Genomic DNA, 56,356 nt, shown 5'->3' with positions numbered 1-56,356 from the left:
TTTCCTCGGCGCGGCCGCGCTCCGCGACTGGTTGCGGGTGCTGCGCCCCGGCGGCCGGGTGGCCTTCAGCCTGCCGCTGGCGTCGGCGTTCAGTCCCTCGCCGGCGTTCGCCGCCATCGTCCCCGCCGACCTGAAGCTCCCGGAAACCGAGGCCGACGCTGCCGAACTCACCACCGAAGCGGGCTTCACCGAGGTGACGGTCAAACGGCTGGACATCGATTCCGGGGACCGGGTGCGGTCGGTGTTCGTGGTGCACGCGACCAAACCCGGCCTCTAGTTCCCGGTTTCAGCGGCGCGAAGAACGGCACACACGTCGGCACGGGCGCGTTCACCGGATCGAGCGTCTTGAGGATCAGGCTCGTCACGTTCGGGGTCGGTCGCGCCACCCACGAGTTCGTGGTGATACGCGGGCATCGAGTTCGACGGCGCTCTTCCGCATGGAGCCGAGCCCGCCGAACAACTGTCCACTCAGGACAGGATTCTTCTGGTCTGCCTCCCCCTGTGGCAACCAAGGGCGGGCGCGGCAGGCCCGGTGACGGCTCGTGGACCGTCACCGGGACACCCGCGCAGCTCAAGAACGCCTGTGAAGGCTCGCTGAAACGGCTCGATGTCGACGCGATCGGGCTCTACCAATTGCACAAGCCCGACAAGAACGTGCCGTGGGCGGAGTCCGTCGGCGCGATCAAGGATCTGGCCGACGAAGGCAAGATCAGGTTCGCGGGTGTGTCCAATGTGTCCAGTGCGCAGATTCTCGAAGCACGCGAAATCCTCGGCGAGAAGCTCGTTTCGGTACAGAACGAACACTCTCCCGCTTATCCGGCACACGAGCCGGAACTCGCACTGTGCACGGAACTCGGGCTCGCCTACCTGCCGTGGGGTCCGCTCGGCGGCATCTCCGGAGCCGCGCGAGTCGGCGCGGCGCACGCGGGTTTCCTTGCCGTGGCGGAGGAACACGGTGTCAGCCCGCAGCGGGTCTGCCTGGCGTGGCTGCTCGCGAAGTCGCCGTCGGTGATGGCGATCCCCGGCTCGACGAGGCCCGCGACGATCCGCGATTCGGCGGCCGCCGCCGGCCTCGTCCTCACCGCCGGTGATCTCGCGCGCCTGCCGTGATCATCCGATGGCGATGAGGCCGATCGCGGCACCCGCCCCGATCAGCCCGGCGATCTGCGCCCGGTTGGCGCGCTCCCGCAGGAAGAGCATCGCGAGCACCACCGGGATAGCCGGATAGAGCGCGGTGAGCACGGTCGCGACGGCGACCAGCTGCCGCTGCGTGGCGTACCAGTACAGCAGGATCGCGACCGAGCCGAGTAACCCGGCGACGGCCGCCTTCACCACCGTCGCGCCGGGCAACCGGAACGTCGCCGACGACAGGAACACGAGCGGGACGATCGCGCAGACCGACACCGCCCGGCTGACCGCGATCGGCCAGAACCCGGCGTCGGCGGGCACCTTGGCCATGGCGAGGAACTGCAGGGCGAACCCGACACCCGCGATGAGCGCGTCGGGCACCCCCGCGGAGCCGCGCCCGTCCCCGCTTCGGGAGACCAGCCACACCGACGGCAGCGCCAGCGCGATCCCGGCGGCGGCGGGCACCGATAGCCGTTCGCCCAAGGCCAGCACGGCGACCGCGGCCGGGATGACCACCGCGCCGAGGTCACTGACCGGGACGACGACGCTCATCGCGCCCCGGCCCATCGCGCGGTAGAGGAAGGCCACGCCGACGCCCGTCCCGAGCCCGGAAAGGGCGCCCCACGCAAGCGCTTGCGCCGTGGTGGGGCCATTGAAGACCAGTGCCGCGGCGACGCTGAGTCCGGTGCCTCCGACCTGCGCGTACAACGAAATCGTCATACCGGGGGCGCGCCTCGACAGCACTCCGCTGACGAAATGGGTGGTGCCGAAGCAGAGGGCCGAAAGAAGTGCGGTGAGTTCAGCCATCTCCGGCCTCCGGGCGACGGTGGACGCGGAAAGCATGCATGACTCATGCATACGACTGTCCGCCGTACCCCGCAACCGATCAGGCACTGACCACCAGCGTCACGCCGAGAGTGATCATCGTGGCGGCGACGAGACCGTCCAGCACCCGCCACGACGACGGCTCGCGGAAGAACCCGCTGAGCAGCCTCGCGCCGAACCCGAGCACCAGGAACCAGAGCACGCTCGCCAGCACCGAACCGACGCCGAACGCCCACCGGCCGCCGCCGTGCCCGGCGGCGATCGCACCCAGGAGGAGCAAGGTGTCGAGGTAGACGTGCGGATTCAGCCAGGTCAGCGCCAGCGTGGTCAGCACGATGCGGCGCAGCGATCCGCCGGTCTCGGGGCCACCGGTTTCCAGCGCCGCCGGTTTGAACGCACGACGGGCCGCGAGGGCGCCGTAGCAGAGCAGAAAAGCACCACCGATCAGGGCGACGATGGTCAGCGCTTCGGGTGACGCCCCCACCAAGGCACCCACTCCGCCGACGCCGAGGCTCACCAGGATGACGTCCGAGACGATGCAGATCAGGACGACCACGGACACCGATTCCCGGCGGATGCCTTGGCGCAGCACGAAGGCGTTCTGCGCGCCGATCGCGACGATGAGGGCCATGGTGGCGCCGAAACCGGCGGCGGCGCTGAGCAGAACGTCTCCCATGGGAAAACACTAGGAAGCGCCGGGTCAACAGTACAGCTAAAGATTCTTACGTAGCATTAGCGCTCATGATGACCGATCTGCCGCTGGACCTCGTCCGGACGCTGCTGGCGGTCGCCGACGAAGGCACGTTCGACGCCGCCGCCTCGGCACTGCACGTGACTCCGTCGGCGATCAGCCAACGCGTCAAGGCGCTCGAACAGCGCACCGGGCGGGTGCTGCTGATCCGCACGAAACCGGTGCGGCTGACCGAATCCGGCCAGGCCGTCGTGCGCTTCGGTCGTCAACTGGCCTTGCTGGAGGCCGACACCCGGGCCGAACTCGGCCTGACCGCCGGCGACGAACCGGTCCGGCTGCCGATCGCGGTGAACGCCGACTCGCTGGCGACCTGGTTCCTGCCGGCGCTCACCCGGGTACCGCCCGAGCAGAAGATCTGCTTCGAACTGCACCGCGAGGATCAGGACCACACCACGACCCTGCTGCGGGAGGGGCTGGTGATGGCGGCCGTGACGTCGTCACCGGATCCGGTCGCGGGATGTTCGGTGCACCGGCTGGGGCACATGCGGTACCTGGCCGTCGCGAGCCCGGAACTCGGTACGGACCTTTCCCTCGCCGAAGCGCCTGTCGTCGTCTTCGACCGCCGCGACGACCTCCAGGACCGCTTCGCGCGTGAACGCGGCACGCTCGCGAGCCCGCTGCGGCATTACGTTCCCTCGTCCGAAGGGTTCTTCGACGCCGTGGCGGCCGGCATGGGCTGGGGCATGGTGCCGGTCGCTCAGATCGGGAACCGCTTGCGTGACGGCAGCTTCGTCTGTCTCGACCCGGACCACCCGATCGACGTACCGCTGTTCTGGCAGCAGTGGAAACTCGACTCCCCCGCGCTGGCGGCGGTGTCGGCCGCCGTCACCACCGCGGCCGCGGACCTGCTGGTCGACCCGCCCGGATGAGGACGCGCATCCCGGCCGGGTCGTGAGATCCTGGGCGCATGACGCGCGCACTGCACCTGGTCGGGGACGAGGAAGCGGACCGACTGCTAAGCGAAGATCCGTTCGCGCTGCTCGTCGGCATGCTGCTGGACCAGCAGTTCCCGATGGAGCACGCGTTCCGCGGGCCGCAGAAGATCGCGGACCGGATGGACGGTTTCGACCTCCGGAAGATCGTCGCGATGGACACCGAGACCTTCGTCGAACTCTGCGTGGTCCCGCCGGCGATCCATCGCTACGGCGGCTCGATGGCCCGCCGGGTGAAGGACCTCGCCCAGCACATCGTCGAGGTCTACGACGGCGACGCCGCCGGGATCTGGACCTCCGGGCGGCCCAAGCCGGACGGTCCCGAGGTCCTCAAGCGGCTCAAGGCACTGCCCGGTTTCGGTGAGCAGAAGGCCAAGATCTTCCTCGCGCTGCTCGGCAAACAGCTCGGCGTGCAGCCCAAGGGCTGGCGCGCGGCCGCGGGCGCGTACGGCGACCGCGGCGCACGACGTTCGATCGCCGACGTCGTCGACACGAAGACGCTCGGCGAGGTGCGGGCGTTCAAGAAGGCGGCGAAGGCGGCCGCCAAGGCTCCGGCGGAGTAGCTACTTCTTCCCGGCTCCCGGCCACGGCCCCGGCGTCTCGGCGGGCAGTTCGGCCTGCTCGACTTCCGATGCCCTTCCCGACGAAGGACGACATCAGCCCGAAGTACGCGAGTTCGACAGTGCCTTCGAGACCGTCGCTGCCGTCGAGTCCGAAATACCCGCACGGCGTTCCTTGCGCGTAGGCCACCCAGGCCTCGACACCGGGCCTGTCCAGCCACCCGATCCACCGCGCCCAGTTCGGCGCGGGCGACCTTCACCGGGACGGCGGGCGGTTTCGCGGCGCTCAGGTCGTCCGGCGAGGTCTGTTCGAGGTGCCAGGTGGTGATCTCCATCCGGCGATCATTTCAGCCAGATCCGCAGCGGCCCCAGCGCCGTGTACCCGGCCCGTAAGGCGGCGGCGAGGTCGTCGCCGCGTTCGTAGCCGGTGATCGGCAGGCCGGGAAACGTCGTGGCGACCGCCGAGGTCGCGCCACGCCACGCGTCGCCGAGATCGCCGCGAGTGTACAAATTGGACAGTCCGGCGAAGTCGCCGTCACGGTTGGCCGTCACGCCGGAGACACCGTCGGACCACACCGCGACGAACGGATCGTCGAACTGATCCGGCATCCGGGACCAGCCCGGTTCGAGCGGCATCCGGACCTCCCGCGCGATCCAGGTGGCTTCGAAGAGCACCTCGAAGCCCGCTTCGGAGAGGTCCAGGCAACCGAAACTGTCCTTCACCGAGCAGCCCGGCGACGTGTCGATCCCGTCCAGCACGTCCGACACCGACGCGTCCGGTGCCAGGGTCACCGCGTCCGGGTACAGCGGCGGTGTCCGGCGTGCCGATCTCCAGGAGCGCGGGCCGAACGTGCCGGTGAATCCGTGTGACCGGCATACCGTGTCGCACCAGCGAGCGTTGACCCGCGCGGCGTCCGCTACACCCGCGCGAACCACAGCACGTCCGGTGCTCCTTGCGGCACCGGGATCTTCAGCTCCCGCACCGCACCGAATCGTGCTCGCAGCCGCTTCGCGAACGACGGAACCGACTCGGCGCTCCACACGCCGAGCACGCCGCCGGGTCGTAGCCGCGCGGCGAGCATGTCGAGGCCTTCGTTCTGATACAGCTTCGCGTTACCGTCGGTGACCGTCCACTCAGGACCGTTGTCGATGTCGAGGCACAGCGCGTCGAACCGCTCTTCCGTCCGGCGCAACCACTTCACCAGATCGGCTTCGACCACGATGACCCGCTCGTCGGAGAGGGCGTCGCCGTGGACGTCCTTGAGCGGGCCCTCGCGATTCCAGCCGATCACCGCGGGTTCGCGCTCGACGACCACGATCTCGCCGACGCCGGGATGGTCCAGCGCGGCACGCAGCGAACAGCCGACACCGAGGCCACCGATCAGCATCCGTGCCTTGCCCGGCACCAGATCCGCCGCCACCGAGACGAGTAACCGTTCGGATTCACCGTTTCGGGTGTCCATCAGGAAGACCCCGTTGGCGATGACTTCGAAATCCTCGCCCGCGCGGCGAAGCACGAGTTCGCCGCTCCTCCCGTCCACCACGTCGAGTACGTCGGTCATCCGGGCAGCTTATCGGCGACGGGGCACGGCAAGCCCGCCATTTCGCCCGGGCTCGCCCGGTAGCGGGATCACCTCCGACGCTCCTAACCTTGAAGCGTCGGAGGTGGTATTCATGCACGCGACCGTCGGAGACGAGATCCACGTGCACGGACGCACGGTGGGCTCGGCTGAGCAGCGCGGCGAAATCCTTGAGGTACGCGGAGAACACGGCGCCCCGCCGTATCTCGTCCGGTTCGCCGACGGACACGAAGGGCTGGTCTTCCCCGGACCCGACTGCGAAGTCCAGCCGCGCGCCGAATAGGCGTCACTCGGCCAGCGCGGGCCGCCGCACGCGGCTCCGCCAGCCCGTCACGACCACGGCCGCGCCCAGCGCGGTCAGTATGGCCGCGATCTCGGGCAGCAGGAGCGGACCGCCGCCGCTGAGCACCGCTCCCCCGACCACGCCCGAGAGGCCGACGCCGAGGTAGATGGCGGACGCGTTGAGCGAGAGGACGAGCCCGGCGTTCTTGCTGGACAACTCGATCAGCCGGTGCTGGATCGGCGGGTTGATCGACCAGGTGGCCAGTCCCCAGATGAAGAGGACGACGGCCGCGCCCGCGACGGTGGTCGCCACCAGCGGCAGCATCGCGAGCACCACGGTGATCCCGCCGAACACGGCCAGCAGTGGTCCCCTGGCGCCCCAGCGGTCGGTCGCGCGGCCACCGAGGACGTTGCCGAGCGCGCCGCCCGCGCCGTAGACGAACAGCAGCAGGCTGACCGTCGTGCCGTGGACGCCCGCCGTGGCGGACAGGACCGGCGAGATGAAGGTGTAGACGGAGAACGCGGCGAGGCAGCCGAGCACGGTCGCGCCGAGCATGGCGAGTACGCGCGGGTCCTTGGCGACGGTGAACCGTTCGGCCAGGCGGACCGGAGGCGGTGCCGGGACGGCGGGCAGGACCATCCGGACCGCGAAGGCGCCGAGGAGCGAGAAGGCCGCGACCAGTGCGAAGACGGCCTGGTAGCCGACGCTCTGCGAAAGGACGCTGCCGAGCGGGACGCCCAGAATGGTCGCGATGGTCAGGCCGCCGAAGACGAGCGCGACGGCGCGGCCCCGGCGTTCGGGGGTGGTGAGTTCGGCGGCGACCGCGCTGGCGGCGGGGGTGAACACGGCCGCGCCGATCGCGGTGACCACCCGCGCCAGGAGGAGGGTCACGTAGCCGGGCGCGAGGGCGGCGAGGGCGTTGCCGATGGCGGTGACGACGAGGGCGGCGACCAGGAGGGTGCGCCGTTCCCAGCGGCCCGTGACCGCGGCGAACAGCGGCGAGCCGACCGCGTACGCGATGGCGAAGGCGGTGACCAGCTGTGCGGCGGCCGTCTCGGAGACGCCGAGCTCGCCGGTCAGCGCGGGCAGCAGCCCGGCGACGACGTAGCCGCTGGTGCCGACCGCGAAGGTGCCGAGTGCCAGCACCGAGGTCCTAGGTGGCGCGAAAGTCATGACTCCCCAGCTCCAGACCCCTTTTCACGTCGCCTCCCGCTCCCGGCCCGGATCGCGATCAGGGGGCGGAAGTCGCTCCGGGCCCGGTCACCCAGGTGCCCGCCGGATCGCGTTTAGCCCGCTAAACGCGATCCGGTGCCCGGGGCGCCCGGCTGGCGCCGGATCGCGATCAGGGGGCGAAAGTCGCTTCGGGGTCGTTGTTCGATGGTTGTCGTAGTTCGATGAATACCGTACTACGAACTCCCGGGAAGTTCGAGGGGCGTCGTACTATGGACTCATGGCCGCGACCACCACTCCGCAGTACGTCTACCCCGGGCAGGACGAGATCCGGATCGAGGCGGTCCTCGCCGCGCTCGCCGACCCGGTGCGCCTCGACATGGTGCGCCAGCTGGCCGAGTCCGGCACCGAGATCTCCTGCAGCGGATTCGACGTCGCCGTGACCAAGTCCACACTCACCCATCACCTGCGCACCCTGCGCGAAGCGGGCGTCATCATGGGCCGCCAGCAGGGCACCACGCGCTACAACTCCTTGCGCCGCAACGATCTCGACGAGCTCTTCCCGGGACTGCTCCAGGGAGTCCTCGCCGCCCGCCGCTAAGGGTGGGCAGCCTCACCCGAAACCGGGATGACAAAGGCGCCCTCGATCCGTTGAACTGGATGCAGGACAGCTCGTCGACGCTGGGGCCGCACGCGCTGTCTTCTTTTGTGCCCGAGACCTAAATCGATTCAGTCGACCATCCGCGACGGTGGGTGAGTAATCGTTTACCAGTACAACCCCGGAAGGAGAGCCGTGCCCGTCGCGCTGCTCGCGCTCGCCATCGGTGCCTTCGGCATCGGAACCACCGAATTCGTCATGATGGGCGTGCTGCCCGAAGCCGCCGCTGATTTCGGCGTGTCGATCCCGTCCGCCGGTTACCTCATCTCCGGCTACGCCCTCGGCGTCGTGGTCGGCGCCCCGCTGCTCACCGCGGCCGCGGTCCGGCTGCCACGCAAGACCATGCTGCTGGCGATGATGGGGCTGTTCACACTCGGCAACGCCCTCTTCGCGCTCTCGCCGAACCAAAGTTTCGGCGTCGCCTTCCGCTTCCTCGCGGGCCTGCCGCACGGCGCCTTCTTCGGCGCCGGCGCGGTCGTCGCGTCCAGCCTGGCCAAGCCGGGCGAACGCGCGAAGGCCGTCTCGATGATGTTCATGGGCCTGACCCTGGCCAACGTCGTCGGCGTGCCGCTGGGGACGCTGCTCGGCCAGAAGGTCGGCTGGCGCGCGACGTTCGGCGTCGTCGCTTTGATCGGCCTGGTCGCCATCGCCGCGATCGCGAAACTGGTCCCCCACCAGGGCAAACCGGCCGAACCGTCGCTGCGCGGCGAACTCGGCGCCTTCCGCCGTCCGCAGGTGTGGCTCGCCCTCGCGATCGTCACCTTTGGCCTCGGCGGCGTGTTCGCCTGCCTGTCCTACATCGCGCCGATGCTGACCGACGTCACCGGCTACTCGCCGTCGAACGTCACCCTGCTGCTCTCGCTGGCCGGGGTCGGCATGACGATCGGCAACTACCTCGGCGGCAGGCTCGCCGACAAGGCGCTGATGCCGAGCCTCTACCTGGCGCTTTCCGGGCTCGCGGCGGTACTGGCGATCTTCACGATCACCGCGAACGGCAAGGTCGGCGCCGCGGTGACGATCTTCTTCGTCGGCCTCGCCGGCTTCATGATCGGCCCGATGATGCAGGCCAGGATCATGGAGAAGGCGGGCGGGACGCCGTCGCTGGTCTCGGCCGCGGTGCAGTCGGCGTTCAACATCGCGAACTCGATCGGCGCCTACCTCGGCGGCCTGGTGATCGCGGGCGGGCTCGGCCTGGTCGCGCCCAACTGGGTCGGCGCGTCGCTGGCCGTGCTGGGGCTTTCCCTGGCGGCGATCTCCGGCGGTCTCGACCGCCGTGAGGCCCGGGTCCCCGCGATGGCTTCCTGACCCTCAAAGCGCCTCCACGCGCATCAGGACAGGGGACCGCCAGTGATCGTGAGGGCGATGAAAAGGATCAAGACAGAAAGCGCGCCATAAGTCAGGACGTCGACCGGCTTGCCCCGGATCGCCAGCAGGCCCGCCTTCACGTCGGGAAGGACCGCCCTCAGCAGGCCCGCGAGCATCAGGGCCCCGCCGATCAGCGCCGCACCCTGGCGCCAGTGGTACTGGCCGATCCGCAGGGCCGCGACTGCCACCACCAGCATCACCAGCAGGAACGGCAGGTGACGGAGCAGTGCCCCACGGTCACGCCGCTGTCCGGCCACCGCCATCAGTCCTCGTCCTTCATGGCCTCGCGGGCAAATCGGTTCACCTCGTCAGTATCCCGGGTGAGTTACCGGACACCAGGTCAGGGCGTCTTCGGAGTTGTCAAGAGCGGCAAAACCCACATGCGGGGTGCACGCGGACGCGGATACGGTCAAAATGTGATCGTGGCACAACCGACGACTCAGCTGAACGCGACCGAGCAGGACACCCTGGTCAAGCAGATCGGCCTCGCCCTGCTGCGGGCCGCGCCGCGTGATTGGCGGAAGGTGACCGCCGAGTACCGAGCCGTCGGCAGGTACCACGAGATGACCGGCGAGATCATCACCGAGGACGGCACCGCGCACGAATGGGTCGCGACGCACGACATCGCGACGCTGTTCGGCAGGCTCCGCGCGGGGATGTATCGCGACGGCCGCGGCACCTGGTTCAACGCCCGTTACCAGCTGGACCACCCCTCCAGCTACAACCTCGAGTACAACCGCGACGAGCCGCAGTGGCGCCTCGCGCCGCCTCCGCAGGCGTACTCCGACGAGCTCCGCATGTTCCCCCGCTCCGAGGAGAACGTGCCCGAATGGCTGATCCGGCGCATGTCCGGCCTCGGCCCGGAGCAACCGGGACCGCATTTCCGCATCGCCCGCATCTTCGACACCATCGGCCCCGCCGGTCGTCCGGTGATCAACCGGCCCGATCTGGAGATCGAGGAGCAGGACAGGCTGCTCGAATACCTCGACCACGCACCGCTGGTGGTCACCGAGCGCGGCTACGACATCGACAGGCTCGCGCAGACTCCCGAGGCCACCGTCCCGGTCGCCTTCCACAGCGACGGCCAGTGGATCTGGCCCGCCGCCGTCAACTTCTACCTGCGCGAGTACGGCGTCTCGCCGGAAATCGACCTGATCGACCACGTCCGGCAGAACGGCTTCACGCTGCCCGACGTCGACGACACCACGCTGCAGGCCGCGGCGGGTTACCTCACCCGGGGGAATCAGCCCCCGCAGCAGCGGCCGAACGGCCCGGGTGGTCCCGGTGGACCGCCGCCGCAGGGCCCGCCGCAGAACGGTCCGGTTCCGCCGCAGCAGGCCCCGGTCAACCAGGGCGCCCCTGGTCAGCCCGGCCCCAACGGTCCTGCGGGTCCGGGTGCTCCCGGCCCGAGCCAGGCCGCTCAGCCGCCCGTCCCGCCTGCGCACCAGCAGGGGCAGGACGCTGGTTCGATGGCCGCCGCTGCGGCCGCCCCGGTCGCGGCCGCCGCGGCCGTCCCCGCCGTCGAGAGCACTCTTCCGAACCAGGCCGAGCAGGCCCAGCGGTACGAAGAGGATTACGACACTCAGGACCACCAGGCGCAGGACTTCCACGAAGCCGCCGCCGAGCAGCAGTACGCCGACGGCTACGACGAGCAGTACCCGCACGAAGAGGCGCAGTTCCACGAGTCCGAGCAGGACGTCTACGCCGACGAAGCCCGGCAGGACGAGGAACCGCACCAGCGCGCCGAGCCCGAGCAGGAACCGCAGGCTCCGCATCAGCGGCCACTCGCCGATCCCGAGGCCACGACGTACGCGAGGCCTGTGCAGGGCGACTCCTACGCCCAGCAGCACGAGGACACGCGGCCCGAGGACGCGTCGTACGACCAGGACGACACCGAGACGACTGCGGGTTATACGGCGGTCGAGCAGGCCGACGCCGACTCGCTGCCCCTCCTCACGCACGACGCGGAGGCGCCGAATGTGCCCCCGCCGTCGGACTCCGAGGTCACGCAGGTCGACGCTCCGCCGCAGGAGCAGCCCGCCCCGGTGGCGGCCGCGCATCTGCCCCGGCCGGAGCCCGAACCGCGGCGTGAGGAAGCCCCGCGTCGTGCGGCCCCGGAGCCCCAAGAGCACCGTCGGCCGCGCCGCGCCGAGCACCCCGTGCCGGTGCTGAACGAACTGCAGTCGAAGTTCGACGAACTCGACGTGGCCGACGACGTCTACCGCATCGGCTCGCCGGCCGAACACGGCTGGAGTGTCGAGCAGGTCGACGGCGGTGGCTGGCGGGTCGGCTGGTATGACGGGAAGCTGACCAACCCGGCGGTGTTCGGTGACGCCGAGGACGCGGCCGCGTTCATGCTCGGCAAGGTCCTGCTGAACCCGAACGGCGCTCCGCCCCCCGCCGAGCAGTCCTTCGACGAGCGGTCCGCTGCCGAAGAGCCGCCTGCCGAGAAACCGCCCACTCCGGCACCGCCCGTGCTGGCGACGCTCTCCCCCGAGGTCGCCACCGGTTCGCATCCGGTGCCGCCGCGGGAGTCGATCCCGGCGCAGGAGCAGACGGCGTTCACGACGGCGGAGGAACTGCTCGGAGACGACCTGGACGACGAGCCCGCCCCCGCTCCGGTCCCGCCCGCGCCCCCCGTGCGGCCGAACCCGACGCTGTCGAGCCCGCCGCCCGCCCCGCCCCGGCGCGAACCGCCGGTGACGCCGCCTCCGCCGCCGATGCGGCGCGAGGAACCGGCTCGTCCGCCCGCCGCCGCGGCGAACGCCGGGCAGCCCGACGCCAAGCAGAACTGGCCGATCTCGCCGCTCAGCGGTGAACCGCCGCTGACCCTGTTCCGCGGCAAGGAACTGCGTGAGCTGCCCGCCGGCAGCGAGCTGGACCGCTTCGGCGGCCCGAACGGCAACCTGACCTACGCGGCCGGGACGCCGTTCGAAGAGCGCTCGCTCGTGCCGGAATGGGTGAACCGGCCGTACCACGTGTACCGCGTGCAGCGTCCGCTCGAAGCGCTCGCCGGTGTCGCGATCCCGTGGTTCAACCAGCCCGGTGGCGGGTCGGCGTACCTGCTGCCGGCGTCCATCGAGGAACTGCTCGCCGAGGGCGACCTCATCGAACTGGACCCGGGCGAACCGCCGATCGACTAGCTCCCGTAAATGCTATGAAGGGGCCTTTCATCGCAAAATTTGCTATGAAAGGCCCCTTCATTGCACGCGGGGGTCAGTGGATGACGAGGCCGTGCGCGGCGGCGTAGGCCACGGCGGTCTCGGTGTCCACATGGACGCCCGAGAGGTTCGCCTGCACCAGGCCGTTGGCGTCGAGCCGGGCACCGCGCAGATCGGCACCCTCGAGTTTCGCGCCCGCCAGCCGGGCACCGGTGAGGTCGGCGCCGCGCAGGTCGGCACCGGTGAGGTCCGCCTCGGTCAGGTTGGCCTCACGCAGCCGGAGCCCGGAAAGATCCACTTTGGACAGTCGATTGCGGCTCAGCGAGACCAGCGACAGATCGCATTCGGTGAACGCGATCTTCTGGAACCGGCAGTCCACAAAGGACGAACCGAGCATCGAGCAGGAACTCCACCGGGTACCGGCGAGCACACTGCGGTCGAAGGTGCAGGACCGGAACGCCGACGCCTCGTGGCGCGAGCCCTCGAAGTCGACCTTGGTGAAGTCGCACTGGTCGAAGGTGCATCCCTGGGTACGGAGCCCGCGGAGGTCCGCCTCGGTGAAGTCGCAACCGACAAAACTACGTTTTTCCCACCATTGCTGGGAAAGGACGGCTTCTCGGTAGTCTTCCGCAGTCTCGGTCACCCCTCCAGGATCGCACACCGGCTGGGGACGATCTTCGAGCCCGACACGTATCGCATGGCCTCGATGAACTTCGGGTCGTTCATGCGGCGCTCCATCTCCGGGTACTCCAGGTCGACGAGCCGGGTCTGGATCCACCACAGGTTGCCGAACGGGTCGCGGACCCGGCCGACGCGGTCACCGAAGAAGAGTTCCGTCTGCCTCGTGACCTCTTCGGCGCCCGCCTCGACGGCCCGGCGCTGCGTCTCCATGCTGTCCTCGACGTAGAGCCGCAGGTACGCCGGGGTGTCGACCCAGTCGTCCTGTGCGTCGAACAGCATGACGACGGAGTCGCCGATCCGGACCTCGGCGTGCCCGATCTTCCCGCCCTCGACGTACACCGGTTCGCCCAGCGGCTCGGCGTCGAAGACCCGCATCAGGAAGTCGATCATCCCCGCGGTGTCGCGCGAAATGATCCACGGGGTCACCGAGTGGTAGCCGGCGGGAATCGGGCCGGCGGCGGTGTTCGCGCTGGTCATCAGAGTTCTCCTCGGTTGTTTCAGTGCGTTGAGGAGAAACCTAAAGCTCGTATAGGACAGAACATGTCCTAATGCGATTTCAGCAGGAAAGGCGGCTTCGACTCCCGCCACTCCGGTATGTCCAGCGAATTGAGCGCCTCGACGATCCGCTTCTCCTCGTAGCGGAAATGCGTCTCCATGATCGCCGTGAGGCCGTCCAGTTCCCGTTGGACGTGCAGGATCTCGGCCTGACTCGACCCCGGGCCGACACCGGCGACCAGTTCTTCGAGTCGTCCGAGGATCCCGGACACGACGTCGTGGTCGTGCGCGAGTTCTTCGAGAGCCGGCCGCAGTTCGGGGAATTTCTCCGACAGCACCAGGAAAGCGCCGCCGTCCTCCCCGGTGTGATGCGTGGTCAGCGCCGAGCAGAAGGTGAGGCAATGCGCCCGGAGATCGCGCAGCCGCTCGGCGCGCCCCGCCGCGACCGACCCGAGGTCGTCGTGCAGCGTGGCCAGCTCTTTACGCAGCCAGTTGTGAACCTGAACGAGTTGGTTTCCGAACGCCGTCAACCGGTCGTTCGTCCGAGAAGGGGTGTCCATGATTTCCCATGGTCCGGCGCCTCCATGCCCGCGACGTTCTCTTTGCCGGGTGCACTGCGACGCTGAAGGAACTTCAGCACGACCCCCGGGTGATCGTCAAGTGGGTCAGCGGAAGTCGCGGGACTTGGCGGTGATCCGCAGTGGCAGGTGCCGGATCTGTTCGGCGAGGACGTTCACCACCTCACCGGTGCGTTCGACCACACCGCGGATCAACAGCGCGGGACTGCCGCGGGCCACCCGGTGGTAACGCTGCCACACCCCCATCGTGCAGATCACGTTGATCATCCCCGTCTCGTCTTCGAGGTTCATGAAGGTGACGCCGCCCGCGGTCGCCGGCCGCTGGCGATGGGTCACCGCGCCACCGGTCAGCACGTGGGTGCCGTGCGGGATCTCGCGCAGGCCCGCAGCCGTCACGACACCGAGTTCGTCGAGGCGGCCCCGGATGAACTGGGTCGGGAAGCTGTCCGGGGACACGCCGGTGGCCCAGACGTCCGCGGCCGCGACGTCGATTTCGTCCATCCCCGGCAGCATCGGCGCCTTGGCCCCGGTGGTGAGCCCTGGCAGTTTCTCCAGGCTTTCGTCGGCGACCGCGCCCGCCGCCCAGAGCGCGCTCCGCCTGCTCTCGCCGAAACAGCCGAACGCGCCGGCCGTGGCCAGTGCCTCGATCTGCGGTTTGGTCAGCCGCACCCGGCGGGCGACGTCGGGCAGATCCGCGAACGCGCCACCGCGTGCGCGCTCCTCGACGATCTCCTTCGCCAGGTTCTCGCCGATCATCCGCACAGTGGCCAGACCACCCCGTACGGCGAGTAGTTTTCCCCCTTCCGACAACGGTTCCAGCGTCGCGTGCGGAAGACTCGCGTTGATGTCCGGGCCGAGCACCTGTACACCGTGCCGCCGGGCGTCGGCGACCAGTGACTGCGGCGAGTAGAACCCCATCGGCTGGGCGCGCAGCAACCCGGCCAGGAACGCGTCCGGGTGGTAGTACTTGAAGTACGCGCTCGCGAACACCAGCAAGGCGAAACTCAGCGCGTGGCTTTCCGGGAAGCCGAAGTTCGCGAACGCCTTGAGTTTGCCGAAGATCTTCTCGGCGAGTTCCGCTTCGATGTCGTTCTTCGCGGCGCCTTCGAGGAATCGCCGTTTGAGCCGTTCCATCCTCCGTTCGGACCGTTTGGACCCCATGGCGTGCCGCAGCTGATCGGCCTCCGCCGGGGTGAAATCGGCGACGTCGAGGGCGATCTGCATCATCTGTTCCTGGAACAACGGCACGCCGAGGGTCTTCTTCAGCGCGTTCTCCAGTTTCGGATGGTCGAAATCCCATTTCTCCTGGCCGTTCTTGCGCCGGATGTAGGGATGCACCGAACCACCCTGGATCGGGCCGGGCCTGATGAGCGCGACCTCGACCGCGAGATCGTAGAACTTCCTGGGGCGCAAGCGAGGCAGGGTGGCCAGCTGCGCACGGCTCTCCACCTGGAAGACACCGATCGCGTCGGCGCGGCAGAGCATTCCGTAGACGTTCTGATCCTTGAGATCCAATTCGGAGATGTCGACCTCTTCCCCTTTGTGGTCACGAACCAGATCGATCATATAATGCAGGGCCGACAACATTCCGAGTCCGAGCAGGTCGAATTTGACCAGCCCGGCGGCGGCACAGTCGTCCTTTTCCCACTGCACCACACTGCGGTCCGCCATCCGGGCCCATTCGATGGGGACGACCTCGCTCACCGGCTGCTCGCAGATCACCATCCCGCCGGAATGGATGCCGAGATGCCGGGGGAAGTCCTCGAGCGCGCAAGCGAGTTCGACGACGTCGGCCGGGATGTCGTGATCGTGGTCCTTTTCCGTGGTGCGCAACGCGCCCCAGCGGTCGATCTGCTTGCTCCACGCGTCCTGCTGGCCGGGTGAGTACCCCAGTGCCCGCGCCGCGTCACGGACCGCGGAGCGGGCCCGGTAGGTGATCACGTTCGCCACCTGCGCGGTGTTCAACCTGCCGTATTTCTCGTAGACGTACTGGATCACCTCCTCACGACGATCGGATTCGATGTCGAGGTCGATGTCCGGGTAGCCGTCGCGATCGGGGGCGAGGAAACGTTCGAAGAGCAGGTTGTACCGCACGGCGTCGACCTTGGTGATGCCGAGCGCGTAGCAGACCGCCGAGTTCGCGGCCGATCCCCGGCCCTGGCAGAGGATGTTCTTCTTCCGGCAGAACCGCACGATGTCCCAGACGATCAGGAAATAGCCGGGGAAACCGAGGTCTTCGATGATCTTCAGTTCGTGCTCGATCAGCTTCTTGGCTTTTTCGCGGTACTCGGCGTCCTTGTTCTTCTCGTGTTCCTTGGCGCCTTCGCGGGTGAGTTCCTTCAGATAGGACGCCTCGGTGTGCCCCTCCGGCACGTCGAACGGCGGCAGCTTCGGCACGATGTGGTGCAGTTCGAACGCGCATTCCCGGCCGAGCAGCGCCGCCCGCTGCACCGCGCCCGGATAGCGCGCGAAGATCTCGGCCATCTCCTCCCCCGACCGCAGGAACGCCGTCCCCGCGGCGGGCAGCCAGCCCTCCATGTCCTCCAGCCCGCGCCGGGCACGGATCGCGCTCAGCGCGTCGGCCAGCGGGGCACGCTCCGGCCGGGCGTAGTGCGCCGCCGTGGTCGCCACCGTCGGCAACCCGAACTCGTCGGCCATCTCGCTCAGCAGGTCGTTGTGCGTGCTGTCCAAGGGAAGACTGTGGTCGATCAGTTCGACGTAGACGTTGTCCCGGCCGAAACAGTCGATGAGTTCCTTCAGCCGCACCACGGCCGCCGCGGGCCCCTCGGTGACGAGTGCCTTCCGCACCGCGCCCTTGCGGCAGCCGGTGAGCACGACACATTTCCCGCGGACCTCTTCGGCGACCGCGCGCAGGTCGTAGACCGGTCTGCCCTTCTCCGCCCTTTCCTTGGGGGACAACGACTGCCTGTCGAAGCCGGACAGCTGACCGGCGGTGATCGCCCGGTTCAGGCTCAGGTAACCGTCCTGCCCCTTGGCCAGCAGGAGCAGGTGCTCACCCTCGGGGTCGGCGAACCCGTTCTGCGGGCCGGACAGCCCGAAGCTGAGTTCCGTGCCGAAGACGGTGTGCACGCCGAGTTCCCTGGCCGCCTCGGCGAACCGCACCACGCCGTACATGCCGTCGTGATCGGTGAGCGCGATCGCGTCCAAGCCCAGCCGCGCGGCCTCCTCCACCAGTTCCTCGGGATGGCTCGCCCCGTCGAGGAAGCTGAAGTTCGAATGACAGTGCAGTTCGGCGTACGGCACCCGGCGCGCAGTGGCGCCGTCGTCGTCACCGCTCAGGTCGGCGAGATCGGCGGGCCGCTGGTAGCCGTGCCGTTTGGCGCTCCACGCGGGGCTGTCCCCGCCGTCACCGGGCGGGACCTCGCCCGCGAGTTCGCGGGCGAGGTCCTTCCACGGGCGTGGAGGGTTGTTCCAGCCCATCGGTCACCGGTTCTCGGGCGAACGCCTCGGCACGGGGACGAACACTTCCGCTCGCGGGACGCACGCCGCCCATGCCGTGTCCAACTCGGCGCGCTGCACCGGGATGGCCGGTTCTTCCAGCCATCGCCGCACCAGCCGCGTGTACTCCTCGTCCATGTTCAGTCGTACTTCCCTTCCAGTGTCCACATCGGATTCTCGTGGTGTTCGAACCGGAGCAGCACCGCTTCCTCGGCGTCGTGCCCGTCGGCCAGCAATACCTGCAGGCGGATCCGGGTCCCCGACCGCGCGTGCCCGGCTCCAGCCCGGATACCGACCAGCCACGGACCGGCCCACGCAAGGACTTCACGCGGCTCGCCGCCCTCGAAGCTCACGAGGTACGGCGCGGCGGTGACCCGGCGGCGCGCGGTGATCTCCACCAGGCGGCCGTTCTCGTCCAGCACCTGGGCGGGCACCGGCCGCGCGAACACCGTCGCCGGGGAAGGCGCCGGGAGCCGCCCGGCCCAGTTCGCTTCCGCCTGCGCGGACTTCTCCCGTCTGTCGCCCCATGGCACCAGCCGGACGCGTTCGGCCGGATCGCGACCGCCGTCGAGTACCGCGGTGAAGACACTTTCCGGACCGAGCAGCCCCTGCACCCGCACCAGGGCCCGGCCCGCTCGCTCACCGGCCAGGTCGTCGTCTTCGGTGGCGGGCCGCAGCGCGCCCGCCGCACCCGCCTGCCACAACCCGAGTTGCAGCGTCCGGCCTTCGACGGTCTCTTCCGGCTCAAGCCGCAGCCGCACGACCCCGGAATTGGGCCGCTCCTTCGCTTTCAGCCAGCCTTCGAACTGCCAGCGCACCCTGTCGGCGACGCCGAGCGGGGTCAACGGCTCGGCGCAGCGCCACACCCGGCCGAGCTGCTCGCCGGTCTCGGTGATGGCGTAGATGCCGAGCCGGGTGCAGGCCAGCCCGTGTGCGGCGAGCCCGGTGTGGAACCGCTCGCCGAGCCCCTTCGCCACGAACGCGGCGGCGTCGACCCGGTCGATCGGCGGGTCGAACGTCTTCGCGAGCGACAGTTCCGGTGGCGGACGGCGGCGCAACGGCGGACGTTCGGAACGCCCGCGGGCCAACCGATGGGCGAGCACGCCTTCCATGCCGAAGCGCGCGGAGACGTCGCTTTCGTCGAGCGCGGCGAAGGCGCCCAGGGTGCGAAGACCGAGCTGCCGGAGCAAGGTGACCAGTTCGGTTCGGTCGGCTTCGGGCTGGTCGAGTTCGCGGATGGGCAACGGGGCAAGGAATTCCGGCGTCCCACCCGGCCCGACCAGCGTCGAACGGCGGGCGGCGAGCGTCGCGGCGAACAGCCCGTCGGCGACACCGACCTGGCATTCCACCCCCGCGGCCACGGACACCTCGTCCACCAGTCGTTCGAGCAGTCCGTGTTCACCGCCGAAGTACCCGGCCGCGCCGTCGACCGGAACGGCGACGATCCCCGGACGCACCACCTCGACCCCGACGGCCAGTTCCTCCACCGCCTGCGCGACGGGTTCGAAGAGCCGGGCGTCACGGCCGTCGTCCTCGCCGAAGACCGCCAGCTCCGGGCAGCAGGACTGGGCCTCGCGCCGTCTCATCCCTCGGCGGACGCCGTAGCCCCTGGCCACCGCGGTGCAGGCGACCACACGGTTCGCCGAAAACACCGCGGCCGGGCGGCCGACGGGTTCCCCCGCGACGGCCGCGGCGGCGACCGCGGGCCAGTCCGGGCACCACAGCACCAACATGCGCACGGGCGGGTTCACGCCGTCCCCCACCTGGTCGTGGGAAGGTCCGCTCGCTCTACTTCACCCTCGCCGGGGAACCGCAGCAAAGCCGACATCGGCCGGGCGGCCGCGCCCCGGCCACCGGCCCGCACCTCGACCTCGCGGGCGCGAAGATAGCCCGCCCCGTCGCCGGTGAAGCCCGTCCAGCGGGATCGGTGGCAGGTCAGTTCCACTTCGGCGCCGGGCCACGGCCCCGAAGAGAGCAGGACCGAACCACGATGGCGAGCGCGCGCGGAAAGCCGCCTCGCCACCTCGGGCCGGGCGAGCCCGGGACCGACGACCACGAGATCGAAGCCGTCGAGCAAGGCCGCGGTCACCGCCGGGAACTCGGCACCGGGACGGGGGACCAGCGCGAGCCTGCCCACCTCGACCCCGAGTTCCGCGGCGGCGACCACCCCGAGCGCGGGCAGGCCGACCGCGACCGCCCACGCACCGCCGGCGGTCGCGGCGGCGAGCAGGGTGAGCAACAGTGACGTGGACCCCAGCACCGAAACGGTGCTCCCGCGCCGGAGCCCCGCGGCGGGCAGCAGACCGGACAACGCCGGGGACACCGGGAGCACCCTTCCCGTCGTCCTCGCGTGTTCGGCCGCGGAAGCCACGCCACTGGCCGTGCTCACTCCTGGCAAAGCCGCCAGCCTCGCCAACGGCAAGGCCCGTGCCTCGACCACCTCCGCTGTCACGGACCTCGCCTCCCCACCACACCTGGACCATCCTTTATGGACGGTCTTGGGCGTACCACGGGGAAGGCGGTACTCCGAAACCTCTTACCTGGAACCTCATGCCTGGAACTTCTGCTTCGAACGCCTGTTCGATACATCCAGTACACCGGCTGCCGCGGCGGTTGTCAAGCGACGTGGGAACGATCACCGGACCTGCCACGACCGAGGCCGGAATCGCGGCGCTTTCTGTCATTCTGGACGTCATGAGTCCTTCGACCGGCTCCCCATCGGGAGCCTTGCGTCGCGCGTTGTCCGAAGCCGGGGAGCCGCCGCTGCGCCCGCTGCCGGACGAAGTCGTCGGCCTGCTGGAGAAGCTGGCCGCTCCCCCGCGACTCGCCGCGCATCTCCGTGCGGTCCACGACGTGGCCTGCTCGCTGGCCGACTGGCTGGAGAAGCAACACCCGGAGCTGCCCTTCGACCGCGAAGCGGCGCTGTTCGGCGCGGCCACGCACGACATCGGCAAGACGAGCCACCTCGAAGAGTTGTCCGGACCCGGTTCGGCCCACGAGCAGGCAGGCTACGAACTCCTCCTGTCCCAAGGGATCGATGAAGAACGCGCGCGTTTCGCCCGGACGCACGCGTCCTGGGGAGCGGACGTCGGCGTCGAGGATCTGCTCGTGAGCACCGCGGACAAGGTGTGGAAGGCGAAGCGGGTCAACGATCTCGAACAACTGCTGGTCGACCGCCTGGCCGTCGCGAGCGGACAGCCGACGTGGGAAGTCTTCATGGCGTTGGACGACGTGCTCGACCGCATCGCGGCCGCCGCCGACGGGAGGCTCGCTTTTCAGTCGCGCCATCCCGTCGCCGGCTGACCGCTCGGCCCGTTCTACACCAGGGAGCGAAGTGGAACCCGGGTCGCTTCGGCGTTCAGCCGCTCCGGTGACGTCGACGGCCAGCGACCGGTTTCGACGCGGTCCCGCAGGACCCCCGGGCCGGGCGAGGAGCCCGTGGTAGTCCACCTCCGTGTTCCCGCCTGCCTGCGTCTCCAGATCGGCCGGTGAGCACCCCAGGGAACCTGGTCGTAGACCGCCTGCACGAATTTCGTCTGCTGACGGACCCACTCGACGACCTCGGTGGCACGCGGCACGTCGCCTTTAGCGGGCTAAACGCGATCCGTTTGTCGAAACGGGCCCCGGCCAGGCGTCGCCTCTATGAAGGCAAAGAGAGAGGACAGTCATGACGAAGGAATCCGAGGTCCGCTTCGAGGGCTTCCTGCCCACCACCCCCGCCGACACCTGGGCCGCGATCACCACGGGCACGGGCGGCTGGCTCTGGCCGATCCGGTACGAGCCCCGCGACGGCGGTGCCGAATCCGGCCTCACCCCGAACGGCGGCATGGTGACCGTCTGGAAGCCGTCACGGCACTTCGTCACCTACGCCGAAGACGAGAAGGGCTGGTTCAACACCCTCGAATACGTCCTCGCACCGAAGGACGGCGGGACTCACCTGCGCTACGAGCACACCACCGTCCTCGACGACTGGGACGTCGAATACGACGCCTGCCGCCGTCACACGGACTTCTACCACCACTCGCTCGGTGAGTATCTGGCGCACTTCAACCGCCGCGAGGCGAAGTACTTCAAAGCCGACGCACCCGAAGCGTCGACGGCACCGGAGGCGTTCGAAGCGGTCCTGACGGCTGTCGGCGCGACTGCCGTAGGCGACCGGGTCCACCTCGATGTCCCTGGCGTCGAGGGTGTCGTCGACTACCTGACGTCGACGTTCCTCGGTATCCGGACCGAAAACGCGCTGTACCGCTTCTACGGTCGGAACGCCTGGGGTTGGCCTGTCGGCATAGGGCACCACCTGTTCGCCGAGGACGCCGACGCGGACAAGGCCGAGAAGGCGTGGACGGCTTGGCTGAACGACCTCTACGCGTAGCGGCTACTTGGGCAGGTTCTTCGCGAGTTCGGCACCGACGGACTTCGCCACTTCGGCGGACTCCGCGGGCGGGATCGGCGAGTTCGTGAAGAACCCCTTGTCCCAGCCCTTGTAGGTGACGACGACCACGTACACGCCCTGGAGGAACCGCAGTTCGGCGCCGCTGAAGGCGCTGTCGGTGTCCAGAGAGACGAGAACCGCCTTGTCGCCGATCCCCTGGATCTGCTGCTGGCGCTCGGACGGCGACGCCGATCCGGTGGAGGACTCCGCCGCCCGTTTCTCGGCGTCCGGTCCTTCGTGGCGATAGATCGTGGCCTGCAGGGCGCGGTCGTGGACGTTGTCGCCGTCCGGTGCCGCCCAGGAGCAGCCGTACTGCTTGGTGACGATTTCGAGCGCCTTGATCTCGTTCTCGCGGAAGCCCTGGAAGCTGGTGGTGACCGTCTTGTTCAGGACCTCCGGAGAGATCTTGCACTCGGGCGGCGGCTGCTGGGCGACCGGCGGCTTGCCGACCGACGAGTAGTACTCCGACGCGAAGATACCGCCGGGGATGCCCAGGCCGAGCAGGACGACGCCGCCCACGATCAGGCCGACGATCAGCCCGGTCTTTTTCTTCTTCGGCGGCTGCCCGTAGCCGGGCGGGCCGTATCCGGGCGGCGGGCCGTACCCGGGCCCACCTGGCTGAGGCGGGCCGTACCCACCGGGCTGCTGTCCGTAGCCCGGTTGCTGTCCGTAGCCCGGCTGGCCTCCCTGCCCATAGCCCGGTCCCTGGCCGTACCCCTGCGGCGGCTGGTGCACCGATCCTCCCCTGGCGATTCGCTTCCGTCCGTGTCGCGTTTAGCCCGCTAAAGGCGACACGCGGTCAGCATGGCACGGCGGCCGGGGGCATGGGTGCCGGGTGGCCGGCGCGCCGGGCCGAAGGCGGCGGCCTCGGCCCCTCGGGAGCGCCTTTAGCGGGCTAAACGCGTCGCGTTTAGCCCGCTAAAGGCGACTTGGCCTCAGTGCGCGAAGTGGCGCGTGCCGGTCAGGTACAGGGTGACCCCGGCGGCCTCGGCGGCGGCGATGACCTCGGCGTCGCGGATCGAACCGCCCGGCTGGACGACGGCGCGGACACCGGCCTCCAGCAGGACCTCGAGTCCGTCCGGGAACGGGAAGAACGCGTCCGAAGCGGCGACAGAGCCCTTCGCCCGGTCTCCCGCCCGCGAGACCGCGAGCCGCGAGGAGTCGACGCGGTTGACCTGACCCATGCCGACGCCGACGGTCGCGCCGTCGTTCGCCAGCAGGATCGCGTTCGACTTCACCGCGCGCAGCGAACGCCACGCGAACTCGAGGTCGGTCAGCGTCCGCTCGTCGGCGGGCGCCCCGGTCGCGAGCGTCCAGTTCGCCGGGTCGTCGCCCTCGGCGGCGATCGTGTCGACGGTCTGCACCAGCATGCCGCCGGAGATCGGCCGGAACTCGATCGGATCCGGCGAGGTGATGGCCGGCAGCTTCAGCAGTCGCACGTTCTTCTTGCGCTGCAGGATCTCCAGCGCCTCGGCGTCGAAGTCCGGCGCCAGGACGACCTCGGTGAACACCTCGGCGATCTGCTCGGCCGCCTCGCGGCTCACCGGCCGGTTGGTCGCGATCACCCCGCCGTAGGCCGAAACCGGGTCGCACGCGTGTGCCTTCCGGTGCGCCTCGGCGATGTCCTGGCCGACGGCGATCCCGCACGGGTTGGCGTGCTTGATGATCGCGACGGCCGGGGCCTCGAAGTCGTAGGCGGCGCGGCGCGCGGCGTCGGTGTCGACGTAGTTGTTGTACGACATGGCCTTGCCGTGCAGCTGTTCCGCGTGCGCGAGGCCCGGCCGCCAGTGCTTGTACAGCGCGGCCTTCTGGTGCGGGTTCTCCCCGTAACGCAGGACATCGCCGCGCTCCCAGGTCGCGCCGGTGAAGTCCGGGAAGCCGGAGTCGTCCGCGGGCGCGTAGGCGTTGGCGAACCACGCGGCGACGGCGGTGTCGTAGGCGGCCGTGTGCGCGTACGCCTGAGCGGCGAGCCGCTTGCGGTCGGCCAGTGCGAAACCGCCGTCGGCGACGCGCTCCAGTACCCACTCGTAACGAGAGGGGTCGACCACGACGGCCACGCTGTTGTGGTTCTTCGCCGCCGCGCGCACCATCGCCGGGCCACCGATGTCGATGTTCTCGACGCAGTCTTCGGGGCTCGCGCCGGAGGCGACGGTCTGCGAGAACGGGTACAGGTTGACCACGAGCAGGTCGAACGGCGCGATGTCCAGCTGCTTGAGCTGTTCGACGTGCTCCGGACGGTCACGGTCGGCGAGCAGGCCCGCGTGCACGCGAGGGTGCAGCGTCTTGACCCGGCCGTCGAGGGACTCGGGGAACCCGGTCACCTCTTCGACCGGCGTCACCGGAACTCCGGCGTTCGCGATGACCTTCGCCGTGCCACCGGTCGACACGATCTCCACACCCGCCGCGTGCAGCCCGGTGGCGAGTTCGAGCAGGCCGGCCTTGTCCGAGACGCCGATCAGCGCGCGACGGACGGGACGCTGTCCCTGTGCGGTACTCACGAAAACCTCACCTTTCGTCCCTCGACCGAGCACCCGCTCCGGCCGAGTTTTTCGATCGTTTCCACCAGGAGCCTGCGTTCCACGGCCTTGATCCGTTCGTGCAGGACGTTCTCGTCGTCATCGGGCTCCACGACCACCGACTCCTGCGCGATGATCGGCCCGGTGTCCACCCCGGCGTCGACGAAATGGACCGTCGACCCGGTGACCTTGACGGCCATCGCCAGCGCGTCGGCCACGGCGTGCGCGCCGGGGAACGACGGCAGCAACGCCGGATGCGTGTTGATGACCCGGCCGGGGAACCGCGCGAGGAATTCGGCGCCGAGGATCTTCATGAAGCCCGCGGAAACGACCAGGTCGGGCTGGTAGGCGGCGACGGCTTCGGTGATCGCCTTGTCCCACGCCGCACGGTCGGGGTGGTCGGCCATCCGCACCGCGAACGAGGGGACGCCGGCGCGTTCGGCTCGCGTGAGCGCCGCGATCCCGCGGCGGTCGGCTCCGACGGCGACCACCTTCGCCGGATAGTTCGGCTTTTCGGCGGCGTCGAGCACGGCCTGCAGCAGCGTGCCGGAACCGGACGCGAGGACGACGAGCTTCACCGGAGTGGGCAGGTCCAACCGACTAGCCAGAACGGGCTCCTTGCCACGGCGGTACGCACTCGGGCGTACGGCGCTTCACCTGGTCGCGACCACCCTAACGGTCACCGCCGGGCGCGCTTTCGTCGCCGGACCCCTCGGTGGACTCGGTCACAGCGATGTCCTGCTCAGGCTCGGCTTCGGCCTCGATCTCGGCCGGGGTCTCGTCGAGGTCCTCCCCCAGCTCGCGGGCGAGTTCCGCTTCGGCCTCGTCCTCGAATTCGTCGTCGAGCTCGGCCTCGGGTGCGAGTTCGGCTTCGTCCTCTTCGGACTCGACGGCTTGTTCGTCGGTCTCGACGGCTTGTTCGTCGGTCTCGACGGCGGCGTCGGCGTCTTCAACGAAGCCTGGCGGCTCGGGCGGCTCGTGCGCTCCGGCGAAGAAGGCGACGAACCCGCCGGGGATGACGATCCAGCAGAAGACGATCACCGACGCGACCCCGACCGGCACGCTGACCGGGTCGAACGGCCCATCACCGAGCCTGCCGCCTGCCAAGGTCCCGAGGACGACGCAGCCGAACGCGACGAACGCGCCCGCGACGACGACCGCGCGCATCCGGAGCATCGGATCCTCGTCGATCGCGCGGATCTTCCAGCCGACCAGCGCGCCGACCAGCGCGGGAAGGAGCAGCAGCGCCGGCCACCAGGCCGCGTGGTGCGACGGAATCCCCGCCAGCACCGGCACGCCGGGCAGTCGCCCTTCCTGGTAGCCGAACATGCCGACGGTCAGCGAACCGACCGAGAAACCCGGACCGGTGGTGAAGGACATCGCCGCGATGACGGCGTTCGGCAGATAGGCCACGGAAAGCACGAACTGGCCGGAACTCGCGCCGAGCCCGGGCTCCACCAAACTGTCCACAGTGGACCACGAGACCGCGGTGGCCGCGGTGAACACCGCGGCGCCGCAAGCGACCATCGCGGCGAGGCCGAACGCCCCGGTCCGCAAGCCGTGTACGGCCACCGGGTCGAACCGGTTCCGCAGCGTGGCGGGCAGCCCACACCGCTTGACCGTTCCCGCGACGGCGGCGAGTCCGGCGATGAGCCCCGGCACGCAGAAGGCGGTCAGCGGGTTCACCTGGACCGGCGATCCTCCGGCCAGCAGGGCGATGAGCACGCCGAACAGCGCGTGCGCCGCGGCGATCACCACGACCACCGGAAGCGCGTCCGACGGGGTCCGGCCGCCGATCCGGCGCACGGCCCGCGCGGCCGTCCTCGCCGTGAACCACACGACGCCGAGCGTCGGCAGCAGCGGCAGCACGCCGAGCGGATGGCCGCCGAGTTCGAGTTCCACCTGCCACGAGGCGAGCCAGCCCGGCCCCGCGGCACGCAGGGCGCCGGTGGTGGAGAAACGGGACCGATCGGCGGCGAACGCCACCGCCGCGAGGACGGTCGCGACGGCGGTGTAGGAGAAGAGCAAGGGCGCGCAGGCCGCGGCGAGCAACACCCGAACCCGCTTGGCCCTGGACACTTCCGGCTCGGGGACGAGGTCGCTCACCGGCTCTTCGCCCGGCGGGCGTTCGTCGCGGGTGAGCAGCTTCATGATCCGCACCATGACATCCGGACTGGTCCGTCCGGGTGAGGCACGCCGCCGCCAGGGGGCGCACGTGGCCCAACCCACCCGGTCGGGTAACCCGGAAAAAAAGCAGCACCCGCGGTGACACGGAGAGTCACCGCGGGTGCTTTTACGTGGGAGAGATCAGCTCTGCTGGCCGAAACCACCCGGCGGCGTACCCGGGTTCTGGCCCTGCTCCGAAGAGGAGGACGGCGGCTGCTGGAAGAACTGGCCCTGCTGCGGCGCGTAGGTCGTGGCCTGCTGGCCCGGCGGCTGCGTGACCGGCGGCTGGAACCCGCCCGGCTGCGCGAACGGACCGGACGGCTCGCCCTGCTGCCCCTGCTGACCTTGTTGACCCTGCTGGCCCGTGCCGGGGAACGGCTGGACCTGAGTGGCGGCCGGGCCCTGCTGCCCCTGCTGGCCGAACGGACCCTGCGGGCCCTGCTGCGAAAACTGCTGGCTGTAGGGACCCTGCGGCGCCTGCTGCTGCGGCTTCGCGGCGGGCACCTTGAGGACGTCGTGCTCGAACAGCAACGCGGCGATCGCGACCAGCATCTGCAGGATGCCGAGGATCAGCACGACGGTGAGGATGCCGGGGACCGACACCTCCGAACGACCGCCGCCGTAGCCGATGATCAGGTCGAGCGCGCCGAACGCGCCGATGACGCTGAACAACGCGGCGAACGGCAGCGTCTTCGGGCCACGCGGCAGCGCGTGCAAGGCCGCGAGCAGACCACTGACCAGAAGGAAGAGCGAGACCTGGCCGGCGGCGTCGGCCTCGTCGGAGAACCCGATGAAGAACTGGACGAGACCGAGGACGGTGACGGCGAGCGCGAGCAGCAGCGCCAGGTTCAGCGGCCCCGCCTGCGATGGCGCCTGCTGCTGCGGAAAGGCTCCCGAGGCGGGGTGGGACTGAGGGGGTTGCTGGCCGCCACCCTGCTGGGGGTAGCCGGGCCCACCGCTGGGATAGGACATCCGAATGCTCTCCTGTCGTTCGACCGGCACCCCGGGGCACGCGGGACTCCCGGGACAAACGAGGCGGCTGTGATGCTCGAACGCTAGCGCACACGCGGTCACCCCACGCCTCGGGCTCTGAGACGTCTGTACACCCGATCGGGTTCCGTGCGGAACCCCCTCGTCGACGCCCGGATCGCGTTTGGCCCGCTGAACGCGAACGGCGGGCCGGGCACCTGGTGAGGCGCCCGGCCCGCCGGGGAAAACGTCAGTCTCCGAAGGATCAGAGGCTGTTGTACAGCTCGCGCGCCAGGACGGCGGTCTCGCTCGGGGTCTTCCCGACCTTGACGCCGGCGGCCTCGAGGGCCTCCTTCTTGGCGGCGGCCGTGCCGGAGGAGCCGGAGACGATGGCGCCGGCGTGGCCCATGGTCTTGCCCTCGGGCGCGGTGAAGCCCGCGACGTAGCCGACGACCGGCTTCGTCACGTTGTCCTTGATGTAGGCCGCCGCGCGCTCTTCGGCGTCGCCGCCGATCTCGCCGATCATCACGATGACCTTGGTCTCGGGGTCGGCCTCGAACGCCTCGAGGGCGTCGATGTGCGTCGTGCCGATGACCGGGTCGCCGCCGATGCCGACACCGGTCGAGAAACCGATGTCACGCAGCTCGTACATCATCTGGTAGGTCAGCGTGCCCGACTTCGACACCAGGCCGATCGGGCCCGCGCCGGTGATGTCGGCCGGGATGATGCCCGCGTTCGACTTGCCGGGGCTGATCACGCCGGGGCAGTTCGGCCCGATGATGCGGGTCTTGTTGCCCGTGGCGACCGCGTGCGCCCAGAAGTAGGCCGAGTCGTGCACCGGGATGCCCTCGGTGATCACCACGGCGAGCGGGATCTCGGCGTCGATCGCCTCGATGACCGCGTCCTTGGCGAACTTCGGCGGCACGAAGATGACCGAAACGTCGGCGCCGGTCTCCTTGATGGCCTCCTCGACCGTGCCGAACACGGTGAGGTCCTTGCCCTCGATGGTGACGGTCTGGCCGGCCTTGCGGGCGTTGACGCCACCCACGATGTTCGTACCGGACTTCAGCATCTTGGTCGCGTGCTTCATGCCCTCGGAGCCGGTGAGCCCCTGGACGATGACCTTGCTGTTCTCGTTGATGAAGATCGACATCTCACGCACCTGCCGCGGCGAGCTCGGCGGCCTTGTCGGCCGCGTTGTCCATTGTGTCCACCACGGTGACCAGCGGGTGGTTCGCGTCGGCCAGGATCTGGCGACCCTCGACGACGTTGTTGCCGTCCAGCCGCACGACGAGCGGCTTGGTGGCCTCGTCGCCCAGGATCTTCAGCGCCTCGACGATGCCGTTCGCGACCGCGTCGCAAGCGGTGATGCCGCCGAAGACGTTCACGAAGACGCTCTTCACGTCGGTGTCGTTGAGGATGACGTCCAGACCGGCCGCCATGACCTCGGCCGAAGCGCCGCCGCCGATGTCGAGGAAGTTGGCGGGCTTGACGCCGCCGTGCTTCTCGCCCGCGTAGGCCACGACGTCCAAAGTGGACATCACGAGGCCCGCGCCGTTGCCGATGATGCCGACCTCGCCGTCGAGCTTGACGTAGTTGAGGTCCTTGGCCTTGGCCTTCGCCTCGAGCGGGTTCTCCGCGTCCTTGTCGACCAGGGCTTCGTGGCCCGGCTGACGGAACGAGGCGTTCTCGTCGAGGGTGACCTTGCCGTCGAGGGCGATGATCTTGTCCTGCGGGTCACGGACCAGCGGGTTGACCTCGACCAGGGTCGCGTCCTCGGAGACGAAGGTCTCCCAGAGCTTCACGACGACGTCGGCGGCTTCGTCGATGACCTTCTCCGGGAACTTGCCCGCGGTCAGGATCTCGACGGCCTTCGCCTTGTCGACACCGGTGATCGCGTCGACCGGGATCTTCGCGAGCGCTTCGGGACGCTCGACGGCCAGCTGCTCGATCTCCACGCCGCCTTCGGCCGAAGCCATCGCGAGGAAGGTGCGGTTCGCACGGTCCAGCAGGAAGGAGAAGTAGTACTCCTCGGCGATGTCCGAGGCTTCGGCCACCAGCACGCGACGCGTGATGTGGCCCTTGATGTCCAGACCGAGGATCGCCTCGGCCTTCTCCGCGGCCTCATCCGGCGTCTGGGCCAGCTTGACGCCGCCGGCCTTACCGCGACCGCCGGTCTTGACCTGCGCCTTGATGACGACCTGGTTGCCGATCTTCTCGGCGGTGGCCTTGGCTTCTTCGGGGGTGTTTGCCACGGCACCCGGCAGAACCGGTACTCCGTGGGCGGCGAAGAGATCCCTCGCCTGGTACTCGTAGAGGTCCACTACTCCAGTCTCCTGACGACACGCCACTGTGGTGGTCCGTTTCCGAACCGCGCTGTCGGACCAGTCGAGGTTAGCGACCTGCGCAGAAGCAGGGGACTCCGCACCTGGTGAAGTCGGTCACCGTCTGCGGTCAGACGGTGTTTCCACGGTGTGAGACCGCACACCGGAAACCCAGTTCGCGGCCTCTTCCAGGGTTTCGAAGGCGTTGTCGAACCGGCTGGGCCCGTTACCGACCGCGAAGAGGAGAACGTCCGGGAGCGCTTCGGCGAGCCCCTCCGGCTCACTCGCGCCTCGTACGACCCCGAGGATGTCCGGATCCTCCTGCTCGGCCGTCCGGACCACCTGCTCGGTGGTGTCGAGACGCCCGGAGTAGACGACCTCGACCCCGTCGTCGCGCATCAGTCTCCCGAGCGCGACAGCCGAATCGTCGTCGACGCCGAACTCGGCCAGCACGACGCGGAGAAGACGTCGCGTCATTCAGACCGCCTCGAACCCGTGACGGCCATCCCGGCCGCGGCGAGGGAGACGACGGCGGCGCTCAGCGCGAGCCAGAACCCGGCACCCGCCGACGCCCCCTCGTACTCCGAACCGACAAGCGGCAACTCCGCCGCGCGCAGGCCGAGTACCAGCGCGGCACCGGACAACGCCGACGCGGCCGCGACCGGACGCGAGCGCACGACCAGGGCGTACAGGCCGAGCACGACCGCGAGCGCGCCGAGCAGGCCCCACGACGCCGCGCCGAAGTCCGACCACAGCCCAGGCGCGGTGTAGCCGGGCGCGGTGAACACGGGCGTGCCGAACGCGGCGATCGCCAGCACCGCCGCCGCGACGACCGGGGTGAGCACGGTGCCGTTCGCCGGCGTGCCGTCCATCCCGGCGTCGTCTTCGGCGGTGGCGTCGTTGTCGTCACGCTCCACGACCCCGGTGACCACGGCGGCGAGCGCGGCCACCGCCGCCAGTACGAGCGCGATGAACGTCCACGTGACCCCCGGGCCCGCCGAGAAGCCGACCTTGTCCGGCAGCGGGAGATCGACACCGAACTGCGCCGGGTCGACCGCCTTGTCCTCGGTCACGGACAGGGCCGCGCTCAGCACGGCCGCACCCGCGAGGACGACACCTGACCAAGTCGCCGCGACTACTCCCCTGGCGAACGCCGAGAGCCTGGGCACGAAGACGAACAGCCCCGGAACGGCGAGCGCGGCGGCGGCGCCGAGCAAGAGCCAGCGCGACGGCGTCTCCGGCACGGGCGTCGCACCGTTGGCCTTCAGCACCGAGGTCAGCGCGCCCGCGACCGCGGCCCCGGCGGCGAGCAGCGCCAGTCCGCCGGTGGCCAGGCGCCACCAGAACAGTCCGGGCAGCTTGGCTTCTCCCGCCAGGTCCCCGGTCGCCGACTCACCGCCCTCCGCGACGTCGAACCGCGTGAAGGCCAGTCCCAGCAACGCCAGGCCCGCGATGGCCACCACCACCGAACCCGGCGCGACCGAAAGCCTGTCCACGACCAGCCCCGCGACCACCGGCGGCACGCCGACCGCGAGGACGGCCAGCGCCGCGCCGGCGAACCCGCCCTTGCCGACCCCGGCCGAGGGCGAGCTCACCGCCACGAGCACGGTGAACGGGAGCACGGCCGCGAGCAGCAGGTACCCGGCCATCGCGACCGTCGGCGCTTCGAAAGCGTTCTTCGCCAGGAGATACGCGTTGCCCGAGCTGAGCGGCGGCAACAGCAAACCGATCCCACCGGCCACCGCGAGCACGGGCCCGAGCAACCGCCAGCGACGCTGACCGTCGAGCGCTCCCGCCAGTTCCGACTCGTCGCGGGCGGTTCCCGCGGCGAACACCCCGGCGGCGAGGGTCAGCAGGTGACCCGCCACCAGCGCCCACAGCCCGAGGCCGGCCTGAGGCATCGCGAGCAGGCGATCGGCGAGGAACAGTTCCGGACGCGAGGCGAGCGATCCGTCCGCGAGCAACTGCAGGTCCAGCAGCAGCCGTCCGGGCGCGAGCGCGGTCAGGCCGAGCACCAGCCCGGCCGCGAGTCCAGGACGTCCCGTCGCCACGGCGTAAAGAACGGCCGCCGCGGGAGCCAACGCCAGCACGACAAGCAACGGTCCGGCGGTGAACCCGGGTGAGCCGTCCCGCACGACGGGGATCAGCGCGCCGGCCGCCAGCGCGACCGCACCGGCCGAGACCAGTCCCGCCGACAGCCCGAGCGCTCGCGGACGGGCGCCCGGTTCGTTCCGGAGAAGTTCGGCGGACACGGTCCCGGGGGCGGCCTGCCCGGCGGATTCCGCAGGTTCTGCGGATTCCTCACCAGGCTGCCGTGAGCGCGAAGTCATCGACGGCGACGCTAGCAAGCCAGATCCGCACGGGCGCGACAGCAGGTCGTGGTTGCAGGTCACAGAAGCAGGTCGTGGCAGCAGGTCACAGTGAACCTGAGTGGACTTACAGCGGATAAACCTCCTCCAACATCACAGGGCAACCGGTTATTTCCCTCGTTCGCCTCCTTCCGGACCTCGCGGTACCCCCGAATGGCCGCATGAACCTGTAACGCAAGTCACAAGGTTACGAGTAAACCTGCTCTAACTTTGGGTAATCTTCACTGGACAGGGGCCAGATCGTCTTCGCCCGTTCGGCCGAGGAGGCCGTCAGATCTTGCTGTTGGGGGTACCGCTTCGTTACTGTTCCCGCGTCCCCATTACAGTCAGATCACGAATGAGAGCACCGAACGAACCACCCCCGAGGTCGTTCACCGGGTTCCCCCGCCCGGGCTCTTGATCAGACTCCCCGAACATGGAAGGCCCCGTCTTGGCTTCACACCGCTCCCCCGGCGGCCAAGCTCCTTCCCCGGCGCTCGAGAACGCACTGGATGGTGCGGTCGTCCGCGTCCGGGGCTCGCACCGCCTGTCACCCCCGTCCTCGGCTCTTCGCGGCCGTGTCGTGGTCGCGGCCGTCGCTGCCGGCGCCTTCGCGGCCGCCGCTGCCGGGCAGACCCTGAAGTCCGTTTCGGAATCCTCCGACGCCGCCGTCACCCCGCTGGCCAGCACCCAGGACGCGAGCGCTTCGTTCGCCCTCGGTGGCGGAGCCGGTGGTGGCGCCCCCGAGCTGCTCCCGACCAGCCAGGCGACGAACGCCTCGGCCGAGGCCCAGAAGCTCTCGGAGAACAACAGCATCACCCAGGCCCGCGTCAAGCGTGAGGCCGAAGCGGCCCGCAAGGCGGAGGAAGAGGCCAAGCGGCCGAAGACCTGCATGCCGGCCAAGGGCACCTTTACCTCGGGCTTCGGTGCCCGGTGGGGCACGAGCCACCTCGGCATCGACATCGCGGCCCCGATCGGCACCCCGATCGTCGCGGCCTCCGACGGCACGGTCATCGAGGCGGGCCCCGCCAGCGGTTTCGGCCTCTGGGTCAAGGTCCAGCTCGCCGACGGCACGATCCACGTCTACGGCCACATGAACTCGTTCTCCGTCCGCGAAGGCCAGAAGGTCAAGTGCGGCGAGGAGATCGCGGAGGTCGGCAACCGCGGCCAGAGCACCGGCCCGCACCTGCACTTCGAGGTGTGGCAGAACGGCACGAAGAAGATCGACCCGCGCCCGTGGCTCGCCGCCCGCGGCGTCAATGTCGGCTGATCGAGCCGCTTTTTCCCTTGCTACACCGGTAATCTCGCCTGCGACAGCGGCGCGCCGGGCAATGACGCTCTGGCGCGCCTCCACGACCTCGGCTGTATCGACTCCACAAGCCGCGCCTACTCCAAGACGCGCGTCCACTGCGAAAGCTGTGACCACTCCGGCGACTGTGCCCACTCCAGTAGCAGATTCCGGGCTCTCAGAGTCCTCACGTGACGCCGCCGGGCAATCTCCGGACGAAGTAGCCCACCGCGACTTGCCACACTGTGCACAGTCCCGCCGGACGCCGTCCGAACAGCGGCCATCCGGCGAAAATCCCCGCGAAGGACCCCGGCGCCCGGCTGGCCGCGGCCCGAACAGCCATCGCCGCGCGTGCCCGCATACGACACACCGTCCGGCCCCGTCCGGTTCGTGCGTCCGCAGTAACGCGCGCCAGGCCGCGACCAGCCTGAGCACTTCCGACGGTTCCGGACCCCGATCCGATCCCGCCCCTTCTTCAACACCCCGCAAGTACTCCAGTACCCCAGCGGCGAGCGCCCCAAACAAGACCCCGTCCACACCGTGCGCCCCCTCCCTGATGGGGGCACACCGGCTCGTCCGGCATACCCCAGCGCATCGAACTCGTGTTCGATGACACAGGTATACGGGAAGGGTCCGACAGTTTTCGGGCGCGGAGGCGAAACCGCAGGTCAGAGCTAGAGTTTGACCATCGGAACGCTGCCGATGAGCATCAGCCGGACCTTGCCGGCGGCACCGAAGTCGATCGTCGCGGTGGCCCGCGGTCCGGCGCCGTCGCAGGCGATGACCGTGCCGAGCCCGTACTTGTCGTGGCTGACCCTGTCGCCGACGTCGAGCTTCAGCGCGACGGTGTCCTTCCAGCCCTTGCCGAACGGGCTAGTGCCCGACGAACCCGACGGCGACGAGGTCCCGTCGCCACGGCGGCCCCAGGTCGTCGCCGCGCGCGGCGAACCGCCCGAGGAACCGAAACCGCCGGAGGACGGCGACGGCGCGAGCCTGCGCCAATCCACCAGTTCGCCGGGAAGTTCGTCGAGGAACCGCGAAGCCGGGTTCATCTGCGGCTGACCCCAAGCGGAGCGCACCATCGAGCGCGAAACGTACAGCCGTTTCCTGGCCCGCGTGATCGCGACGTAGGCGAGCCGTCGCTCTTCGGCCAGTTCGGTCGGGTCCCCGAGCGCACGCATGTGCGGGAAGATCCCGTCCTCCCAGCCCGTACAGAAGACGACGGGGTATTCGAGGCCCTTCGCGGTGTGCACGGTCATCAACGTGACCACGCCCGAATCGTGCCCGTCCCCGTCATCGCCGCCGTCGGCCGCGGGAATCGAATCCGCGTCCGCCACCAGCGAGACCCGCTCCAGGAACGCGGGCAGTGAGCCCGGCTCCGGCACTCCAGGATCGATCTCGGGCAGTTCGCCCTCCGGTCCGGCGACCTCGGCGGTGAATTCGGTGAATTCCCGCGCGACGGTGACGAGTTCCGTCAGGTTCTCCACCCGCGACGCGTCCTGCGGGTCGTCGGACTCCTCGAGTTCCGCGCGATAACCGGTGCGCTCCAGGACCGCCTCGAGGATGTCGGCGACCTCGGCACCGCTTTCGACGATCTCGCCGAGTTCGTCCAGCAACTCGACGAAACCGGTGATCGCCTTGGCGGAGCGTGGGTTCAGCAGCGGCACCTCACCGTTGACGGCCCCGCGCAACGCCTGCGCGAACGAGATGCGCTCCCGCTCGGCGTAGGTCGCGATGACCGCTTCGGCGCGGTCGCCGATGCCGCGTTTGGGTACGTTGAGGACCCGGCGCAGGCTGACCGTGTCCTCCGGGTTCGCCAGCACCCTCAGGTACGCGAGCATGTCGCGGACCTCGCGCCGTTCGTAGAACCGCACGCCGCCGACGACCTTGTAGGGCAGGCCGAGCCGGATGAAGATCTCTTCGAAGACCCGGGACTGGTTGTTGGTGCGGTAGAAGACCGCGACGTCGGAGTAGTCCGCTTCGCCCTTGTCCGCCAGTGCGTCGATCTCGCCCGCGACGAACGCCGCTTCGTCGTGTTCGTTGTCCGCGACGTAGCCGACGATCTTCTCGCCGTCACCGGCGTCGGTCCACAGCCGCTTCGCGCGCCTGTTGGGGTTGCGGGCGATGACGCCGTTCGCCGCCGAGAGGATCGTCTGGGTCGAGCGGTAGTTCTGTTCCAGCAACACGGTCCGCGCGTTCGGGAAGTCGCGTTCGAATTCCTCGATGTTGCGGATGGTCGCGCCGCGGAAGGCGTAGATCGACTGGTCCGCGTCACCCACGACGCACAGCTCGGCGGGCTCGACACCCGACTCGTTCGGCTCGGTGCCGACCAGTTCGCGGATCAGCGTGTACTGCGCGTGGTTGGTGTCCTGGTACTCGTCGACCAGGACGTGCCGGAACCGCCGCCGGTAGTACTCGGCGACGTCCGGGAAGGTCTGCAGGAGTTCGACCGTCCGCATGATGAGGTCGTCGAAGTCGAACGCGTTGGCCTGGTTCAGCCTTCGCTGGTACTCGACATAGACCTCGGCGACCCGGCGCTCCAGGTCGTTGGCCGCGTTCGACGACGCCGTCTCCGGGTCGACGAGTTCGTTCTTGAGGTTCGAGATGTGCACGGCCAGGGTGCGCGCCGCGTACTTCTTCGGGTCGATGTCGAGATCGCGGGCGACGAGGGTGATGAGCCGCTTCGTGTCGTCCGAGTCATAGATGGAGAAACTCGACGACATCTCCAGCGTTTTGGCCTCGCGGCGCAGGATCCGCACGCACATGGAGTGGAACGTCGACACCCACATGGCGTTAGCGCGGCGGCCGACGAGGTCGCTCACCCGCTCCCGCATCTCCGCGGCCGCCTTGTTGGTGAACGTGATCGCCATAATCTGGCCGGGATGCACGTCCCGCTCGGCCAGCAGGTACGCGATCCGCCGGGTCAGTACCCGGGTCTTGCCCGAGCCCGCGCCCGCGACGACCAGCAGCGGTGCGCCCGCGTGGGTCACGGCCTCGCGTTGCGCCGGGTTCAGGTCGTCGAGCAGGTCCGTGTGCCGGGGCTTGGCCGGGCCGTCCGCTGGGAGATCGAAGAGGGTGTTCATCGCCGGTCCACGCTACAGCGCCGGGCGTAGGCGTCGTTGTCGCCTGCCGTCCGACGCGCGAGCGGTGTTCGCGGCGGAGGATCGGATGCCATGGACACCAACGGAATTCCCTCCCGGCTCAGGGCCGCCGACACCGACCGGGAGCGGGTCGCCTCGCTCATCCAGGCCGCCGGCGGCGAAGGCCGTCTCTCCCTCGAAGAGGTAGAAGAGCGGCTCGGCACTGTGTATTCCACCAAGTACACGGACGAACTCGAGAAGCTCACCTCGGATCTGCCGAAACCCGCCCCGAAGCGACGTCCGGTCGCCTTCGGGCATCCGGCGGTGCGGATCCATGTCGCGATCGCCGTCGTGCTCTCGGTGCTGGTGATCGCCCGCTGGACGGTTTCGGGCGTGCCGTTCTTCTGGCCGGCGATGCCGATGTTCTGGCTCGCCATGAGCGTGCTCGTGCACGCGCGCGTCCGCGGGGCCCGTCGCGGCTTCCGGCGGGGTGACGGCGTCGTTGTGGCATAATGATCGGTGTGCAGCACTACGCGTTCCGATTTTTTTACGGGATCCGGACACCGGCTCCCGTGATCGCGTAGTGCCCGAAACGCCATCACCCGAAGCCCCGGAGTCCACGCGGACCCGGGGCTTTCGCCGTTCCGGGGGCCAGCAGGGAATCCGGACCGAAGAGAGGTCCCGATGAGCACCACACAGAAGCCGGATGCCGAAGAACCCACCGCCACCGCCGAGGAGATCGGCGCACTCCGCAAGGAGATCGACTGGCTCGACAGCGAGATCCTGCGGCTGGTCAAACGCCGCGTCGAGGTGTCCAAGACGATCGGCGCCGCCAGGATGGCCGCGGGCGGCACCAGGATCGTCTACAACCGTGAGATGGACGTGCTGGCCCGTTACCGCGAACTCGGGCCGGAGGGGCGGCAGCTGGCGATGGCGCTGCTGAACCTGGGCCGGGGCCGGCTGGGGCGATAGCAAAGGTCCCCTGCTCCTCCGAGACCGGCGTGACCAAAGCTGACGTGACCAAGGTCTCTTGATCCCTTGAGGTCGCGCGCCTTTCGGCCGCCAGGCCTCGCGATCGTGATGGCAGGGCGCCCTCGGGGTTCACGTAACGATCGGACGGTAGTCGCGCCCTGGCAGCACGATCGCGAACAGCGCGATAAACAATAGAGTCATGATTAACCTCATCGCCGTCATCATCGCGATCGCCGGCGTGCTCGCCGCGTTGGGCCATCTCGGTTATCTCGCCATGTTGAACAACGCGGCGGGTAAGCGAGCGGGCGGGGCGCCCATCGCCCAGTACGTGAGGACACGCTGGGCGATCGCGGGAGGTACCACCGCGGCCTCGCTTTTCGCCTGGTTGCTCACTAGTGGGGGAACGACGCTCGACATCATCGCCATTTTGATCGCAGCGGGTAGTGGGGTGACGGCCACCAAAGCCTTGCAATCGACCCAGCAGAAGTACCGCAGCGGCAACTGAACGACCATACCAGCGGCGATAACGCTGCGTAGCGTCACTGGCGCCCGTACGGCCGCGCCCGACCGAGTGAAACATCTGCAACTTGCAGAGTGGGTGAAGACTTGCGGGTGTGGAGCTTTTAGTGTGGAGCTCGTGAGGACCCTTGCGTCTGGGTCGGGCGATGCCCGGATGGCGCGCGGGGGCATCGGCCCCGCGCGTCCACAGTCGCATGCGCGTGCATTTGCTCGCGAGAGTGCCCGGGAGTCTGCTCGCGAGGGATCCCGTGAAACCGCTGCTCCGTTCGGCTTAACCGGTGTCACTTCGCCGTCAGGTGCGGCCCATGAGGGGGTCGCTCGGACATGAACGGCTGGGTGGAACACCGGGGACGAACCGGACGGAACGGCGCCACGCACGCGGGCCGCCACCGGGCCGGTGGCACCGAGAGCTGGACCCCACCGGTGCCGCCGAGGCGGCAGCGCCCGACCGGGCACGGGCATCACGCGCACAGCGAGTTCGCCCCGCCCTCCACCGGCTCCCTTCCTCTGCCGCCACCGCGGAACAGGAGGGCGCCGAGCCCCGGCTTCGCCCCTTCGAGCGGCCGTCTGCCGCTCCCCCAGTCCGCTCGCGAGGTTCCCGTGGAACGCCCGGTCCGCGTCGAAGTCTCGTTGGCCGAACCCCCTCGGCTCTCCGCCGAGGAACGGCGCGCGAAGGCCGCCCAGCGCACGAAGGTGACACTGGCCGCGCCCGCGCCCTGCCGTCCCGAACCGGTGGAGAACGACGACGAAGTCCGTGTCTATCTGGCCCCGCCCCTCGACGGGCTGAGCACCTTCGACCTCGGTTCGGTGCCCGCTTCGGTGACTCCGCCCAAGACCTGGCGCAAGGCCGCCTGGTTCGCCGCCGCCGCGTCCGCGCTCGTCGTCGTCGGCTTGCTGTTCGCCGGCTCCTTCCTGGTGGGCAAACCACTCCCGGAGCAACAGAGCCAGGGCGGCTGGCCCGGCTACCGCGGCGGCAGCCCGATGACCAACGAAGGCCTCGCCGCGAACCCGACCACGCAATCGCAGGGCGGCGCGGCGGGCAACCCGTCCGGATCCGAGTCCGACTCACCCACCAGCGACGACCGCAGTTCCGCCAACTCCGGCACCTCCTCCGACAGCGAGCGCCACGGCAGCGGCGGGTCGCGGCCCGCCTCCGGCGGACCGGTCACGACCGGTCGGCCCGCCCCGCCGTCGAGCGACCGGCCACGGAAGCCGCCGATCACTCCCGCCGACCGCACGACCACCCCCGCCCCCTGGTACGCGTCGCAGCCGGACGCGCAGGCGATGGGCGACAACACCGAACTCTTCCTCAACACCGTCACCACCGACCCGAACCAGGCCTCCGACGTGACCTCGGGCAGTCTCCGCGAAGAAGGCGCGCAAGGCCTGCGTGAGCGCTACGCCGATGTCGCCTATTTCGAGGTGAAGAAGGTCAGCATCGACCAGCGTCGGGGCGTCACGGTCAACACCGTCGAGGTCACTCACAAAGACGGCACGAAGACCATGGAGCAGCGCACCCTGACCTTCGGTGACGACGACAAGATCGTCGACGACGGTATGTAGGTGACCACGCACGTGCAGGTGTCCGTTCCTCTGCACGTGCGGTGCGGCGAGCGGTTGTCCCTGGTCCGGGTGGGTGACATAAGCTGCCGTTCGTCGTATCGCGACGGCATTCCGGCGACAGAGCCTGGCCGAGGACCGTCTCCACAGGGTTACCTGACGACAGCAGGGTCCGCACCGTTCAGAAGACGGCCGCGCGGACCAGAGGCGCCGGCCGAACGGCCCAGCGCCTGCCCCGGACCAGAGCGAGGAATTTCGTGCTTGATCGACAGCGCATTCGGCGTGAGGACGCCGTACGTGTCGAGGACGTCATCCCGGAAGAGATCCTGAACGACACCCGCGTCGACCGCGAGTACCTGGAGCAGGTCTTCCGCGAGCCGCAGAAGTTCGTTCCCGCCCGTACCCGCGACGAGCCGTCGCCGCGGCACGAGCCGGAAGACGAGCCGGAAAGCCGCAGTGCCCGGCGGGCGAAGCTGGCCGGCCTGGTCGCCGCCGGACTGCTGGTCGCGGGCGCCGTCGTCACCGCGGGCGTGCTCGCGGGAACGCATCGGCAGAACCCGGCGCCGTCCGCCGGAGCGTCCGAAGTGATGAGCGGAGCCGCCGCGCTCGGCGGGCTCGCCGTCCCGGACGCCTCCGAGCCGCAGCAGAAGCGCGAGACATCGACCCCGGCGGGCACCAGCACGACGCACCAGCCCTCTTCGGGCACCGGCTCGGGTTCGGTCGCGCGGCAGGGTCCGGTGTCCAGCAGCGCCAGTCCGAAGCCGGTCGCCAAGCCTGCCGCGGTCAGCTCGACCGAAGACAAGATCGACGCGGTCCGGAAGTTCTACCAGACCGTGGACGCCGATCCCGACGGCGCGCTGACGCTGCTCGCGCCGGTGCTGGCCGAGTCCGAAGCGGGTCAGCTGATCCAGGCGTGGAGCTCGATGGACGCCATCCAGATCCAGGACATCCGGGAGCAGGCCGACGGCACCATCCTCGCCGTGGTGACCATGCGCAACCCGGACGGCGGCCTGGTCCGGGTCACGCAGATCCTGGAATTCGCCGACCGGGCGACCGGCCTGATCACCGACGCCCGGCTGCTGTCGGCGCAGCACATGTGACGGATACCCGGCGTTGAAGTGCCCTCCACCCAGGGCGATCAGAGCGTGCCGCGTGTGTGTGCGCAGAGTGAGCGCCTAGCCTTGTCACGAGTCGGTCTCGGAAAAGCCGGCACACAGACCACTACATGTGCATACGCTCCAAGGCTGTGGCGTGCTGAAAGCCGCACCGCGTGCGCGGACGACTCCGCGACGTGAAGACGGAGCCCAAAGGGAGGTCGCGTGAGCGACGAGGGTCGCCTGGTCGCCGGTCGATATCGCATCGTCGGGCGGATCGGCACGGGCGCGATGGGTGCCGTCTGGCAAGCGCACGACGAGGTACTCGGCCGCACGGTGGCGATCAAGCAGTTGCTGCTGCAGCCCGGCCTCGAAGCCCAAGGCGCCGAGGACGCCCGCCAGCGCACCATGCGTGAGGGCCGGATCGCCGCCAGGTTGCACCACCCGAACGCCATCTCGGTGTTCGACGTCGTCACCGACGACAACGGGCAGCCGTGCCTGATCATGGAGTACCTGAACTCCACCAGCCTCGCCCAGGTGCTGCAGGAGGAGCGGACGCTCCCGCCGATCGAGGTGGCCCGGATCGGCGCGCAGGTCGCGGCGGCGCTGACCGAGGCGCACGCCGTCGGCATCGTGCACCGGGACATCAAGCCCGGCAACATCCTGCTCGCCCCCAACGGCACCGTGAAGATCACCGACTTCGGCATCTCCCGGGCCAAGGACGACGTCACGGTCACCAAGACCGGGATGATCGCCGGCACGCCCGCCTACCTGGCGCCCGAGGTCGCCATCGGTGGCGACCCCGGCCCTGAGTCCGACGTCTTCTCGCTCGGCTCGACGCTCTACGCGGCCTGCGAAGGCCAGCCTCCGTTCGGCCTGAGCGAGAACACGCTGAGCCTGTTGCACGCCGTCGCGGCCGGGCAGATCATCCCGCCGCGTCAGTCCGGCCCGCTCGCCAGTGTGCTGGCCGTGCTGCTGCATCCGGAGATCCGGCACCGGCCCACCGCCGAAGAGTGCGAAGAACTGCTGGCCGCTGTCGCGCGCGGTGAGACGCCGTTGGGCGGTCCCGCCGACGAAACCTTGCTCGCCGCCCCGGTCGCGGGCGGTCTCGCGGGCGCGGGCGTGACCCAGGCCCTCGACAGCGAGTCGGCAGGGCATTCGGGATCGCTCCTGGACGAACAGGCCGCGGCGGGTTCGTACTACGACGACGAGGACGACTATCACCAGCCGCCCGCGTCGAACTACCCGGAAGCCGACTACGACGGGTACGACAACTACGACGAGACGGCGCTGCTGGCGGAACGCGGCCACCCCGGCGGTGGACCGGCGCCGACGCGCGCCGTCCCGGTGCCCGCGGGCGACTACGACGACGATCCCTACGACGACGACTACGACACCCCGCCGCCGCCTCCGCCGCCGCCCACCCGGGCGCAGACCAGCCCGGTGGACGAGGACGACGACGAGAAGCCGGGCGCGTGGAAGAAGCCCGCGATCATCGGCGGTGTGGTGGTCGTGGCGCTGGCCGCGCTGGGTATCTGGCTGCTGAGCCCGAACAACCCGGAGACCCCGGCGCAGGTCGGGAACTCCTCGACGAAGCCGACTCCTTCGGCGACGTCTTCGGCTCCCGAGACGACGGAAACGCCGACGGAGTCGCAATCGGCCGAGCCGCCCAAGGAAACGCCGACCTCGTCGAAGAAGACGTCGAGTAAGGCGACCCAGCCGCAGGAGCCGGATCCGTCTACGCCGTCGAAGACACCCACGAAGTCTTCCGCGAAGCCGCCGGCGTCGTCGTCGGCACCGCCCCCGTCGAGCGAGCCCGACCCGCCGTCATCGGCTCCGGCTAATCCGTGATCTGATCCGAGGCTGCAATTGAGTTCTGAAGGTTCCATCGTCGGTGGCCGGTACCGCCTGGACCAGCCCATCGGGCGCGGCCGGGCGGGCATCGTCTGGCTGGCGTTCGACACGCGGCTGCTGCGCACGGTCGCGATGAAGCGGATGTATCTGCCCGTCGGCCTGCCGCCGGACCGGGCGGAGCAGGCCAAGGCCGTGGTCATCCAAGAGGGCAAGGACGCGGCCAAGTTCGAGCACGCCACCGCCATCAAGGTGTACGACGTCCTGCCCGACGGTCCGGACGTGTGGCTGGTGATGGAGTACATCCCGTCGCGCGGGATGGCGACCTTCCTGGCCGAGCACGGCAGGCTGACCGCGGAACAGGCCGCCGCGCTGGGCATCATGCTCGGCCGCGCGCTGGCCGCGATGCACGAGGCCGGCGTGGTGCACCGGACGGTCGAGCCGGGCACGGTCCTGCTGGCCGACGACGGCGGCGTGAAGCTCACCGACATCGGCATCACCGGTGGCGGGCCGAGTCCGGCGTACCGGGCGCCCGAGGTGGCGCGTGGCGAACCGGCGACCTCGGCCTCCGACGTGTTCTCGCTGGGCGCGACGCTGTACACCGCCGTCGAAGGTGTGCCGCCGTTCGGTGAAGACGGCGAGTCCTCGGAGCGGCCGCCGCAGACCGCTGGCCCGCTGGCCGGTGCGCTGCGCAAGATGCTGCGAGCCGACCCGAGCGCGCGGCCGACGATGGCCGACACGGTCCGCTCGCTGGGCGCGATCACCGAGGGGCGGCAGACGGCCTTCATCCCGCCGACGGCGCCAGCCATGCCCACGGTGCCCGCTTCGATGCCGGTGCCCATGCCGCAGGCGCCGCAGCAGCCGGTCCCGCAGTTCGCCCAGCAGCAGCCTCCGCAGTATCAGGCGCCGCAGCAGTACGCGCCGCCGCCGCAACAGCGGTACCAGCCCGCCCCCGCGTCGGCCGCGGCGAAGTCGCCGGACACCCGGAAATGGCTGATCACCGCGGGTGCCGTGGTCGCGGCGATCCTCATCGGGGTGCTGTTCGCGGAACTGTTCCTGCTCTAGAGCCGTTCGAGGACCAGCGTCGCCAGTTCGACCGGACGGCTGAGGTACGGGCTTGTGACTCGCCCGCCAGGTCACCGTCGTGTCGCAGCGCGCGGCGCAGTGGGCCATCAGTTCCGGTGCGAGCGCCCGGTCCTCGGTGCAGGCGAGGTACGTGGTCGGGGTGTCCTTCCACGCCGAGCCTTCGGGCGACTCGTCGAAGATCGTGACCGGTTCCGGGCGTAGCAACGCCGTGGCGCGCTCGGCGACGCCGTCCGTGCAGTCGGCGTACATGGACTCGCGGACGGCGACGAGGTCGAGGTGGGTGGAACCAGCGTCGTCGAAGGTCAAGGGCACCTGATCGGGCTCGCGGCCAGGTAGATCAGGTGCGAAATCCCCTGAAGCCCGCTGGCGGTGAGGCCGCCGAAGGAATGCGCGAGCACCACCGGCGGCTCGGCCGCCCGGTCGACGAGCTCCTGCACGATCCGGGTGGTTTCGGCGATCGGACGCCCCCCGAGGTCGGGGACGGTGACCTCGGCGCCTTCCCGGCGCAAGCGTCCGACGACATCGTCGAAATGGGCGGGCTGATGCCAAGAGCCGTGCAGGACGATCAGGGGACGCACGGAGGTCCTTTCTCTGGCGGGATTCGTGGCTTCCCTGCCAGGCTGCCGACCGCCGCTACGGCTGATCAAGCTCAGCCGGTTTTCGTGCCCACCCGGCCAGTCCCGCTTACCTGTCCGGCCCCTTCGCGGATGGCGAGGAGGAAGCGTCGCACCGCAGGGTGTTCCCTGGCGTGCGCGGCGACGGCCGCGTGGATGGAGCGCACCGGATCGGGACGACGGACCTTGCGGATGGCGACGCCGGGATGCGGGGCGCCGAGCCCGAGTTCCGGGATCAGCGCGACCCCGAGTCCGGCGGCCACAAACCCTTGCGCCGTCTGGTAATCCTCGGATTCGACGACATGGTTCGGGGCGAATCCGGCCGCGCCGCAGGCGTCGAGCAGGATGTCGCGGCAGGCACCGGGGAGACCGTCGACGCCGACCCACGGATCCTCCGCGAGTTCGGCCAGGTCGAGGACGCGCTTACGGGCGAGCCGATGGTTCTTCGGCAGGATCGCGCGGTACGGGTCGTCGAGGAGGTGCACGTACTCGACCCCCTTGACCACGGGAATGCTGGTGGGGAGCACGATCATCGCGACGTCGGCCTCGCCGGACTCGATCTCGGGCATCGAATCGCTGGGCTCGACCAGTTTCAGGTCGAGGCGGACGCCGGGGAAGTCCCGGCGCAGCGCGGCGACGGCCAGCGGGACCAGTGAGGCACCGGCCGTGGCGAAATAGCGGATCGCGAGCCTGCCGGTGCGGCCTTCCTTGAGTTCGGTGAGCGCGGCCTCGGCCTTGGCGAGCTGGGTGCTCAGGGTTTCCGCGTGTTCGGACAACAGCGAACCGGCCGGCGTCGGGCGCACGCCGCGGCCCACGCGCTCCAGCAGTTCGACGCCCGCTTCCCTTTCCAGGGTGGACAATTGCTGGCTGATGGCGGAAGGTGTGTAGCCGAGATTCCGGGCGGCGGCGGTGATCGAACCACTGCTGATCACGGCTCGGAGGACCTGCATGCGGCGTACGTCCAGCATGGTCCGATCTTACAGTTTTTCTTAAGTCTGCCTGCAGTTATTTTCGCTTGTCCTTACGCGTCGGCGCCGCGAAGCTGGGCCAGGCGAGAAGGAGGACTGGGGTGGGCGAGACCAAGACCCTGCTGCGGCTCGGCGCGCTGGCGCTCATGTGGGGATCGAGTTTCTTCTGGATCAAGCTGGGGCTGGAGGCGTTCTCCCCGGTGCAGCTGGTGCTGGCGCGGGTGACGCTGGGGGCGGCCGTGCTGATCGGGCTCTGCTACCTCGGCCGGGACCGGCTGCCGTCGGGACGGCGGATCTGGGGACATCTGGCGGTCGCGGCGTTCTTCCACAACGCGCTGCCGTTCCTGCTGTTCGCATGGGGCGAGCTGACCGTCGATTCCGGGATCACGGGGGTCCTGAACTCGACGACGCCGTTGTGGGTGCTGGTCGCCGCGCCGATGCTGGGCGCACGGACGAAGATGACCGGGGTCCGGGTCGCCGGGCTCGTCGCGGGGCTCGCCGGGATTTTGCTGATCTTCGCGCCGTGGGAGGCCTCCGGTCTGTTCAGCTGGGGCGCGCTGGCCTGCCTCGCTGCGGCCGCGAGCTACGGGTTCGCGATCGTCTACGAGGGCAAGTACCTGACCGGGACCGGCGACTCGCCGATGTCGCTGGCCGGTGGACAAATGCTGCTCGCGACCGGCTTCGTGCTGCTGGCGATGCCGATGGGCGGATTCGAGCCGATGCACCTGAGTGCCGGCGCGGTCGTCGCGATCGTGGTGCTGGGGATCGGGTCGACCGGCATCGCGTTCGCGCTGAACTATCAGCTCCTCGCGAGTGAGGGCGCCGTCGCGGCTTCGATCGTCGGGTATCTGCTGCCGGTGGTGTCGGTGCTGCTGGGGGCGGTGTTCCTGGCCGAGTCACTGAACTTCCGGGTGATCGCCGGGATGGTCGTCGTGCTGGGCGGTGTCGCGCTGACGCGGATCCGCCCGAGGGAGCGGGGGACCTTTGCTACCGCCCCGGTGGTGGAGCGCCCGCTGGCCACCGCCGGGGAGACGACCCCGTGACCTGCGTTTAGCGGGCTAAACGCGACGCGGTGCGGTGGGGCCTGGGGGCTCACCGCACCGCGTTCAGCCCGCTGAAGGCGACGCGGCGTCAGAGGACGGAGACGACGAGCAGGGCGGCCATGACCAGCTCGACCCAGAAGTAGAGCCAGCTCGGATAGAACCGCTCCGGCCGCTCCGCGAACCGCGCGACCAGCCGCCCGAAGGCCATCCCGGCGAGTGCGACGGCCACCGCGATCGCGACACCCCGCTGGATCCCGCCGACGTCGAAAGCCGCGAACCCGAGCAGCACGGCGATCGCCACGCCGAAGCCGCCGTAAACCGCGCGCACTTCGGTCCGCGCGGTCGCGGAGTCCAGCGTGATGCCGAACGGCCGGATCAGCCGCCGCGGCGCGATGAGCCCGAGCAGTCCCATCCCCAGGAAGAACACGGCCACCAGGCCGATGAGAACAGGCGCCATCTAAACGAGACGCCGGTCGGAAGCCCAGCGCGAAAGCTCGTACCGGTTCGAAAGCTGCGTCTTCCGCAGAACGCTCGACACATGTGTCTCGACGGTCTTCACCGAGATGAACAGCTCGGACGCGATTTCCTTGTACGCGTACCCGCGCGCGAGCAGCCGCAGCACGTCGCGTTCCCGCGGCGTCAGCAGGTCGAGGTCCGGGTCGCTGATCGGCGCGGAACCCGGCCGGTCGGCGAAGGCGTCGAGCACGAATCCGGCCAGCCGCGGCGAAAACACCGCGTCGCCGTCGGAAACCCGCACGACCGCGCGCACGAGTTCCTTCGACGAAATCGTCTTCGTGACATAGCCGCGCGCCCCGGCGCGGATCACGGCGATCACGTCCTCCGCGGCGTCGGAGACCGACAGCGCGAGGAACACGACATCGGGCAGTTCCGGGCGGACCCGGCGGAGCACCTCGGCGCCGCCACCGTCCGGCATGTGCACGTCGAGCAGCACCACCTGCGGTGTGGTCCGCGCGATCCCCGCGACCGCCTCGGCCACCGAGCCCGCCTCGCCGACCACGCGCACGTCGTCGGTGATCGAATCCAGTTCGGTACGCACGCCTGCCCGGAAGAGCGCGTGGTCGTCGACGAGGAAGACCTTGACCGGCTCCCGCGTCTGCTGGTTCTCCGTCACGATGCTCCCTCGCTCGCCCTGTTCCGTGAGCATAGCGACCTCACGCCGCGCCCTTCCCCGCCTTGACCGGCATCTCCAGCTGGACTTCGGTGCCTTCACCCGGTGCGGTACGCAGTTTGCACTTGCCCCCGTGCCGTTCCATCCGCCCCCGGATGGAATCCGCGAGTCCGTGCCGGTCGGCCGGGACGACGTCGGGATCGAATCCCTTGCCCCGGTCGCGCACGAAAACCGTCACCGCTGTCGGCTCGACCTCGGCGTACACACTGACCTCGTCGACACCCGCGTGTTTGGCGGCGTTGACGATCGCTTCGCGCGCCGCCTGCACCAGCGCGGTCAGCGGCTCGTTCAAGGTGGCTTCCCCCACCACGACCTGCTGAACCGAAATCGCGAAGGTGTCCTCGATCTCGCCGCACGCGGTCGCGAGCACCTCCGACAACTGCCCGCTGATCGCTTCCTCTTCGGTCTTCTGGCTCTTGCCGTACCCCGACGGCCCGTACAGCCAGGCGCGCAGCTCGCGTTCCTGACCGCGAGCGAGCCTGGCGACCTCGCGCGGTGCTTCCGCCTGCTTCTGGATCAGGGCGAGGGTCTGCAGGACCGAGTCGTGCAGATGCGCGGCGATCTCGGCGCGTTCGTCGGTGCGGACGCGGGCGGTGCGCTCGTCGGACAGGTCGCGGACCAGGCGCAACCAGAACGGCACGGTCAGCACGGCGACGCCGAACAGGGTCGCGATCACCGCGACCAGCGCGAACTTGACCTGTTCCATACTGCCGCTCTGCAGGACGACGACGCCGATCCCGGCCATCACCAGCGCGACACCGGCGACAACGCGGATCGCGGCCGACCAGCCCCCGCCGCCGAGGAACGCTCCGGCGACACTGTCCTTCGCCCCGAGCCGCCAGCGGCGTCGCTGCGACTCGTCGGCCTCCCGCCAGACGACCGCCGCACCGATCATGGCCAGCGCGAGCGGGATGGCGACCCAGCCGCTGATCAGGCCGGTCAGTGTGCCGCTGGCGACGGCGAGGCCGACACCCAGCGCCATCAGGCCGAACGCCTGCTGTTTCTCCTTCGGCGCGGATTTCTCCGGCTCGACCTCACCCGACTGTTGCTGGACGAAAACCCAGAGCAGGCCGTACGCGAGCAGACCGGCGCCGTTCAGCGCGGCCAGCAGCGCGAACGCCGTCCGGACCCAGAGCACCTTGACACCGAGGTGATCGGCGAGCCCCCCGGCGACACCCGCGATGGCTCGGCCGGACCGGCGGCGGTACATCTTGGGCGGTTCGAACTGCGTCAAGGGCAGGGCGGCGGGCACCGGCGCCGGAGGGCGCTCGATGATCGTCGGCTTCACCTGCTCGGCGAGGTCGTTGGGGGCGGATTCCTGCACGTTCTCCATGGTCACACGCCGGGAGGGACTGATCCATCGGGGAAACCCCTGACTCTTCCCGCTGGGGGAAACCTCAGGGACGTTCCCGGATGTGCCGGGTGTCCACCGGCGCGCATTCTTTGTGGCATGAGTGGGAGTGAGACACATACGCCGAAGCACGGCCCCGCGGCCGGCTTCGAGGAGACCGTCAAGGATTTCTGGCGGAGCAGGCCGGTTCGGCCGGCCCACGGCCGTAAGTTCGCCGGCGTCGCGGCCGGGATCGGTTACCGGTACGGCATCGACCCGACCGTGGTCCGCGTCGCACTGGTCGCCGCGACCGTGTTCGGCGGCTTCGGCGTCTTCGTCTATCTGCTGGGCTGGCTGTTCCTGCCGCAGGAGGGCGACCGCGTTTCCGCGTTCGAGGGCCTGATCGGCCGTGGCCGCGCGTCGAGTTCGCCGGCGTTCGCGGTGCTGCTGCTGATCCTGCTGTTCCCCGGCCTCACCTGGACCCTGAGCGGCGGCTGGATGACCGACGGCACGGGGTTGATCGGTTTCGCGCTGGCCGCCGTCGCGCTGTACCTGCTGCATCGCAATCGCGGACAGTTCAACCGGCCGGTGATGCCCGCTCCGGCGTATCCGACCGCCGCGTTCTCGATGGCGTCGGCGTCGGCCTCCACTTCGACGGCGACCGAGGGCGGCTGGGACCCGCTCGCGGCCGACCCGTCCGCTTGGGACCTGCCGAACGCGTCGCTGTCCGGCGGCCTGCCGCCGCAGACCCCTCCGCCGCCTCCGGCGCCGCCTGCACCTCGCGGCCGGAAGTCGAAGATCGGCGCCGCGACCTTCGGGGTCGCCGTATTGGTCGCCGGCGTCGGCACCGTCCTCGGTCTGGACGGCGAGGCGTGGTTCACCATGCAGCACGTCGTCGGGCTCACCCTCGGCGTGGTCGGCATCGGACTGGTGGCCGGTTCGTTCGTCCGGGGCGGTCGCGGGCTGATCGGGCTGGCGGTGCCGCTGGCGATCGTCGGGATGGCGCTGACCACGGTGCCGTTCGAGAACTTCTCCGTGAAGGGCGGTTTGGGCGACCTGACCGCGACGCCGAGCCAGGTGTCCGAGGTGCTGCCCGAATACCACCGTTCGGCCGGGGACATCGGCCTCGACCTGACCAAGCTGCCCGCCGGGGCAACGGTCACCACGAAGGTCACCAATGGGGCGGGCAACTCGACCGTGCTCGTGCCGATGGGTGCCGAAGTGAAGGTCACCTGCGAGACGGGGGCAGGGGACGTCGACTGCCTCGGCCAGTCGCGTTCGGGGGTCGGTGAGGACGCGATCGACTTCACCGCGCCGGGCGACAGTGGCCAGAAGATCGTCCTGCAGGTCAAGAACGGTGTCGGAAACGTGGAGGTGCGTCGTGGCTGAGTACGACTACGACAAGTACGACAGCACGCGGACCCAACCGGCGAAGCGCGGGGTGGATCTCTTCACCCTGATCGTCGGGATCGCGACGCTGCTGGTGTCGGGTTACGTCCTCTCGGACGGCTCCACGTGGCTCCCGCAGTTCGACTTCCGGTGGGTCATGGCGGGCGGGGCGATCTTCGTCGGCGTCCTGCTGCTGGCCGCATCGTTGCGCAAGAGCCGCCGCTAGCGGCCCCGCTCACGGACCACTCCCTCAGAAGGCCCCGGCCCCTCGCCGGGGCCTTCGCCTTGCGCCCACCTGCGGAAGGAGGCGACTTTCGCCCCCTGATCGTGATCCGGTCGCCCAGGTACCCGAGGCCCACCGGATCGCGATTAGGGGGCGAAAGTCGACCTGGGTCGCCCAGGTGCCCAGGCGACGCGGATCGCGATTAGCCCGCTGAACGCAGGTCGGAGCGGGTACGGGTCACTCCCACTCGATGGTGCCCGGCGGCTTGGACGTGACGTCCAGGACCACCCGGTTCACCTCGGCGACCTCGTTGGTGATGCGGGTCGAGATCCGCTCCAGCACCTCGTAGGGCAGTCGCGTCCAGTCCGCGGTCATCGCGTCCTCGGACGACACCGGCCGCAGCACGATCGGGTGCCCGTAGGTCCGCCCGTCGCCCTGGACGCCGACGCTGCGGACGTCGGCGAGCAGCACCACCGGGCACTGCCAGATCTCGTTGTCCAGCCCGGCCGCGGTGAGTTCCTCGCGCGCGATGGCGTCGGCCGCGCGCAGCGTCTCGAGCCGCTCGGCGTCGACGGCGCCGATGATCCGGATGCCGAGTCCAGGGCCGGGGAACGGCTGCCGCTGCACGATCGTCTCCGGCAGCCCGAGTTCCAGCCCGACGCGGCGCACCTCGTCCTTGAACAGCAGGCGCAGCGGCTCGACGAGCTCGAACTGCAGGTCGTCCGGCAGCCCGCCGACGTTGTGGTGACTCTTGATGTTCGCCGCGCCCTCGCCGCCGCCGGACTCGACGACGTCCGGGTACAGCGTCCCCTGGACCAGGAACTTGTAGTCGCCCTCGGCCTTGAGATCGCGCTCGGCCTGCTCGAACACGCGGATGAACTCGCGGCCGATGATCTTGCGCTTCTCCTCGGGGTCGGTGACCCCGGCCAGCGCGTCGAGGAACCGCTCGCGCGCGTCGACGGTGACCAGGTTGACCCCGGTGGCGGCGACGAAATCGCGCTCGACCTGTGTCCGCTCGCCGGAGCGCAGCAGGCCGTGGTCGACGAACACGCAGGTCAGCCGGTCACCGATGGCACGCTGGACGAGCGCGGCCGCCACGGCGGAGTCGACACCGCCGGAGAGCCCGCAGATCGCGCGGCCGTCGCCGACCTGCTCGGCGATGCGGGTGACCTGCTCGTCGACGATGGACGAGGTCGTCCACTGCGGCCGGAGGCCCGCGATGTCGTGCAGGAAGCGGCGAAGCACCTCCTGGCCGTGCGGCGAGTGGTGGACCTCGGGGTGGTACTGAACGCCGGCGAAGCGGCGCTCGACGTCTTCGAACCCGGCGACCGCGGCGCCATCGCTCGACGCGGTCACGGTGGCACCCTCGGGGGCCTTGGTGACGCTGTCGTTGTGGCTCATCCAGGCGGGCTGGGTGTTCGGCAGACCGGCGTGCAACACGCCACCCTCACCGGCGACGCGGACCTCGGTGCGGCCGAACTCGCGGATCCCGGTGGGTTCGACCGTGCCGCCGAGCGCCTGCGCGAGCACCTGGTGGCCGTAACAGATCCCGAGGATCGGCACGCCCGCGTCGACCAGTCCGGGGGCGAGCGCGGGAGCGTTCTCCGCGTACACGCTGGAAGGACCACCGGAAAGGATGATGGCGGCCGGATCCTTCGCGAGGATGTCCTCGGTGGTGGCGGTGTGCGGGACGACCTCGGAGTAGACCTGGGCCTCACGTACGCGGCGCGCGATCAGCTGCGCGTACTGCGCCCCGAAGTCCACGACGAGTACCGGACCGGTGGGACTGGGCACCTGAGACCTCCTGATCAGAGCAGCATGCTTCCCCACCATCGTCCCAGGTGGGCCCGGTCACCCCGCCGCCAACCCCCAGACGATTCAGGACAGCCGCTGACCGCTGGGCGGCCTACCGTCCGAGACATGGGCATCGACTGGAGCAAGGAACTCTCCGAACAGCTCGACTGGCACTGGACGCAGCACCTGCGGCCCCGGCTGAACACCCTCACCGACGACGAATATCTCTGGGAACCCGTCGAGGGTTGCTGGACGATCCGCGCGAGCAAGACCGGCGAGATCCAGATCGACTGGGCGTATCCGGAACCGTCACCGCCGCCGGTGACGACGATCGCCTGGCGGCTCGCCCACATCATCGTCGGCGTCTTCGCGATGCGGAACGCGTCGCACTTCGGCGGCCCGCCCGTCGACTACCAGACCTTCCCATACGCGGCTTCCGCCAAAGAAGCGCTGAAGCAGCTCGACGACGCGTACGCGCACTGGCGCGACAGCGTCCGCCGCCTCTCCGCCGAAGACCTCGCGAGGCCTTGCGGCCCGGCCGAAGGCCCGTACTCCGAGTACCCGCTCGCGACCCTCGTCCTGCACATCAACCGGGAGGTCATCCACCACGGCGCCGAGATCCTGCTGCTCCGCGACCTCTACCGGCGTCGCGTTTAGCCCGCTAAAGGCGACGCGGGCCCGGAGCGCGTTTAGCGGGTTAAACGCGACGCGCCCATACTGGGTCCAGCTGAGGAAAGGACCCGTCTTGCGAGCGACTGTCATCTACGGCGCCGGCGACGTACGCGTCGAGACCGTCCCCGACCCAAAACTGAGCGAACCCACCGACGCGCTCCTCCGCGTCGTCCGCTCGTGCATCTGCGGCAGCGACCTCTGGCCGTACGGCAGCATGCCCGCCCGCGACCGCGGCGTCCGGATCGGTCACGAGTTCCTCGGTGTCATCGAGGCCGTCGGCTCCGACGTCACCACGCTCAAGACCGGCGACCTGGTCGTCGCGCCCTTCGTGTACTCCGACAACACCTGCCAGTTCTGCCGCGAAGGTCTCCACACCTCGTGCCTGCACGGCGGGAACTGGGGCGCGAAGGGGGTCGACGCCGGCCAGGGCGAGGCCGTCCGCGTCCCGCAGGCGGACGGCACGCTCGTGAAGGTGCCGCACACCGAGGACGACGACCTGCTCGCGTCGCTCCTCACCCTCTCCGACGTCTTCCCGACCGGCCATCACGCCGCGACCAAGGCCGGAGTGAACGAGCGCACCACTGTCACCGTCATCGGCGACGGCGCCGTCGGGCTCTGCGCGGTCCTGGCCGCGAAGCGCCTCGGCGCCGAACGGATCATCTTGATGGGCCGCCATCAGGCTCGTACCGACCTCGGCCGGGAGTTCGGCGCGACAGACGTCGTGTCCGAGCGCGGTGACGAAGGCATCGAGAAGGTCCGAGAGCTGACCAACGGCGAAGGCACCCACACCGTTCTCGAATGCGTCGGTACGAAGGCCGCTTTCGAGATGGGCGTCGGCGCTGTGCGCCCCGGCGGCACGGTCAGCCGCGTCGGCGTGCCGCAGTACGCCGAGGGCCCGATCGGTCCGTCGCTCTTCCGCCGCAACATCACCGTCACCGGCGGCGTCGCGCCCGCCCGCCACTACATCCCGGAGCTGCTCGACGACGTCGTCGAAGGCCGGTACCAACCGGGCAAGGTATTCGACCGGACCATCGGACTCGAAGAGGTTCCGGACGGCTACCGCGCGATGGCCGACCGCGAAGCGCTCAAAGTGCTCGTCAAGCCCTGACTGGAATACCTTGTCATCCATGGACATGATCACCCCGGAACCGCGTCCCGCCTGGATCGCCGGCCGCGCCGAGCAGGGCGCTTCGACGCTCACCGTGCACCACCCCTACGACGGCAGCGACGTCGCGACCGTCGCGGTGCCCGGCCCCGAGCAGGTCGAACGAGCGGTGAGCGCGGCGGCGAGCGTCGCGAAGGAATTCCGGCGTTCTTCGGCGCACAGCCGCGCCGCGGCGCTCGACCACGTTTCGCGGGTCATCGCGGGCCGGGCCGAGGAGATCGCCGAGGTCATCACGGCCGAGAACGGCAAACCGCTCAAATGGGCCGACGCCGAGGTGCGGCGCGCGGTGTCGGTGTTCCGGATCGCCGCCGAGGAGGCCCGCCGGTTCAGCGGTGACCTGCAGCGCTTGGACACGGATCCGGCGGGTGAAGGCAGGCTGGCGCTGACCCGGCGCATCCCGCGCGGCCCGGTGCTGGGCATCGCGCCGTTCAACTTCCCGCTGAACCTCGTGGCGCACAAGGTCGCCCCGTCGCTCGCGGTCGGCGCGCCGATCATCGTCAAGCCCGCGCCGCGCACGCCGCTGTCCGCGTTGATCCTCGGTGAGATCCTGGCCGAGACCGACCTGCCGGAAGGCGCGTTTTCGGTGCTGCCACTCGGCAACGAGGAGACTTCGGCACTGGTCGCGGACCCTCGTTTGCCGGTCGTGTCGTTCACCGGGTCGGGTCCGGTCGGCTGGTCGTTGGCGGACGCCGCGCCGCGCAAGCACGTCGTGCTCGAACTCGGCGGCAACGCGGCGGCCGTCGTCCTGCGCGACTGGCCGGATCCCGAAGGCGCCGCGGAGCGGATCGCGACCTTCGGCAACTACCAGGCCGGACAGTCGTGCATCGCGGTGCAACGGGTGATCGTCGAACGCGAGGTCGCCGAGGAATTCGTGCCCGCGCTGGTGGAAGCCGTGAAATCCCAGCGGACCGGCGACCCGTACGACAAGAACACCGACGTCGGCCCGGTCGTCGACGAGGCGGCCGCGGAACGGATCGTGGCCTGGATCGACGAAGCCGTCGCCGCGGGCGCGAAGATCCTCACCGGCGGCAAGCGGGACGGCGCGACGGTGGAGCCGACCGTGCTCACCGACGTCCCACCGTCCACAAAGGCCTGGACGGAGGAGATCTTCGGTCCGGTACTCGTGGTATCCATTGTGGACGGTGTCGACGAAGCTTTCGCCTCGGTCAATGAATCCGCGTACGGATTGCAGGCCGGAGTGTTCACCCGCGACGTGCATCTCGCCTTCTACGCCTCGACCGAACTCGAAGTCGGCGGCGTGATCATCGGCGACGTCCCGTCCTACCGCGCGGACCAGATGCCGTACGGCGGCGTCAAGGGATCGGGCGTGGGCCGGGAAGGCGTGCTCGCCGCGATGCACGACCTCACCGAGGAACGGGTCACCGTCTTCACCGGCATCGACCTTTAGTCCGGGGTGACGGCCTGCGCGAACCTGAACACCTTGTCGGGGTCGTAGGTCTTCGCCACTTGCTTGAGCCGGGTGGCGTTGTCGCCGTAGTAGGCCGTCAGCCAGTCGGGCAGGGCGGGGTCGATGTAGTTGACGTAGCCTCCGCCCAGCCCGATTCCGTTCACCACTTCGGCGACGGAATCCGTGGCCACGGAACGATTGCGCGGGTCAGCCTGACTGTAGATCTGCACACTGCCGATCGCTTTCCGGTGCCAGAACGCGGTGGCCTCGGGTGCGACGGCGGCGACGGCGCCACCGAGTCCGTCGACCAGTAGGTCCATTCCGCGCCTGCCCTTGAGGGCGGACGTCAGCTTCGCGGGATCCGCCGGTTCGCTCAGTATCCGCGAAGAGGCCACAAAGGACTGTCGGCTATCACTGCCGGAGAAGTACTTCATGGCACCGAGATAGTCGAGCTGCTTCACGGTCCGCGTCGCACCGGCGAATCCGCTTAAGATCTTGTTCAAGGAAGCGGCGTCACCGACGTGGCAACCGGACACCCGCGCACCGACCGGGGACCCGCCCGACAGCACGACGTTCGCCCACAGTTCCGGCGGCGCTTCGGGCAGCCACTGCTGCCAAGCGGCGAGGACATCGTTCGCGCTTCCCGCCGGGAACTTGAGCGAGAACACGGTAACGGCTGAGGGAGCCGGATCGGTGCGGAAAGTGAACGACGTGACGACGCCGAAGTTGC

Annotated in this window: 57 protein-coding genes (2 of these 57 only partly in view); 25 read left to right on the top strand and 32 right to left on the bottom strand. The window is 69.5% G+C overall.

Translation table 11 applies throughout. The annotated features are described in order from the left end of the window. Together AVL48_RS28800 and AVL48_RS28795 are read left to right on the top strand one after the other, a co-directional pair. Nucleotides 1–277: the 3' end of a DUF2203 family protein gene (locus tag AVL48_RS28800; protein ID WP_061983436.1), read on the top strand. 725 nt of this gene lie to the left of the window's left edge; the window shows 277 of its 1,002 coding nt (coding positions 726–1,002); its start codon lies beyond the left edge, outside the window; the stop codon is at nt 275–277. Nucleotides 278–501: 224 nt separating this feature from the next. Further along, the gene (locus tag AVL48_RS28795; protein WP_244162497.1) at nt 502–1,110 is read left to right on the top strand and encodes an aldo/keto reductase; all 609 of its coding nucleotides are present in this window, start codon (nt 502–504) and stop codon (nt 1,108–1,110) included. Here AVL48_RS28795 and AVL48_RS28790 read toward each other — a convergent pair whose 3' ends face one another. Continuing rightward, the gene (locus tag AVL48_RS28790; RefSeq protein ID WP_061983571.1) at nt 1,111–1,935 is read right to left on the bottom strand and encodes an EamA family transporter; all 825 of its coding nucleotides are present in this window, start codon (nt 1,933–1,935) and stop codon (nt 1,111–1,113) included. A 79-nt stretch (nt 1,936–2,014) separates the two neighbouring features. Further along, a complete protein-coding gene (locus AVL48_RS28785; protein ID WP_061983435.1) occupies nt 2,015–2,629 on the bottom strand; it encodes a LysE/ArgO family amino acid transporter in 615 nt (204 codons plus the stop codon). A 65-nt stretch (nt 2,630–2,694) separates the two neighbouring features. Between AVL48_RS28785 and AVL48_RS28780 the strand changes: the two genes are divergently transcribed. After that, a complete protein-coding gene (locus AVL48_RS28780; RefSeq protein ID WP_061983434.1) occupies nt 2,695–3,573 on the top strand; it encodes a LysR family transcriptional regulator ArgP in 879 nt (292 codons plus the stop codon). 38 nt (nt 3,574–3,611) lie between these two features. After that, nucleotides 3,612–4,199 (top strand): HhH-GPD-type base excision DNA repair protein, encoded by a 588-nt coding sequence (locus AVL48_RS28775; protein WP_061983433.1) that lies wholly within the window; start codon nt 3,612–3,614, stop codon nt 4,197–4,199. Here AVL48_RS28775 and AVL48_RS40745 read toward each other — a convergent pair. From AVL48_RS40745 to AVL48_RS28765, 3 genes are all read right to left on the bottom strand, one after another. After that, nucleotides 4,156–4,386, bottom strand: a complete 231-nt coding sequence (locus AVL48_RS40745; protein WP_341865675.1) for a hypothetical protein — start codon at nt 4,384–4,386, stop codon at nt 4,156–4,158. The genes AVL48_RS28775 and AVL48_RS40745 overlap by 44 nt on opposite strands. Nucleotides 4,387–4,538: 152 nt before the next feature. Then, on the bottom strand, nt 4,539–4,988 hold the full coding sequence (locus AVL48_RS28770) for a hypothetical protein (protein ID WP_244162498.1): 450 nt from the start codon (nt 4,986–4,988) through the stop codon (nt 4,539–4,541). Between the two features lie 125 nt (nt 4,989–5,113). Next, nucleotides 5,114–5,758, bottom strand: a complete 645-nt coding sequence (locus AVL48_RS28765) for a spermine/spermidine synthase domain-containing protein (protein WP_061983431.1) — start codon at nt 5,756–5,758, stop codon at nt 5,114–5,116. A gap of 112 nt (nt 5,759–5,870) precedes the next feature. On the opposite strand from AVL48_RS28765, the gene AVL48_RS28760 reads away from it, so the two are divergent. Further along, nucleotides 5,871–6,059 carry a DUF1918 domain-containing protein gene (locus tag AVL48_RS28760; RefSeq protein WP_061983430.1) on the top strand — a complete coding sequence of 63 codons (189 nt, stop codon included), beginning with the start codon at nt 5,871–5,873 and terminating at the stop codon, nt 6,057–6,059. A 3-nt stretch (nt 6,060–6,062) separates the two neighbouring features. Here AVL48_RS28760 and AVL48_RS28755 read toward each other — a convergent pair whose 3' ends face one another. Next, nucleotides 6,063–7,232, bottom strand: coding sequence for an MFS transporter (locus AVL48_RS28755; RefSeq protein ID WP_061983429.1), 1,170 nt, complete (start codon nt 7,230–7,232; stop codon nt 6,063–6,065). 277 nt (nt 7,233–7,509) lie between these two features. On the opposite strand from AVL48_RS28755, the gene AVL48_RS28750 reads away from it, so the two are divergent. After that, the gene (locus tag AVL48_RS28750) at nt 7,510–7,830 is read left to right on the top strand and encodes an ArsR/SmtB family transcription factor (RefSeq protein WP_061983428.1); all 321 of its coding nucleotides are present in this window, start codon (nt 7,510–7,512) and stop codon (nt 7,828–7,830) included. Between the two features lie 192 nt (nt 7,831–8,022). Further along, nucleotides 8,023–9,192, top strand: a complete 1,170-nt coding sequence (locus AVL48_RS28745; RefSeq protein ID WP_061983427.1) for an MFS transporter — start codon at nt 8,023–8,025, stop codon at nt 9,190–9,192. A 23-nt stretch (nt 9,193–9,215) separates the two neighbouring features. Here AVL48_RS28745 and AVL48_RS28740 read toward each other — a convergent pair whose 3' ends face one another. Continuing rightward, entirely contained in the window at nt 9,216–9,515 is a 300-nt protein-coding gene (locus AVL48_RS28740) for a DUF3017 domain-containing protein (protein WP_061983426.1), read from the bottom strand. Nucleotides 9,516–9,668: 153 nt separating this feature from the next. On the opposite strand from AVL48_RS28740, the gene AVL48_RS28735 reads away from it, so the two are divergent. Further along, a complete protein-coding gene (locus AVL48_RS28735) occupies nt 9,669–12,395 on the top strand; it encodes a TNT domain-containing protein (RefSeq protein WP_061983425.1) in 2,727 nt (908 codons plus the stop codon). A gap of 73 nt (nt 12,396–12,468) precedes the next feature. Here the strand turns inward: AVL48_RS28735 and AVL48_RS28730 are convergent, their stop codons facing one another. The 7 genes from AVL48_RS28730 to AVL48_RS28705 all read right to left on the bottom strand — a co-directional run bounded on the left by AVL48_RS28730 (nt 12,469) and on the right by AVL48_RS28705 (nt 20,048). Next, on the bottom strand, nt 12,469–13,056 hold the full coding sequence (locus AVL48_RS28730) for a pentapeptide repeat-containing protein (RefSeq protein ID WP_061983424.1): 588 nt from the start codon (nt 13,054–13,056) through the stop codon (nt 12,469–12,471). After that, on the bottom strand, nt 13,053–13,571 hold the full coding sequence (locus AVL48_RS28725; protein WP_061983423.1) for a VOC family protein: 519 nt from the start codon (nt 13,569–13,571) through the stop codon (nt 13,053–13,055). The genes AVL48_RS28730 and AVL48_RS28725 overlap by 4 nt, the downstream gene beginning before the upstream one ends. Before the next feature lie 68 nt (nt 13,572–13,639). After that, entirely contained in the window at nt 13,640–14,149 is a 510-nt protein-coding gene (locus AVL48_RS28720) for a hemerythrin domain-containing protein (protein WP_061983422.1), read from the bottom strand. Nucleotides 14,150–14,254: 105 nt separating this feature from the next. Beyond that, a complete protein-coding gene (locus AVL48_RS28715; RefSeq protein ID WP_061983421.1) occupies nt 14,255–17,608 on the bottom strand; it encodes an error-prone DNA polymerase in 3,354 nt (1,117 codons plus the stop codon). A gap of 3 nt (nt 17,609–17,611) precedes the next feature. Beyond that, complete coding sequence (locus AVL48_RS39695) at nt 17,612–17,764, bottom strand: hypothetical protein (protein WP_167386360.1); 153 nt, start codon at nt 17,762–17,764, stop codon at nt 17,612–17,614. Nucleotides 17,765–17,766: 2 nt separating this feature from the next. Next, complete coding sequence (locus AVL48_RS28710) at nt 17,767–19,359, bottom strand: DNA polymerase Y family protein (RefSeq protein ID WP_061983570.1); 1,593 nt, start codon at nt 19,357–19,359, stop codon at nt 17,767–17,769. A 14-nt stretch (nt 19,360–19,373) separates the two neighbouring features. Then, nucleotides 19,374–20,048, bottom strand: coding sequence for a hypothetical protein (locus AVL48_RS28705; protein WP_061983569.1), 675 nt, complete (start codon nt 20,046–20,048; stop codon nt 19,374–19,376). A gap of 272 nt (nt 20,049–20,320) precedes the next feature. Between AVL48_RS28705 and AVL48_RS28700 the strand changes: the two genes are divergently transcribed. Further along, on the top strand, nt 20,321–20,929 hold the full coding sequence (locus AVL48_RS28700; RefSeq protein WP_061983568.1) for an HD domain-containing protein: 609 nt from the start codon (nt 20,321–20,323) through the stop codon (nt 20,927–20,929). A 364-nt stretch (nt 20,930–21,293) separates the two neighbouring features. After that, the gene (locus AVL48_RS28690; RefSeq protein WP_061983420.1) at nt 21,294–21,998 is read left to right on the top strand and encodes an SRPBCC family protein; all 705 of its coding nucleotides are present in this window, start codon (nt 21,294–21,296) and stop codon (nt 21,996–21,998) included. Between the two features lie 3 nt (nt 21,999–22,001). Here AVL48_RS28690 and AVL48_RS28685 read toward each other — a convergent pair whose 3' ends face one another. The 9 genes from AVL48_RS28685 to AVL48_RS28645 form a co-directional block, all read right to left on the bottom strand. Then, nucleotides 22,002–22,793: a hypothetical protein gene (locus tag AVL48_RS28685; RefSeq protein ID WP_061983419.1), complete on the bottom strand. Its 792-nt coding sequence runs from the start codon at nt 22,791–22,793 to the stop codon at nt 22,002–22,004. A 200-nt stretch (nt 22,794–22,993) separates the two neighbouring features. Then, entirely contained in the window at nt 22,994–24,556 is a 1,563-nt protein-coding gene (gene purH / locus AVL48_RS28680; RefSeq protein ID WP_061983418.1) for a bifunctional phosphoribosylaminoimidazolecarboxamide formyltransferase/IMP cyclohydrolase, read from the bottom strand. After that, nucleotides 24,553–25,170: a phosphoribosylglycinamide formyltransferase gene (purN, locus tag AVL48_RS28675; protein WP_061983417.1), complete on the bottom strand. Its 618-nt coding sequence runs from the start codon at nt 25,168–25,170 to the stop codon at nt 24,553–24,555. Before purN ends, purH begins: the two co-directional genes overlap by 4 nt. A gap of 76 nt (nt 25,171–25,246) precedes the next feature. Continuing rightward, nucleotides 25,247–26,737: a cell division protein PerM gene (locus AVL48_RS28670; protein WP_143104643.1), complete on the bottom strand. Its 1,491-nt coding sequence runs from the start codon at nt 26,735–26,737 to the stop codon at nt 25,247–25,249. 144 nt (nt 26,738–26,881) lie between these two features. Continuing rightward, nucleotides 26,882–27,712: a DUF5336 domain-containing protein gene (locus AVL48_RS28665; protein WP_061983416.1), complete on the bottom strand. Its 831-nt coding sequence runs from the start codon at nt 27,710–27,712 to the stop codon at nt 26,882–26,884. 262 nt (nt 27,713–27,974) lie between these two features. Next, nucleotides 27,975–28,862 (bottom strand): succinate--CoA ligase subunit alpha, encoded by an 888-nt coding sequence (gene sucD, locus AVL48_RS28660; protein ID WP_016331198.1) that lies wholly within the window; start codon nt 28,860–28,862, stop codon nt 27,975–27,977. 1 nt (nt 28,863) lies between these two features. Beyond that, on the bottom strand, nt 28,864–30,033 hold the full coding sequence (gene sucC / locus AVL48_RS28655) for an ADP-forming succinate--CoA ligase subunit beta (RefSeq protein ID WP_061983415.1): 1,170 nt from the start codon (nt 30,031–30,033) through the stop codon (nt 28,864–28,866). Between the two features lie 117 nt (nt 30,034–30,150). Next, the gene (locus AVL48_RS28650) at nt 30,151–30,510 is read right to left on the bottom strand and encodes a hypothetical protein (RefSeq protein ID WP_061983414.1); all 360 of its coding nucleotides are present in this window, start codon (nt 30,508–30,510) and stop codon (nt 30,151–30,153) included. Then, a complete protein-coding gene (locus AVL48_RS28645; protein WP_061983413.1) occupies nt 30,507–32,363 on the bottom strand; it encodes a hypothetical protein in 1,857 nt (618 codons plus the stop codon). The genes AVL48_RS28650 and AVL48_RS28645 overlap by 4 nt, the downstream gene beginning before the upstream one ends. Before the next feature lie 601 nt (nt 32,364–32,964). Between AVL48_RS28645 and AVL48_RS28640 the strand changes: the two genes are divergently transcribed. Continuing rightward, on the top strand, nt 32,965–33,651 hold the full coding sequence (locus tag AVL48_RS28640; protein WP_061983412.1) for a M23 family metallopeptidase: 687 nt from the start codon (nt 32,965–32,967) through the stop codon (nt 33,649–33,651). A 205-nt stretch (nt 33,652–33,856) separates the two neighbouring features. Here AVL48_RS28640 and AVL48_RS39245 read toward each other — a convergent pair whose 3' ends face one another. Then, entirely contained in the window at nt 33,857–34,030 is a 174-nt protein-coding gene (locus tag AVL48_RS39245) for a hypothetical protein (protein ID WP_156515781.1), read from the bottom strand. 313 nt (nt 34,031–34,343) lie between these two features. Continuing rightward, nucleotides 34,344–36,752 carry a DNA helicase PcrA gene (gene pcrA, locus AVL48_RS28635; protein WP_061983411.1) on the bottom strand — a complete coding sequence of 803 codons (2,409 nt, stop codon included), beginning with the start codon at nt 36,750–36,752 and terminating at the stop codon, nt 34,344–34,346. A 90-nt stretch (nt 36,753–36,842) separates the two neighbouring features. Here pcrA and AVL48_RS28630 point away from each other — a divergent pair, with 90 nt between their 5' ends. The 8 genes from AVL48_RS28630 to AVL48_RS40315 all read left to right on the top strand — a co-directional run bounded on the left by AVL48_RS28630 (nt 36,843) and on the right by AVL48_RS40315 (nt 44,147). Further along, nucleotides 36,843–37,262, top strand: a complete 420-nt coding sequence (locus AVL48_RS28630) for a DUF1707 SHOCT-like domain-containing protein (protein ID WP_061983410.1) — start codon at nt 36,843–36,845, stop codon at nt 37,260–37,262. Nucleotides 37,263–37,433: 171 nt separating this feature from the next. Continuing rightward, nucleotides 37,434–37,721, top strand: coding sequence for a chorismate mutase (locus AVL48_RS28625; RefSeq protein WP_061983409.1), 288 nt, complete (start codon nt 37,434–37,436; stop codon nt 37,719–37,721). 199 nt (nt 37,722–37,920) lie between these two features. Then, entirely contained in the window at nt 37,921–38,226 is a 306-nt protein-coding gene (locus tag AVL48_RS28620; protein ID WP_061983408.1) for a hypothetical protein, read from the top strand. A 338-nt stretch (nt 38,227–38,564) separates the two neighbouring features. Next, nucleotides 38,565–39,803, top strand: a complete 1,239-nt coding sequence (locus AVL48_RS28615; RefSeq protein ID WP_244162499.1) for a hypothetical protein — start codon at nt 38,565–38,567, stop codon at nt 39,801–39,803. A 254-nt stretch (nt 39,804–40,057) separates the two neighbouring features. Beyond that, nucleotides 40,058–40,900 (top strand): hypothetical protein, encoded by an 843-nt coding sequence (locus AVL48_RS28610; RefSeq protein ID WP_061983406.1) that lies wholly within the window; start codon nt 40,058–40,060, stop codon nt 40,898–40,900. A 219-nt stretch (nt 40,901–41,119) separates the two neighbouring features. After that, a complete protein-coding gene (locus tag AVL48_RS28605) occupies nt 41,120–42,745 on the top strand; it encodes a serine/threonine-protein kinase (RefSeq protein WP_061983405.1) in 1,626 nt (541 codons plus the stop codon). Between the two features lie 18 nt (nt 42,746–42,763). Further along, entirely contained in the window at nt 42,764–43,810 is a 1,047-nt protein-coding gene (locus AVL48_RS28600) for a serine/threonine-protein kinase (protein WP_061983404.1), read from the top strand. A gap of 79 nt (nt 43,811–43,889) precedes the next feature. Beyond that, on the top strand, nt 43,890–44,147 hold the full coding sequence (locus AVL48_RS40315) for a hypothetical protein (protein ID WP_244162500.1): 258 nt from the start codon (nt 43,890–43,892) through the stop codon (nt 44,145–44,147). Here AVL48_RS40315 and AVL48_RS40310 read toward each other — a convergent pair. After that, complete coding sequence (locus tag AVL48_RS40310) at nt 44,134–44,409, bottom strand: alpha/beta fold hydrolase (protein ID WP_244162501.1); 276 nt, start codon at nt 44,407–44,409, stop codon at nt 44,134–44,136. The two genes, AVL48_RS40315 and AVL48_RS40310, sit on opposite strands and share 14 nt — an antisense overlap. 71 nt (nt 44,410–44,480) lie before the next feature. After that, a complete protein-coding gene (locus tag AVL48_RS28590) occupies nt 44,481–45,413 on the bottom strand; it encodes a LysR family transcriptional regulator (protein WP_061983403.1) in 933 nt (310 codons plus the stop codon). Between the two features lie 101 nt (nt 45,414–45,514). Here AVL48_RS28590 and AVL48_RS28585 point away from each other — a divergent pair, with 101 nt between their 5' ends. Next, a complete protein-coding gene (locus AVL48_RS28585; RefSeq protein WP_061983402.1) occupies nt 45,515–46,456 on the top strand; it encodes a DMT family transporter in 942 nt (313 codons plus the stop codon). A gap of 88 nt (nt 46,457–46,544) precedes the next feature. On the opposite strand, the gene AVL48_RS28580 is transcribed toward AVL48_RS28585, so the two are convergent. The 3 genes from AVL48_RS28580 to AVL48_RS28570 are packed head-to-tail and all read right to left on the bottom strand — an operon-like array spanning nt 46,545 to nt 48,984. Beyond that, nucleotides 46,545–46,913: a DUF4345 domain-containing protein gene (locus tag AVL48_RS28580; protein ID WP_061983401.1), complete on the bottom strand. Its 369-nt coding sequence runs from the start codon at nt 46,911–46,913 to the stop codon at nt 46,545–46,547. Next, complete coding sequence (locus AVL48_RS28575; protein WP_143104642.1) at nt 46,914–47,621, bottom strand: response regulator; 708 nt, start codon at nt 47,619–47,621, stop codon at nt 46,914–46,916. Between the two features lie 7 nt (nt 47,622–47,628). Next, nucleotides 47,629–48,984 (bottom strand): ATP-binding protein, encoded by a 1,356-nt coding sequence (locus tag AVL48_RS28570; protein WP_082857782.1) that lies wholly within the window; start codon nt 48,982–48,984, stop codon nt 47,629–47,631. 111 nt (nt 48,985–49,095) lie between these two features. On the opposite strand from AVL48_RS28570, the gene AVL48_RS28565 reads away from it, so the two are divergent. Both AVL48_RS28565 and AVL48_RS28560 read left to right on the top strand, forming a co-directional pair. Next, nucleotides 49,096–50,364, top strand: a complete 1,269-nt coding sequence (locus AVL48_RS28565) for a PspC domain-containing protein (RefSeq protein ID WP_061983400.1) — start codon at nt 49,096–49,098, stop codon at nt 50,362–50,364. Further along, nucleotides 50,357–50,590: a hypothetical protein gene (locus AVL48_RS28560; protein ID WP_061983399.1), complete on the top strand. Its 234-nt coding sequence runs from the start codon at nt 50,357–50,359 to the stop codon at nt 50,588–50,590. The genes AVL48_RS28565 and AVL48_RS28560 overlap by 8 nt, the downstream gene beginning before the upstream one ends. 234 nt (nt 50,591–50,824) lie before the next feature. On the opposite strand, the gene guaA is transcribed toward AVL48_RS28560, so the two are convergent. Next, the gene (gene guaA / locus AVL48_RS28555; RefSeq protein ID WP_061983398.1) at nt 50,825–52,381 is read right to left on the bottom strand and encodes a glutamine-hydrolyzing GMP synthase; all 1,557 of its coding nucleotides are present in this window, start codon (nt 52,379–52,381) and stop codon (nt 50,825–50,827) included. A 126-nt stretch (nt 52,382–52,507) separates the two neighbouring features. On the opposite strand from guaA, the gene AVL48_RS28550 reads away from it, so the two are divergent. From AVL48_RS28550 to AVL48_RS28540, 3 genes are all read left to right on the top strand, one after another. Continuing rightward, on the top strand, nt 52,508–53,038 hold the full coding sequence (locus AVL48_RS28550) for a DinB family protein (protein WP_061983397.1): 531 nt from the start codon (nt 52,508–52,510) through the stop codon (nt 53,036–53,038). 88 nt (nt 53,039–53,126) lie between these two features. Beyond that, the gene (locus AVL48_RS28545) at nt 53,127–54,161 is read left to right on the top strand and encodes a zinc-dependent alcohol dehydrogenase family protein (RefSeq protein WP_061983396.1); all 1,035 of its coding nucleotides are present in this window, start codon (nt 53,127–53,129) and stop codon (nt 54,159–54,161) included. A 19-nt stretch (nt 54,162–54,180) separates the two neighbouring features. Beyond that, complete coding sequence (locus AVL48_RS28540; RefSeq protein ID WP_061983395.1) at nt 54,181–55,626, top strand: aldehyde dehydrogenase family protein; 1,446 nt, start codon at nt 54,181–54,183, stop codon at nt 55,624–55,626. On the opposite strand, the gene AVL48_RS28535 is transcribed toward AVL48_RS28540, so the two are convergent. Then, nucleotides 55,623–56,356 carry the 3' portion of an FAD-binding oxidoreductase gene (locus tag AVL48_RS28535; protein ID WP_061983394.1) on the bottom strand. The gene runs 712 nt beyond the window's last position, so only the last 734 of its 1,446 coding nucleotides appear in the window; its start codon lies off the right edge, out of view; its stop codon occupies nt 55,623–55,625. The two genes, AVL48_RS28540 and AVL48_RS28535, sit on opposite strands and share 4 nt — an antisense overlap.

Source organism: Amycolatopsis regifaucium (assembly GCF_001613935.1).
Lineage (GTDB): Bacteria > Actinomycetota > Actinomycetes > Mycobacteriales > Pseudonocardiaceae > Amycolatopsis > Amycolatopsis regifaucium.
This window is presented reverse-complemented; position numbering and strand designations above follow the sequence as displayed.

Excerpts from the sequence above, each read along its gene's own strand:
- AVL48_RS28790 (WP_061983571.1), bottom strand. The coding sequence starts at position 1,935 with ATGGCTGAACTCACCGCACTTCTTTCGGCCCTCTGCTTCGGCACCACC.
- AVL48_RS28785 (WP_061983435.1), bottom strand. The coding sequence starts at position 2,629 with ATGGGAGACGTTCTGCTCAGCGCCGCCGCCGGTTTCGGCGCCACCATG.
- AVL48_RS28780 (WP_061983434.1), top strand. The coding sequence starts at position 2,695 with ATGATGACCGATCTGCCGCTGGACCTCGTCCGGACGCTGCTGGCGGTC.
- AVL48_RS28775 (WP_061983433.1), top strand. The coding sequence starts at position 3,612 with ATGACGCGCGCACTGCACCTGGTCGGGGACGAGGAAGCGGACCGACTG.
- AVL48_RS28765 (WP_061983431.1), bottom strand. The coding sequence starts at position 5,758 with ATGACCGACGTACTCGACGTGGTGGACGGGAGGAGCGGCGAACTCGTG.
- AVL48_RS28760 (WP_061983430.1), top strand. The coding sequence starts at position 5,871 with ATGCACGCGACCGTCGGAGACGAGATCCACGTGCACGGACGCACGGTG.
- AVL48_RS28755 (WP_061983429.1), bottom strand. The coding sequence starts at position 7,232 with ATGACTTTCGCGCCACCTAGGACCTCGGTGCTGGCACTCGGCACCTTC.
- AVL48_RS28750 (WP_061983428.1), top strand. The coding sequence starts at position 7,510 with ATGGCCGCGACCACCACTCCGCAGTACGTCTACCCCGGGCAGGACGAG.
- AVL48_RS28740 (WP_061983426.1), bottom strand. The coding sequence starts at position 9,515 with ATGGCGGTGGCCGGACAGCGGCGTGACCGTGGGGCACTGCTCCGTCAC.
- AVL48_RS28725 (WP_061983423.1), bottom strand. The coding sequence starts at position 13,571 with ATGACCAGCGCGAACACCGCCGCCGGCCCGATTCCCGCCGGCTACCAC.
- AVL48_RS28720 (WP_061983422.1), bottom strand. The coding sequence starts at position 14,149 with ATGGACACCCCTTCTCGGACGAACGACCGGTTGACGGCGTTCGGAAAC.
- AVL48_RS28715 (WP_061983421.1), bottom strand. The coding sequence starts at position 17,608 with ATGGGCTGGAACAACCCTCCACGCCCGTGGAAGGACCTCGCCCGCGAA.
- AVL48_RS39695 (WP_167386360.1), bottom strand. The coding sequence starts at position 17,764 with ATGGACGAGGAGTACACGCGGCTGGTGCGGCGATGGCTGGAAGAACCG.
- AVL48_RS28710 (WP_061983570.1), bottom strand. The coding sequence starts at position 19,359 with ATGTTGGTGCTGTGGTGCCCGGACTGGCCCGCGGTCGCCGCCGCGGCC.
- AVL48_RS28700 (WP_061983568.1), top strand. The coding sequence starts at position 20,321 with ATGAGTCCTTCGACCGGCTCCCCATCGGGAGCCTTGCGTCGCGCGTTG.
- AVL48_RS28690 (WP_061983420.1), top strand. The coding sequence starts at position 21,294 with ATGACGAAGGAATCCGAGGTCCGCTTCGAGGGCTTCCTGCCCACCACC.
- AVL48_RS28670 (WP_143104643.1), bottom strand. The coding sequence starts at position 26,737 with ATGGTGCGGATCATGAAGCTGCTCACCCGCGACGAACGCCCGCCGGGC.
- AVL48_RS28665 (WP_061983416.1), bottom strand. The coding sequence starts at position 27,712 with ATGTCCTATCCCAGCGGTGGGCCCGGCTACCCCCAGCAGGGTGGCGGC.
- sucD (WP_016331198.1), bottom strand. The coding sequence starts at position 28,862 with ATGTCGATCTTCATCAACGAGAACAGCAAGGTCATCGTCCAGGGGCTC.
- AVL48_RS28650 (WP_061983414.1), bottom strand. The coding sequence starts at position 30,510 with ATGACGCGACGTCTTCTCCGCGTCGTGCTGGCCGAGTTCGGCGTCGAC.
- AVL48_RS28645 (WP_061983413.1), bottom strand. The coding sequence starts at position 32,363 with ATGACTTCGCGCTCACGGCAGCCTGGTGAGGAATCCGCAGAACCTGCG.
- AVL48_RS39245 (WP_156515781.1), bottom strand. The coding sequence starts at position 34,030 with ATGCGGGCACGCGCGGCGATGGCTGTTCGGGCCGCGGCCAGCCGGGCG.
- pcrA (WP_061983411.1), bottom strand. The coding sequence starts at position 36,752 with ATGAACACCCTCTTCGATCTCCCAGCGGACGGCCCGGCCAAGCCCCGG.
- AVL48_RS28630 (WP_061983410.1), top strand. The coding sequence starts at position 36,843 with ATGGACACCAACGGAATTCCCTCCCGGCTCAGGGCCGCCGACACCGAC.
- AVL48_RS28625 (WP_061983409.1), top strand. The coding sequence starts at position 37,434 with ATGAGCACCACACAGAAGCCGGATGCCGAAGAACCCACCGCCACCGCC.
- AVL48_RS28620 (WP_061983408.1), top strand. The coding sequence starts at position 37,921 with ATGATTAACCTCATCGCCGTCATCATCGCGATCGCCGGCGTGCTCGCC.
- AVL48_RS28615 (WP_244162499.1), top strand. The coding sequence starts at position 38,565 with ATGAACGGCTGGGTGGAACACCGGGGACGAACCGGACGGAACGGCGCC.
- AVL48_RS28590 (WP_061983403.1), bottom strand. The coding sequence starts at position 45,413 with ATGCTGGACGTACGCCGCATGCAGGTCCTCCGAGCCGTGATCAGCAGT.
- AVL48_RS28580 (WP_061983401.1), bottom strand. The coding sequence starts at position 46,913 with ATGGCGCCTGTTCTCATCGGCCTGGTGGCCGTGTTCTTCCTGGGGATG.
- AVL48_RS28575 (WP_143104642.1), bottom strand. The coding sequence starts at position 47,621 with ATGCTCACGGAACAGGGCGAGCGAGGGAGCATCGTGACGGAGAACCAG.
- AVL48_RS28565 (WP_061983400.1), top strand. The coding sequence starts at position 49,096 with ATGAGTGGGAGTGAGACACATACGCCGAAGCACGGCCCCGCGGCCGGC.
- AVL48_RS28550 (WP_061983397.1), top strand. The coding sequence starts at position 52,508 with ATGGGCATCGACTGGAGCAAGGAACTCTCCGAACAGCTCGACTGGCAC.
- AVL48_RS28540 (WP_061983395.1), top strand. The coding sequence starts at position 54,181 with ATGGACATGATCACCCCGGAACCGCGTCCCGCCTGGATCGCCGGCCGC.